The organism is Streptomyces sp. NPDC026500 (genome assembly GCF_055567635.1).
This window is the reverse complement of sequence record NZ_JBVHQB010000002.1, coordinates 172,687-214,697: the sequence shown is the minus strand read 5'-3', so window position 1 is coordinate 214,697 and position 42,011 is coordinate 172,687. Positions and strand designations below refer to the sequence as shown.

Sequence of the window (42,011 nt, the reverse complement as noted above, 5' to 3'; positions counted from 1 at the left end):
ACCCGCGTCAAAGCCCGCTCGGCGGCCTGGCGTCGAGGCCTGCCCGTCAGCCCGGCTTCCACGCGCGCGGGCAAGCCCGGCAGCCGTGCGTGCGAGTCGGCCGGTGTCGAGGGCCGGTTGTCAGCCCGGCTTCCGGGCGCGTGTGGCTATCGGCCCGATCGGCCCCCTGCGCGCGGGGCCGGTCCGGCTTTCGCGCGGGTGGGTCAGCCGGCCGCGGCTATCGTGCCGTGGGCGGCCTTCTTGAGTTCCATGTCGCGGCGGCGGCGCCTGGCGAGGACGACGCGGCGCTCGGCGGCGGTGAGGCCGCCCCAGACGCCGTACGGCTCGGGTTGCAGCAGCGCGTGTTCGCGGCACTCGACCATCACCGGGCAGCGGGCGCAGACGCGCTTGGCGGCCTCCTCACGCGAGAGCCGGGACGCGGTCGGCTCCTTGGAGGGGGCGAAGAACAGGCCGGCTTCGTCGCGTCGGCACACCGCCTCCGTGTGCCATGGCGCTTCCTGATCCCTGTCCCGCACTGGCGCCCGCTGGGCCGGAACGGCAGCTACCTGCAGGGACTGATGCGGCGGTTGCAGCACGGTCTACTCCTGACGACGGCTTCGCGAGCGTGCCGGGCACCAAGGAAAGTTCCACAGCGCCCTCCAAGAGACGATGCAGCAAGCCCTACCCGCTGTGCGCGCGCCTATGCACTGCGTTCCCAAGCCCGGCCGTTCTCGCGCGTGATCGATCGTTCGTCATCGGACCACCCCGCGGCGGACCACCCCGTGTCCGCCCTCCGCGCGTTCACAAGCGTCAACGGTCCAGGTGCTTGCGCAAACCCCGGTCCAGTCGGTCCGCCACCCGCTCGTTCACCCGGCTCGTGACCCGGTCGAGGATGTCCGCGATCAGCTTGCCGCGCTTGGGCCTCGCCTCGACGTTGCCCAGGACGGCGAGGCCGTCGATGTAGACCACGGGCGCGTCCGGGTCGCCCGAATCCAGCGTGTCCACCTCGAAGTTGCCCAGCACACCCCCGCCGCTGCCCCGCAGCGAGACGTTCTCCGGGACGAAGATCTCGACGTTGCCGAAGACCGAGATCGCCTTGATCACTACCTGCTGGTACTCGAAGATCGCCTCGCTCAGGTCGATCTCGACATTGCCGAAGACCGAGTACGCGTGGATGCGCCGGCCCGCTCGCCAGCGGCCCTTGCGGACGGCGGAGCTGAACACCGCCACCACGTTCTCGTCGGCCTCCACCGGGATCGCGCCCTGGGTGGGGCGGTTGGGCGCGGAGGCGTACCCGGAGGTCGCGCGGCCCGTGTGGGCGGCGGGCAGGTCCCGGACGAACTGGTCGAGCTCACCCACCGTCTTGGTGGCCAGCACGCCCTCCACCCGCTCGGCATGCTCCTCCGCAGTCAGACGCCCCTCGGCGACGGCCTCGCGCAGGATGTCGGTGATCCGGTCGCGGTCGGCGTCGGAGGCACGCAGCTCGGCCGGCTTCGCCGCCGTGGCGGAGTTCGCGTCGGGGCTCTTTTGAAGGTCCACGACAACAGCGTACCCAAACGCGATAGATCGCGACTACCCCTCGCCCGTCGGCCGCGGAAAACCCGTCACCCGTCCGGGCCGTCGGTCCGGTGCCCGAACTGAGCCTTACCTCACAGCCTCGGCGACCGTGCCAGGTCCTACGCTGGTGGATGCTGCCAATGACGGCCGGCCTCCGGCGAGTGAGCCGAAGGGGCGCGCCCGAGGCGAACGAGCCCCAAAAAGCTGTCTGTCGAGTGAGGAATGGGCGAGATGCCTGAGTTCGCGTACACCGATCTGCTCCCCCAGGGAGAGGACACCACCCCGTACCGGCTGGTGACCTCCGAGGGTGTCTCCACCTTCGAGGCCGACGGGCGCACGTTCCTCAAGGTGGAGCCGGAGGCGCTGCGCAAGCTCGCCACGGAGGCCATCCACGACATCCAGCACTACCTGCGGCCCGCGCACCTCGCCCAGCTGCGCCGCATCATCGACGACCCGGAGGCCTCGGCGAACGACAAGTTCGTCGCCCTGGACCTGCTGAAGAACGCGAACATCGCGGCCGCGGGTGTCCTGCCCATGTGCCAGGACACCGGCACCGCGATCGTCATGGGCAAGCGCGGCCAGAACGTGCTCACCGAGGGCGGCGACGAGGCCGCTCTCTCGCGCGGCATCTACGACGCGTACAAGAACCTGAACCTGCGCTACTCGCAGATGGCCCCGCTGACCATGTGGGACGAGAAGAACACGGGCTCGAACCTGCCGGCGCAGATCGAGCTGTACGCCACCGACGGCGGCGCCTACAAGTTCCTGTTCATGGCGAAGGGCGGCGGCTCCGCCAACAAGTCGTTCCTCTACCAGGAGACGAAGGCGGTCCTCAACGAGGGCTCCATGATGAAGTTCCTGGAGGAGAAGATCCGCTCCCTCGGGACGGCCGCCTGCCCGCCGTACCACCTGGCGATCGTCGTCGGCGGCACGAGCGCCGAGTACGCGCTGAAGACCGCGAAGTACGCCTCCGCGCACTACCTGGACGAGATCCCGTCGGAGGGCTCCGAGCTCGGGCACGGCTTCCGGGACAAGGAGCTGGAGGAGAAGGTCTTCGAACTGACCCAGAGGATCGGCATCGGCGCGCAGTTCGGCGGCAAGTACTTCTGCCACGACGTCCGCGTGGTGCGTCTGCCCCGCCACGGCGCGTCCTGCCCGGTCGCCATCGCCGTCTCCTGCTCGGCCGACCGCCAGGCCGTCGCGAAGATCACCGCCGAGGGCGTCTTCCTGGAGCAGCTGGAGACCGACCCCGCGCGCTTCCTGCCCGACACGACCGACGAGCACCTCGACGAGGCCGGCGACGTCGTGAAGATCGACCTCAACCAGCCGATGGACGACATCCTCGCCGCGCTGACGAAGTACCCGGTCAAGACCCGCCTCTCGCTCTCCGGCCCGCTCGTCGTGGCGCGCGACATCGCGCACGCCAAGATCAAGGAGCGGCTGGACGCGGGCGAGGAGATGCCCCAGTACCTGAAGGACCACCCGGTGTACTACGCGGGCCCGGCCAAGACGCCCGCGGGCTACGCGTCCGGCTCCTTCGGTCCGACGACCGCCGGCCGTATGGACTCCTACGTCGAGCAGTTCCAGGCGGCGGGCGGCTCCAAGGTGATGCTGGCCAAGGGCAACCGCAGCAAGCAGGTCACGGACGCCTGTGACACGCACGGCGGCTTCTACCTCGGCTCCATCGGCGGCCCCGCCGCGCGCCTCGCCCAGGACTGCATCAAGAAGGTCGAGGTCGTCGAGTACGAGGAGCTCGGCATGGAGGCCGTCTGGAAGATCGAGGTCGAGGACTTCCCGGCCTTCATCGTGGTCGACGACAAGGGCAACGACTTCTTCCAGGACCCCGCGCCCGCGCCGACCTTCACGACGATCCCGGTGCGGGGTCCCGGACTGGCGTAGTGCGGACCCCTGCGGCGTACGGCCTTCTGGGTGACGCCGTACGGGTGACGCGCGCGTGACGCCGTACGAGGAGCCCCGTACCCGTACGAGCCATGTGAACGGCCGCCGACCAGGCGGCCGTTCGTTCGTTCCGGGCGGTGCCGGCGCCTGCCCGCCCGGACGAACGGCTTCGTGCGCGAAGGGCGGGAACACCCGTGGGCTCCGGGACGCTGTCCCCCATGGAGGTGTCACCGATGGCAGATGGCCAGGGCGAAGGCGCGTACCGGATCGAGCACGACTCCATGGGCGAGGTGCGGGTGCCCGCGGAGGCCAAGTGGCGGGCGCAGACGCAGCGCGCCGTGGAGAACTTCCCGATCTCGGGGCAGCGCATCGAGCGGGCGCACATCGAGGCCCTCGCCCGGATCAAGGCGGCCGCCGCGAAGGTGAACGGCGAACTGGGCGTGATCGACAAGGATGTCGCGGAGGCGATCCAGGAGGTGGCCGCGGAGGTCGCCGAGGGGCGCTGGGACGCGCACTTCCCGGTCGACGTCTTCCAGACGGGCTCCGGGACCTCCTCCAACATGAACGTCAACGAGGTCATCGCCACGCTCGCCACCGAGCGGCTGGGCCGGGACGTCCACCCGAACGACCACGTGAACGCCTCGCAGTCGAGCAACGACGTCTTCCCGTCCTCCATCCACATCGCCGCGACCGCAGCCGTGACCGGCGATCTCGTGCCCGCGCTGGAGCATCTCGCCGCCTCGCTCGGCCGCAAGTCGGAGGAGTTCGCCGATGTGGTGAAGTCGGGGCGCACCCATCTCATGGACGCGACGCCGGTGACGCTGGGCCAGGAGTTCGGGGGGTACGCGGCCCAGGTGCGGTACGGGGTCGAGCGGCTCCACGCCTCGCTGCCGCGGCTGGCCGAACTCCCGCTCGGCGGCACGGCCGTGGGGACGGGGATCAACACGCCGCCCGGGTTCTCCGCCGCGGTGATCGCGGAGGTGGCGCGGGCGACCGGGCTGCCGCTGACCGAGGCCCGCGACCACTTCGAGGCGCAGGGGGCGCGCGACGGGATCGTGGAGACGAGCGGGCAGCTACGGACCATCGCCGTGGGGCTCACGAAGATCGCGAACGATCTGCGGTGGATGGCCTCCGGGCCGCGCACCGGGCTGGCTGAGATCAGCCTCCCGGATCTCCAGCCGGGGTCCTCGATCATGCCGGGCAAGGTGAACCCGGTCCTTCCCGAAGCGGTGCTGATGGTCGCCGCCCAGGTGGCGGGGAACGACACGACCGTCGCCGTCGCCGGGGCGGCCGGGAACTTCGAGCTCAACGTGATGCTGCCGGTGATCGCCAAGAACGTCCTGGAGTCGGTCCGGCTGCTCGCGAACGTCTCGCGGCTGCTCGCCGACCGCACCGTCGACGGGATCGTCGCGCACCGCGAGCGGGCCCGGGAGTACGCGGAGTCGTCGCCGTCGGTGGTGACACCGCTGAACAAGTACATCGGGTACGAGGAGGCCGCCAAGGTCGCGAAGAAGGCGCTGGCGGAGCGCAAGACGATTCGCGGGGTGGTGCTGGAGTCGGGGTACGTGGAGCGCGGGGACCTGACCCTCGAGCAGTTGGACGAGGCGTTGGATGTCCTGCGGATGACGCACCCGTAACAGCCCGCAGCCGGGGAGAAACGCCTGATGACAGCTCCGTAACAGCAGTTCGCCGATGGCGCGAACCGTGACGCGTGCCGCAGCGTCGTATGCCCTGGGCACCTAATATCTGGTCATGGCAGAGGGTGGAGCGGTGAGACGAGCGGAAGCGGGCGGGCCTGCGGCGTACTGGGAGCCCGGGAGTCAGATCCTGTGGCGGTACCGGGAGAACGCCGGTGAGCGCGTCCACATCTGCCGCCCCGTGACGGTCGCACGGGACGACGCCGACCTGCTCGCGGTGTGGATGGCGCCGGGCACCGAGTGTGTGAAGCCGGTGCTCGCCGACGGTTCGCCGGTGCATGGAGAGCCGCTGGAGTCGCGCTATACAAAACCTCGCGCGGTGCGGCGGGACCGCTGGTTCGGGGCCGGGGTGCTCAAGCTGGCGCGGCCGGGCGACGCGTGGTCGGTATGGCTGTTCTGGGACCAGGGCTGGCGTTTCAAGAACTGGTACGTGAACCTGGAGGCTCCGCTGGCCCGTTGGGCGGGCGGAGTGGACTCCGAGGATCACTTCCTCGACATCTCGGTCCACCCGGACCGGAGTTGGCGCTGGCTCGACGAGGACGAATTCGCCATGGCGCAGCGGGCCGGTCTGATGGATGCTCAACTGGCGGCACGGGTGCGGGAAGCGGGGTGGTCTGCGGTGGAGGTGATCCGCGCCTGGGGCGCGCCGTTCTCGGACGGGTGGCAGCACTGGAGGCCCGATCCGGGCTGGCCGGTTCCCGCTCTGCCGGATGACTGGGACCGTACGCCCGCGCACGTGTCCTCATGAGACCCTTGATGCGCCCCCGTGGTACAACCGTAGGATCGTCTTCCGCAAGGGCACACGGCAGCAACAACTCCCGCAGGATGAGCCGAGCTTGACCATATGTCACCGAGGGGCGGCAGGACGTGAGCGAGGGGTACGAGGCGTACGGCGGCGTGGCCGGCCAGGGACCGGCCGCACCGCGCGGGCTCGCCACGACGGCCGTGCGGGCGGGGGCTTCGGTCACCGCCCTCCTGTCGGCGCGGGTCGTTTCCGGCCACCCGCGGGCCGTACCGTGCCGGGCGACGGCGGTTCCCGCCGTCGGTCCCGGCCCTGACGACACGCAGAATCCGTTCCTGGGGCACACATTCCGGGTATCGGGGCTGCGGGACGAACTGCGCGCACGGCGCGCAGCCCCGGACGGATGGATTCGACACGCGTGACGGAGCACCCCACCTCGCACGAGCGCCGGCAGAGCGGCGCCGGCCGGCCGCCCGCCCCCGCGGACCCTCGCGGGGCGCTCCTGCGTACCTCGGAGCAGCCGTCCCAGCTGCCGGGTTCCGGCGCTTTACCGGTGCAGGCCCGCACGGGCGACGCACCGAGGAGTCCGGGTAAGGCCACGCCGCGCGGCAAGCGCGGCAAGGCCGGCGGTCAGGTGTCCGCCGACGCCGGCATGTCCGCGTCCTCGGGCACGGACGTGCCCTCGCCGTCGGCCGCCTCCGGGCCCGGTCCGGAGCACTCGCAGCCCGCGGCGACCGAGCCCGATCCGCACCGCCCCCGGCCCGCGCCGGAGGGCATCCCGATCCAGCCGGACGCCGAGCAGGACCGGGCCTCGCGGACCTCCGGCGGCAAGGAGCGCCGTACCGGGCAGACCCTGCCGCAGGGCGGCCCCATGCCCATGCGGCGGGACGGGGACCGGCTGCGTTTCGTGGGCGCCGCGACCCGGCGGATCGCCCGGGGCATCGACCTCGACGAGATCGTGATGGGGCTGTGCCGGGCCACCGTGCCGACCTTCTCGGACGCGATCCTCGTCTATCTGCGCGACCCGCTGCCGGTCGGTGACGAGCGGCCGACCGGGCCTCTCGTGCTGCGGCTGCGGCGCACCGACCGGATTCCCGAGGACCGGGACACCGAGAGCGGTTTCATGTCCGCGCTGCGGCCGGAGCCCAGTGAGCTGTCGGCGATGACGGCCGAGCGGTGCGAGGTGCGCCCCGGCGGCGCGCTCGCCGAGGTGCTGCGCGGTGTGCGGCCGGTGTTCGCGGACGCGCCCGCCGCGCGGGCCGCGCTGCCCGAGCTGCTCGGCGACGATCTGCCGGTGCCGAGCGGGCAGCGTGCGATCCTCGCGCCGCTGCGCGGCCGGCGCCGGGTGATCGGGGCGGCGCTGTTCCTGCGCCGGCCGGAGCGGCTCGCTTTCGAGGCGGACGATCTGCTGGTCGCGGCGCAGCTCGCCACGCACAGCGCGCTCGGTATCGACAAGGCGGTGCTGTACGGCCGTGAGGCGTACATCGCCGACGAGCTCCAGCGCACGATGCTGCCCGAGACGCTGCCGCGGCCCACGGGGGTCCGGCTGGCGTCCCGGTATCTGCCGGCCGCGGAGACGGCCCGGGTGGGCGGTGACTGGTACGACGCGATCCCGCTGCCGGGCAGCCGGGTCGCGCTGGTCGTCGGTGACGTGATGGGCCACTCCATGACGTCGGCGGCGATCATGGGCCAGCTGCGGACGACGGCGCAGACCCTCGCCGGGCTTGATCTGCCGCCGCAGGAGGTGCTGCACCATCTGGACGAGCAGGCGCAGCGGCTCGGCACCGACCGGATGGCGACGTGCCTGTACGCCGTCTACGACCCGGTGTCGCACCGGATCACCATCGCCAACGCGGGTCATCCGCCGCCGGTGCTGCTGCATCTGGGCGGGCGGGCCGAGGTGCTGCGGGTGCCGCCGGGTGCCCCCATCGGCGTGGGCGGGGTCGATTTCGAGGCGGTGGAGCTGGACGCGCCCGCCGGGGCGACGCTCCTGCTGTACACGGACGGTCTGGTCGAGTCGCGGCTCCGGGACGTCTGGACCGGAATAGAGCAGCTGCGGGAGAAGCTCGCGGCCGTCGCGGCGCTGACCGGACCCGATCATCCGCCGCCGCTGGAAGCGCTGTGCGACGAGGTGCTGGACATGCTCGGCCCGGGGGACCGGGACGACGACATCGCGCTGCTCGCCGCACGCTTCGACGGGATCGCGCCGAGCGATGTCGCGTACTGGTTCCTGGAGCCGGAGGACGCGGCGCCGGGCCGGGCCCGGCGTCTCGCCCGGCGGGCGCTGGCCCGTTGGGGCATGGAGGACATGACCGACTCCGTGGAGCTGCTGGTCAGCGAGGTCGTGACGAACGCCGTGCGGTACGCGTCGCGGCCGGTGACGCTGCGGCTGCTGCGGACGGACGTGCTGCGCTGCGAGGTCGGTGACGATGTGCCGCAGCTGCCGAGGCTGCGGCAGGCGCGGGCCACGGACGAGGGCGGTCGCGGGCTGTTCCTGGTGAACCGGCTGGCACGGCGGTGGGGGGCGACCCGGCTGAGTACGGGAAAGGTCGTCTGGTTCGAGTTGAACCGGAACTGACCGGGTACTCGTCCGGCCTCGCCCCGGCGTACCGGCGCTGAACAGGTGCCGGACCGTACCGGCGCCGAACCGTGCCGGTACCGGACGGTACCGGTGCCGACGCTGCACCTGCCGGTGCCGGGTTCCGTCCCATGTTGCCGACATGGTGTCGGCGGCGTTGACTGCTGGGGTGAGCGAAGCGACCTGACGATCTCATCTCCGACAGGAGGACGCTCGTGACGCAGGCATCCCGGAAGGCTCCGTACACCACGAACAACGTCGGGATTCCGGTGGAGAGCGACGAACACTCGCTCACCGTCGGGCCCGACGGCCCGATCCTGCTCCAGGACCACTACCTCATCGAGAAGATGGCGCAGTTCAACCGGGAGCGGGTGCCGGAGCGGGTGGTGCACGCCAAGGGCAGTGGCGCGTACGGATTCTTCGAAGTAACCAACGACGTCAGTCAGTTCACCCGGGCCGACCTCTTCCAGCCGGGCAGGCGCACCGAGATGCTGGCGCGCTTCTCCACCGTCGCCGGGGAGCAGGGCTCGCCCGACACCTGGCGCGACCCCCGCGGTTTCGCGCTGAAGTTCTACACCGAGCACGGCAATTACGACCTGGTGGGCAACAACACCCCGGTCTTCTTCGTCCGTGACACGATCAAGTTCCAGGACTTCATCCGCTCGCAGAAGCGGCACCCGGTCACGGGGCTGCGCGACCACGACATGCAGTGGGACTTCTGGACCCTCTCGCCCGAGTCCGCTCACCAGGTGACCTGGCTGATGGGCGACCGGGGCATCCCGAAGACGTACCGCCACATGAACGGCTACAGCTCCCACACCTATATGTGGATCAACGGCGGCGGCGAGCGGTTCTGGGTGAAGTACCACTTCAAGACCGACCAGGGCATCGAGTTCCTCACCCAGTCCGAGGCGGACGAGCTGGCCGGGACGGACCCGGACCTGCATCGCCAGGATCTGTACGAGTCGATCGAGTCCGGGCACGCGCCGAGCTGGACGCTGAAGGTCCAGATCATGCCGTTCGAGGACGCGGCGGACTACCGGTTCAACCCGTTCGACCTGACGAAGGTCTGGCCGCACGGGGACTACCCGCTGATCGACGTGGGCCGCATGGTGCTGGACAGGAACCCCGAGGACTACTTCGTCCACATCGAGCAGGCCGCCTTCGAGCCCTCGAACCTGGTGCCGGGCATCGGGCCCTCGCCGGACAAGATGCTGCTCGGCCGGCTGTTCTCGTACCCCGACACCCACCGGTACCGGATCGGCCCCAACTACGCCCAGCTGCCGCCCAACCGGCCGCATGCCCCGGTGAACTCGTACGCCAAGGACGGTCCGATGCGCTACGAGCCGTCGAAGGCGGCCCGCCCGTACGCGCCCAACTCCTACGGCGGCCCGGCGGCCGACTACGGGCGGTTCGGTGACCCCGCGAGCTGGCAGACCGCCGGTGAGCTGGTGCGTGAGGCGTACAAGCCGCACAGCGCGGACGACGACTGGGGCCAGGCGGGCACGATGGTCCGCCAGGTCCTCGACGACGCGGCGCGGGACCGGCTGGTGGACAACGTGAGCGGTCACCTCAAGGACGGTGTGAGCCGCCCGGTCCTGGACCGCGCCGTCCAGTACTGGCGCAACGTGGACAAGGAGACCGGCGACCGGATCGCGCACAGCGTCGACGACGGCTGAACCGGCTCCGCGTCGAACGCTTCGGGCACGAGAAGGCCTCGCCCCCGGCACGCAAAGAGCGCGCCCGGACATGCAAGGAGGGGGCACCCGGAACTCCGGGTGCCCCCTTCCTGCGCGCTCGGGCCCTACTGGCCGGTCTGGTCGAACGGATTGGCCGGGATGCCCGCGGTGCTGGGCGAACCCGTCGGTGTGGGCGGGCTCGTCGTCGTCGGCGCGGTCGTCGTCGGCTCGGTCGTGGGGGTCGGCGGAGCGCTCGTGGTGGGCGGCTCCGTCGACGGTGCCTCGGTGGTCGGGGTCGAGGACGGCGTGCTGGACGGCGTCTGGGTGAAGGTGGGCAGCTCGGTCGGCGCCACCGCCGCGCCCGACGTGGTGTTCAGGTCGAACTTGCTGACCCGGCCGGCCATCGCCTCGAAGGTGTACGCCGCCCAGATCTTCGCCGGGTAGCCACCGCCGTTGACACGGCCGCCCTCCAGGACGAGGCCCGTGGCGCCCTTCATCGAGACCTGGCTGTGGGTCTTCGCGTCCTCACCGAACAGCAGGACCGAGGTGACCAGGTTCGGCGTGTAGCCGGTGAACCAGGCCGACTTGTTGTTGTCGGAGGTACCGGTCTTGCCGGCGACCTGCTGGCCGTCACGGGACGGGTTGTTCCGCACGGAGACCCGGGCCGTACCGTCGTCGACCACGCCGGTCAGCACCGAGGTGACCGTGTCGGCGGCCTCCTCGCTGATGACCTGCTCGCCGATCGGGTCCGGCATCGTGACCGTACGGTCCTTGTGCTCGGCCGAGGCGACGAGCGCCGGGGTGACCTTCTTGCCGTGGTTGTCGAGCGTGGCGTACGCGCCCGCCATCTCCAGCGGGCTCGCGCCCATGGAGCCGAGGGTCTGGGCGGGCACCGCCTGAAGTCCCTTGGTGTTCATGCCGAGCTTGCCCGCGGTCTTCAGCACCTCGTCCATGCCGACGTCGACACCCATCTGCGCGAAGACGGAGTTGATGGACTTGTTCATCGCGGTCTGCACGGTGACGGGACCGTAGCTGTGCTCGTCCTCGTTCGGCGGCGCGAAGCCGATGTCGCTGCCCACGACGGGCCGGCGGTTGGTGCCGTCGTAGATCGTGTTCGCGGTGATCGGATCGCCGGAGTGCGTCTTGGCCTCCTCGGCCAGGGCGGCCGCGAAGATCATCGGCTTGAACGTCGAGGCGGCCTGGTAGTCACGGCGCGTCGAGTTGTTGAAGTAGTGCTTGAAGTAGTCCTTGCCGCCGTACATCGCGAGGACCTTGCCGGTCTTGGGGTCGACCGACACGGCACCGGCCTGGATGTTGGCGTCGACCTTGCGCTTCTTCGGGTCCAGCTTGCTGGTCAGCTGCTGCTTGACGGTCTTCAGCAGCAGGGCCTGCTTCCTCTTGTCCACGTTGAGCGTGATGGTCCAGCCACCGCGGTCGATGATGGCGTGGGCGACACTCAGGTCCCCCGCGGTGCCCTGCGTGACGAGCTGCTTGGCCAGCTCGTTGTTGGCCGCTTCCACCAGGTAGCCGGTCTGGCCCTCCATGCCCGGGGCGCCCGTGGGGTCCTTGGGGACCGGGAACTTCATGGCCGCGCGCTTGCCCGAGTCGAGCCAGCCCTGCTGGACCATGTTGTCGAGGGTGTAGTTCCAGCGGGCCACGACCAGCTTCTTGCCGGTCTTCGAGGCGACCGCCCAGTCGTACTGGCTCGGAGCCTGGAGCAGCGAGGCGAGGTAGGCGCCCTGCTCGACCGTGAGGTCGCTGGCGTCGACGCGGTAGTAGGCCTGCGCCGCCGCCTGGATGCCGTACGCGTTGCGGCCGTAGTAGCTGGTGTTGATGTAGCCCGCGAGGATGTCGTCCTTGGACGTCTGGCGGTCCAGCTTCAGCGAGATGACCATTTCCTTCAGCTTGCGCGTGACGGTCTGGTCCTGGCTGAGGTAGTAGTTCTTGACGTACTGCTGGGTGATCGTCGAACCACCCTGCTTGCCCTTGCCGGAGAGGGTGTTGATCAGACCTCGGGCGGTGCCCTTGAGGTCGACGCCCGAGTCCTTGTAGAAGGTCTTGTTCTCGGCGGCGACGAAGGTCTTCTGGACGCTCTTGGGCACCTTGGACAGGTCGACGATCTCGCGGTTGACCTTGCCGGTGCGCGCGAGCATCGAGCCGTCGCTGTACTTGTAGATGTTGCTCTGCCGCTTCGCGGCCGCGTTGCCCTCGGGCACGGAAACGACCATGTAGAGCACGATGAAGGCGCCCATGCCGAGCAGACAGAAGCCGAGGAAGCTCCCGATGACCGACTTCCAGTTCACGAACCGGCGTATGCCGGTACGGCGGGTCTTGCCACCCGCCTTCGTGCCGGTCCCGGGGCCCGCCGACTCATGTCCCGACGAGCGCTGGGGCGCCGCGCGGTGGCCCTGCGCCTGCCGCGCTCGTCTCTCTTCAGCTCGTCCCATGGGTCGATCCGCTCCGCTTCATTCTCGTGTGGCACACAAGTTCGTCGGTCAGGTCAGCTCAGAAAGCTAACACCGCGCGCTATGACAAAGGGCGGCTGATCCGGTCTTTTCCGGACGTGACAATCAGCACGCCTTACGCACCCGCCTCACTGAATCCGACGAGCGGGACGGGTGGAAGGTTGCTATGACCGGTAAAGTGATATCAGTTAGATATGCGGAAGTCGTGTCGTGCGAAAGCGGGGAGCCTCCATGCCGTCACACGCCTCCCATGACTTCTCACCCGCCCCGGGCGTATCCGCCGCCGGGACGCCGGGCGGTGTGCGCGACACGCCGGCACCCCGCGTGCGGGAGTTCGCCGCGCAGGCCATCGACGTGCGGGAGTTCGCCGCGCACAGCATCGACAGGGGGCTCGCACCGCTCCCCGACCTTCTCGGGCCACCCCTCGGCGCCACCCGGTGCGCCCTCGGCGCGGCGGGAGTCCGGCCGAACAGAGAGCCCCACCGGTGACGGCTCCCGCGGAGGGGACCCCGTCGCGCCGACCGCCGCAGCAGGAGCGCAAGCAGGTGCTGCTGCGGCTCGATCCGCTGGTGTACGAGGCCCTGGCCCGGTGGGCGGGCGACGAACTGCGCTCGGCCAACGCGCAGATCGAGTTCCTGCTGCGCCGCGCGCTGGCCGAGTCCGGGCGCCTGCCCGGCGGCGCGGGACCGATTCCCCGCCGGGGACGGCCGCCGGTTTCCGGGGAGCCGCCGGAGAGCCGGGAGGAGTAGGCGGGCGGTCTTCCGCACCACCCCGCTCCTCTACTACCCCCCTGCACCGCCCACAGGCCCCGCCCTCGAACGCGAGGACAGGCCGGTTCCAGAACCGTGACAATCGGCCGTGACCAGCCGGTTCCCCCTCCCCGAGCCCCTTTCCAGCGACCTATACGCGGTGTGTATACACATGATGTATACGCCGTGTGTAGAGTGCTTCGCATGTCCATCGGTCACACCCTCCTAGGGCTCCTGGAGTCCGGGCCGCGCCACGGTTACGACCTGAAGCGGGCCTTCGACGAGAAATTCGGTCACGACCGGCCACTGCACTACGGCCAGGTCTACTCGACGATGTCGCGACTGCTGAAGAACGGGCTCGTCGAGATCGACGGGATCGAGGCGGGCGAAGGGCCCGAGCGCAAGCGGTACGCGATCACCGAAGCCGGGATCACCGACGTACAGCGCTGGCTCGCGACGCCGGAGACGCCCGAGCCGTACCTCCAGTCGACCCTGTACACGAAGGTCGTCCTCGCCCTGCTGACCCACCGCGACGCGAGCGAGCTCCTCGACACCCAGCGTTCGGAACATCTGCGGATGATGCGCATGCTGACCGAACGCAAGCGCAAGGGCGACCTGGCCGATCAGCTGATCTGCGACCACGCCCTCTTCCATCTGGAGGCCGATCTGCGGTGGCTGGAACTGACCGCCGCGCGCCTCGAGAAGCTCGCCGAGGCGGTGACGGCCCGATGACCTCCACACCCCCTCCCCCGGGTTCCCTGCTCACCGCGTCGGAGCTGCGCAAGACATACGGCCCGACCACCGCGCTGGACGGTGCCGCGTTCTCCATCCACCCCGGCGAGGTCGTCGCCGTGATGGGTCCCTCCGGCTCCGGCAAGTCCACCCTGCTCCACTGTCTCGCCGGGATCGTCACACCCGACTCCGGCTCGATCACGTACAACGGCCGCGAGATGGCGACGATGAACGACGCCCAGCGCAGTGCGCTGCGCCGCTCCGAGTTCGGGTTCGTCTTCCAGTTCGGCCAGCTCGTACCGGAGCTGACCTGTGTCGAGAACGTCGCGCTGCCGCTGCGGCTGAACGGCACGGGCCGCAAGGAGGCCGAGCGCACCGCGCTGTCCTGGATGGAGCGGCTGGAGGTCGACGACCTCAGGGACAAGCGGCCGGGCGAGGTCTCCGGCGGCCAGGGCCAGCGGGTGGCCGTCGCCCGTTCACTGGTCACCAGCCCCCGGGTGCTGTTCGCCGACGAGCCGACCGGCGCGCTCGACTCCCTCAACGGCGAGCGCGTGATGGAGCTGCTGACCGACGCGGCCCGTTCGACGAACGCCGCCGTCGTGCTCGTCACCCACGAGGCGCGCGTGGCCGCGTACTCGGACCGCGAGGTCGTCGTACGGGACGGCAGGTCCAGGGACATGGAGCGGATCGTATGAGTGCGCGCCAGTGGTCCCGCGACCTCGCCATGGGCGCCAGGTTCGCGGTGACCGGCGGCCGTGAGGCCTGGGTGCGCGTCCTGCTGACGGCCGTCGGCGTCGGGCTCGGGGTGGCGCTGCTGCTGCTCACCACGGCGATCCCCAGCGCCCTGACGTCCCGGCACGAGCGGGAACGCGGCCGCAACGACATGACGTTCAGCTCGCTGATCAAGAAGAAGTCCGACCGTACGTTGCTCATCGCGACGTCGGACACCACCTTCCGCGACGAGGACGTACGCGGCCGGATGCTCGAACCCGAAGGGGCGCGGGCGCCGTTGCCGCCGGGCGTGTCCTCGTTCCCCGCGGTCGGCGACATGGTCGTCTCGCCCGCTCTCGACCGGCTGCTGAAGTCTCCTGACGGCAAGCTGCTGCGCGACCGGCTCGGCTACCGCGTCAGCGGCACCATCGCGGACAGCGGGCTCGTGGGCCCGCACGAACTCGCCTACTACGCGGGCGCCGACAACCTGAGCGCGACCCGCGAGACCAACGGCCGGATCGAACGCATCGACTCGTTCGGGTACAGCGGGCCGTCGGAGGCGATGGACCCCATCCTCGTACTGCTCGTGCTCATCGTCTTCGTGGTGCTGCTGATGCCGGTCGGCGTCTTCATCGCCGCGGCCGTACGGTTCGGCGGCGAGCGGCGCGACCGGCGGCTGGCGGCACTGCGGCTGGTCGGCGCGGACGGACGGATGACGCGCCGGATCGCGGCCGGCGAGGCGCTGGCCGGAGCGCTGGTCGGGCTGGCCCTCGGCGCGGGGTTTTTCCTGATCGGGCGTCAGCTCGCGGGCCTGGTGATGGTCTTCAGGATCAGCGTCTTCCCCGGCGACCTCAACCCGACGCCCGGGCTGGTGGTGTTGGTGGCCCTCGCGGTCCCGTCCGCCGCGGTCGCGGTGACGCTCCTCGCGCTGCGCGGGGTCGTCATCGAACCGCTCGGAGTGGTGCGCACGGCGCGGCCTTCACGGCGCCGACTGTGGTGGCGCCTGCTGCTGCCGCTGGGCGGCCTCGCGATGCTCTACCCGATGATCGGGCAGGGGCGGTCCAACGGGAACTTCAACCAGTACCTCGTCATCGGCGGAGTCCTGCTGCTGCTCGTCGGCATCACCGCGCTGCTGCCCTGGGTGGTCGAGGCGGTCGTCGCCCGGCTGAACTCGGGCGGTGTGGCCTGGCAACTGGCCATCCGCAGACTTCAGTTGAGCAGCGGCACCGCTGCCCGCATGGTGAACGGCATTGCGGTCGCGGTGGCCGGCGCGATCGCCCTTCAGATGCTGTTCGCCGGCGTCGACGACGACTACACCAAGGTCAGCACCCAGGATCTCGCCCGGGCCCAGATGTCCGTCCAGGTGCCGGCCCGGGTGCCCATGGCCGAGGCCGTCCGGCTGATGTCCCGGACCAGGGGCGTCACGCACACGACGGCCCTGGGACGGACCGAACTGGGCGACGGACGCGACGAGCCCGAGCAGCAGTCGACCGTGTCGGTCGGCGACTGCGCGGCCCTGCGGGAGGCGGCCCGGCTGCCCTCCTGCAAGGACGGCGACATCTTCGCGGTGGGGGACGCCAAGTGGGACTCGTCCACCGCGAAGCTGAACAAGGCCGGCGAGAGGCTCTACTTCGACCCGTCCTTCGGTTCCGGCAGCCAGGGGAAGGAGATTCCCTGGACCGTGCCGAAGGGCGTCAAGCGGGCGGACTCGCGCACGGACCCGTCCGGCGAGGAGCGCGGAGGCTTCCTGTTCACGCCCGGCGCGCTGCCCCCGCAGGCCGCTTCGACGGTGCGGGGAACGGTCTTCCTGCGGCTCGACGAGTCGGTGCCGGACGTCCGTGAGTTCGTCCGCAACAGCTCGGCACGACTCGACCCGCTGGCCGACCCCGAGACGTGGACCGCGACGATCCAGTCCAAGAAGTTCACGTCCATCCGCACGGGCCTGTTCGTCGGCGCGACCTGCGTCCTCGTGCTGATCGGCGCGAGCCTGCTGATCTCCCAGCTGGAGCAGTTGCGCGAGCGCAAGAAGCTGCTGTCGGCACTGGTCGCCTTCGGCACCCGGCGCCGCACGCTGAGCATGTCGGTGCTGTGGCAGACCGCGATCCCGATCACCCTGGGGCTCGTCCTCGCGTCGATCGTGGGCCTCACCCTCGGCACGGTCCTGCTCAAGATGACGGGCACACGAGTGAGCGTGGACTGGGCGAGCGTGCTGTCGATGACCGGCATCGGCGCCGGGGTCGTACTCCTGGTGACCCTGCTCAGCCTGCCGCCGCTGATCCGGCTGATGCGGCCGGACGGACTGCGCACGGAGTAGGGCGCCCGCCGGACACGGCGGCGCCGCAGCCGGTGGCCCTCCCCGTCCGGGAGGGCCACCGGTCCGCGTTCAGTGGCTGTACTCCTTCACAACACGGCGGACCTGGGCGAAGAGCATGCCCACGTTGACCGACTTGCGGCACACGACGACGGCGACCACGTCCTGCTGGTCGCTCATGCGGATGAACAGATGCGTGAGGTTGTCGCTGTTGACCAGGATCTCCTGGAAGAAGTGCGACTCGGACTCGATGCCGCGGCGCTCCTTGAAGACGTCCTCGATCATCTGGACCGTACGTCCCTGGAACAGGTCGAGGGTCGCGCCCGCGAGCAGGTCCAGGACCTCCGGCGGATGGTTGTCGACGGTCTCGTAACTCAGCAGCATTCCGGTCGACATGTCGACCGCTCCGGAGGCGAGGCAGTCGGGGGCGTCGGCGCGCAGTGATTTGACCAGGCCCATGATCTGGTCGGAGAACCCCGGCGTCATTCGTTTGCTGGCCATGTCGTCATACCCCTTCGGTCGCGGTTTCGGTCACGGCTCCGACGAGCGCGTCGGGCGCGGTCGGGGTCCCGGCGAGCGGGTCGGGGCCGGCCCCGGCGAGAATCGAACCGATACGGCCGAGGGCCGGCCGGGTGTGTTCGTGGAGCCGTTCCAGGTCGATGCCCTCGTCGCCGAGGACGATCATGAGCGCGGTGTCACCGACCGCGTAGAAGGCCGCGAGGCCCTGGCTGCCGTAGGTCACGGTCTGCCGGAACGCGCCCCGGCCGGTCACCGCGGTCGCGCGGCGCGCGATGCCGAGGCCCGCGGCGGCGATCGCGGCGAGGCTCTCGGGGTCGATGGTGTCGGCGGTGTCGGCCGCGATGAGCATTCCGTCGGCTGCCGCCACCGCCGTATCGGTGATTCCGGGCACCTGTTCCCGGAGCCCTCTCATTTCCCTGGCCAGTGCCTCGTGATTCATGTATTGAACTCCCTGATTATTGTGCGCATTTGATCGATGACAGGCATGCGGTTTCACGTACCGGAGTCCGGGGTCCAGATCCGGTGCCGGAGTCGAAAGAATCCTTTCCAGCTCGCTCCGGTCCTTTCGGGCGCGAGCGTTTCGGTGATTCCGCTCGCGCCGGGCTCACGGCGGGGCAAGGACGGAGCATTCGCGCCGGGCTCTCTCCGGGGCAGGGCCGGAGCGCTCTCCCCGGGCCGCGGGCCGGGCACCGGCCGGGGCTCCGGCGCCGTGGCCTGTCCGGCGGCCACCGCGGAGGACAGGGCCGAGAACACCGTGGGGTCCATCGCGGGCGGGGCGCCGGACGCCCGCTGCCGCAGCCCTCCGGTCGGCAGATCCCGCACGGTGACCTGAGCGGCGGACTCGGGCTCATCCGGCAGTACCAGCAGACCCTCGCCGAGCATGCGGGCCATCCCCACCGTCACGGTGTAGGCGCCGAGTCCGGTCGCGAAGGCGATGTCACGGGCGGTCCGACGGCCGTCGGCGTGGGCCAGTAACTCCTTGTGCGGGGGCGCAAGTTGCTCGCGTATCTCGTCCGGTACCGGCACGGGCACCGGGCGCTCGCGGTCCGGTCGTACGGGCTGCGGCAGGGCGGCGACGGCCGCGAGCTTCCTCGCCGCGTCCTGAAGCAACCGCGTCGGCGCCTCCCCGAGGGCGACCGGCGCGTACGGCTCGAAGGCGGCGTCCAGCGGGTCGCACGCCTCCACGTCACCGGCCACGACGGCGAACGCCGCGTCCTGCATCGCCATCATGCAGACGACCCGGAGTTGTGCGGCCCCCGCGTAACCGTGCGCGATCAGCCCGGCCTCCGGCCAGCGGGTGCCGCCGGCCTCCCGGAGCAGTTCGGCCCACTGCTCACCGCTGATACGGCCGGACCGCAGCAGCCGCGCCTCGGGACCGGGGGCGCCCGGACTTTCGACGGCGACGACACAGCCGTCACGCAGATGGAAGACTCCCCCGGGCTTTCCGGAGACCCGCAGCTTCCCCGTCGCCCGGGTGCCCTGGCATTCGCTCAGCGCGCGCGACAGCAGGTCGTATCCGACCCTGCCAAGGGAATCCCGAATGCCCGACATCACTCCCCTTGGAACTTCCGCCACTTCGTACAGACGCCTGACGAGTCACCCTGAGGGGGTATGTGTATCAGCCGGGGCGGATATCCCAGCGAGAGTCGCACTACCTGACGGAAGTTGAAATATCCCGCCTGCCGAGAGACTTCATCGGTCGTTCGAATGACCGACTCTGTACGGCAGTTCAGACCTCCGCGCCCAACACCCTTACGGGCAAAGGACGCAGTGCCTCGCGAAGGGCCGCGGCCAGTTCCTGGTACTCCGTGCCCCGCGCGGCACCCGCCCGCATCGCGAGCGCGATCCGCCGGGTGGGCGCCGGATCCGCGAAGTACCCGGTGAGGAGCTGATTGCTCCGGGTCGTCTCCACCTTGACGGCGGTACGCGGCAGCAGGGTCACCCCGAGGCCTCCGGCGACCAGTTGGACGAGGGTCGACAGGCCCGCGGCGGTGGTGGTGACGGGGGCGTCCGCGCGCCCGGCCTCACGGCAGATGTCCAGGGCCTGGTCGCGCAGGCAGTGGCCCTCGTCGAGCAGCAGCAGACGGAGTTCGCGCAGCGCCTCGCGCGGAATGCCCTCCCGGCCGCCGAGCCAGTGGTCGAGCGGCGTCACCAGCACGAAGTCCTCGTCGAACAGAGGGAGTTCCACGACACCGGGCATACCGAGGGGGACCGCGAGCAGCAGCAGGTCGAGCCGTCCGAGGGTGAGGCCGTCCAGCAGGCTGGCCGTCTGTTCCTCGTGCACCTGGAGGTCGAGGTCGGGGTAGCGGTCGTGGACGAGCCGCAGGACGGTGGGCAGGAGGTACGGGGCGACGGTGGGGATGACACCGAGCCGCAGCGCCCCGGTGAACGGCGCGCGCACGGCCTCCGCCTCCTCCATCAGCGCGCCGACCTCGTCCAGCACCGCCTTCGCGCGTACGGCGAGACGCTCGCCGGCGGGCGACAGGAGCACCTTGCGGGTCGTACGCTCCAGCAGGGTCACCCCGAGGATCTCCTCCAGGGCGGAGACCGCGCCGGACAGCGCGGGCTGGCTCATGCCGATCGCGGCGGCCGCGTCACGGAAGTGCAGATGCTCGGCCACGGCGGTGAAGGCGCGCAGCTGCGCGAAGCTGGGGCTGCGGCGCCCGCCCCCCTTGCCGCCCGCCCTGCCGACGGATCCCGCCCTGCCGAGGGCCGAACCCGTCGCGCCGATGGGGCTCGCCATGGCCCACCTCTCACTCCGCGTCGGTTCACTGTGTGTCACTGATAGTCGCACCCGATCAACAAGACCGAGTGTAGCTATTTCCCGAATCAATGCCGCCTGTGCCAACATCAAGTTCGTCCAACCCCCAGGGAAATGCCCCCAAAAAGGGCTATCCCTTGCTGCAAGGAGAGCACGTGCTCACTGTCGGTGACAAGTTCCCCGAGTTCGACCTGACCGCCTGCGTCTCGCTGGAGAAGGGCCAGGAGTTCGAGCAGATCAACCACAAGACCTACGAGGGCAAGTGGAAGATCGTCTTCGCGTGGCCCAAGGACTTCACCTTCGTGTGCCCGACCGAGATCGCGGCCTTCGGCAAGCTGAACGACGAGTTCGCCGACCGTGACGCGCAGGTGCTCGGCTTCTCCGGCGACTCCGAGTTCGTGCACCACGCCTGGCGCAAGGACCACGACGACCTGCGTGACCTGCCCTTCCCGATGATGGCCGACTCGAAGCACGAGCTCATGCGTGACCTCGGCATCGAGGGGGAGGACGGCTTCGCCAAGCGCGCCGTCTTCATCGTCGACCAGAACAACGAGATCCAGTTCTCCATGGTGACCGCCGGCTCCGTCGGCCGTAACCCCAAGGAGGTCCTGCGGGTCCTGGACGCTCTCCAGACGGACGAGCTCTGCCCGTGCAACTGGACCAAGGGCGAGAACACCCTCGACCCGGTCGCCCTGCTGGCCGGTGAGTGACCTTCCATGTCCCTCGACGAACTGAAGTCCGCCGTACCGGACTACGCCAAGGACCTGCGCCTGAACCTCGGTTCGGTGATCGGCAACAGCGATCTCCCGCAGCAGCAGCTGTGGGGCACGGTGCTGGCCTGCGCGATCGCGTCGCGTTCACCGCGCGTGCTGCGTGAGCTGGAGCCGGAGGCGAAGGCCCAGCTGTCGCCCGAGGCGTACACGGCCGCCAAGTCGGCCGCCGCGATCATGGCGATGAACAACGTCTTCTACCGGACACGGCATCTGCTCTCCGACCCGGAGTACGGCACACTGCGGGCCGGCCTGCGGATGAACGTCATCGGCAACCCGGGCGTGGACAAGGTCGACTTCGAGCTGTGGTCGCTCGCCGTCTCCGCCGTCAACGGCTGCGGTCAGTGCCTCGACTCGCACGAGCAGGTGCTCCGCAAGGCGGGCGTCGACCGGGAGACGATCCAGGAGGCGTTCAAGATCGCGGCCGTCCTCCAGGCGGTCGGTGCCACGCTGGACGCCGAGGCGGTTCTCGCCGAGTAGTCCTCGCGCGCCCCGGCCGGTCCAGGCCGGCTTGAACTTTCAGGGCCCCGTTCACCTGTGTGGTGGGCGGGGCCCCGAGTGTTGTCGTCCCCGGGAACCCGGGTCCGCCCGCAGGACTGCGGCGGGGCGGGATGTTCTACGGCGTCAGACGGTGGGCCGGTGACGCGTCCAGCGCGGTGGCGCCCCGGGGCTCCGGGGCATGGCGCAGATCCGCTTCGCGGGCGTACGAACGCAGGTACCCGACCACCGTGTTGGTCACCGCGACCAGCGGGACCGCGACGACCGCTCCGCCGATGCCGGCGACCATGCCGCCCGCGGCGACCGAGAGGACCACCGCGAGGGGGTGGACGCGGACCGCGCGGCCGAGGATGAACGGCTGCAGGATGTGGCCCTCGATCTGCTGGACGGCGAGGACCACGAGGAGGGTCATGACGGCGGTGAAGACGCCCTGGGTCACCAGCGCGACCACCACCGCCAGCGCCCCGGAGATCACCGCGCCCACCAACGGGATGAACGCGCCGAGGAAGATGAAGACGGCGAGCGGCACGGCCATGGGGACCTTGAGGAAGTAGATGCCCAGTCCGATGAAGATCGCGTCGATCATGGCCACCAGCACCGTGCCGCGGACGTACGCCGTGAGCGTGCGCCACGCGCGCGGGCCGGCGCCCGCGACCCCGGTCCGGGCGGCGGCTGGGACGAGCTTGAGCGACCACTCCCAGATCCGCTTGCCGTCGTAGAGCAGGAAGAGGGTCGAGAACATCGTGAGCAGGATGCCCGTGAGGGCCTCGACGACCACGGTCACACCCTGCAGGCCCGCCGACGTGATCTGGTCCGTGTTCGCGCCGATCGCCTCGCGGAGATTCTTCGCGATCTTGTTGATCTGCTTGTCCGTCACATGGAACGGGCCCTTGAGGAGCCACTTGCGCAGCTCGTCGATGCCGTCCTGGATCTGGTTGGAGAGGTTGTCGATGTTCTCCTGGACCTGCCAGACCACGAACCAGCCGATCAGCCCCATGATGACGAAGCCGAGGATCGCGGTGAGCGCGGTGGCGAGCCCGCGCGGCACCCCGTAACGCGTCAGCCGGGCCACCGTCGGCTGGAGCAGCGCGGTGATGAGCAGCGCGGCAACGAAGGCCAGCACCACCAGTTGCACGGCGCTGATGACCCGCATCAGCACCCAGACGGTGCCCGCGAGGATGAGCAGCCGCCAGCCTGCCTCGGCGGCGACGCGCACCCCCCACGGCACCGCGAGGGCGGGGTCGGGACGCTGGGACGTCACGACGTACGCGGCTGTCGCGGGCGTCTCCTCGGAAGGACGCTGGACCGGGAGGGCGGACGGCTCGGCGTCCGCCATCGAGTCCTTGGGGGACTCGGGAGCCTCCGGGAGAGTGCCGGGAGCGTCCAGGGGAGCGCGCGCGTCGAAGACGCCCTCGCCGTCGAAGGGTCCCTGGGACTCCAGCTCGACCTCGGCGCGGCGTTCGTCCAACCGCTCACCCAGCTCGGTGAGTCCGGCGCCGATCCTGCCGAGCCATCCTGGTACACGCGACATGAAACGTCCTTTTCCCCCGCTGCTCCCCACCACTCCCCCCTGGAGTCGTCGGGTCCGACCGTACATGGCCGAAGCCCCTCCCCCTAGGACGGGGAGGGGCTTCGCAAGGTTGAGCGGCCGGCGGTAGGCGTGGAGCCTAGTACCAGCTGTTGGCCTGCCAGAACGACCATGCGTCACAAGGACTGCCGTACCGGCTGTTCATGTAGTTGAGGCCCCACTTGATCTGCGTGGCCGGGTTCGTCTGCCAGTCGGAACCGACGGACGACATCTTGGAGCCGGGCAGGGCCTGGAAGAGACCGTAGGCACCCGAGGAGGCGTTGACAGCCCGGTAGTTCCAGCTCGACTCGTGGTTCACGATGTTGCTGAAGCACTGGAACTGGCCGCTCGGCACCATCTGGGCCGCCATCGCCTGGATCTGCGCGACGGTGTACGAGGCCTGGACGGAGAAGCTGGAGGCGTCACGCGTCGCGGAGCGGCTGGCCGCTTCCGCGGCCGCCTTGCGAGCCTTGGCTTCCTTCTCGGCCTTCGCCGCAGCCTTCTGCTTCGCGACCGCGTCGTCGGCCGCCTGCTTGCGGGCGGCTTCCTCGGCGCCCTTCTTGGCGCTCGCGTCCGCGGCGATGGCCTGGGCATCGGCCTGCTGCGTCAGTGACGCGGTCTGCACCTGGGCCTGCTGGCCCGCAGGTATGTCTGCGAGGAGAGTCGAGTCGCTCGCCGTCGCCTCGGCATCGTTCGAGGGCTGGGCGACGCTGCCCGAGGCAACTCCGACCACGCTTCCGACAGCGGTGACCGCCGTGGCCGAAGCCACTGCGAATCCCCGGACCGAAATCCGGCTCACACGGTTTCCTTCCAGCATCGCCCGTTTAGGTGACCCTCGCGGACGCAATCGTGCCCCTCGGCGCTGGCCTCCCAACTGCGGGGTCACGGGGAGACACGGGCCCGGTGGGCAACTCCCGCTCGGGGAGCGCCGCGTGGTGCGCGGGCGGCATACGACGGCTCTATGGAGTTCTGAGGTTCCGGTGTTGCCGTACCGCTGGGGGTACAGGTGTGTCGTATGCGGGGCCTGACAGGAGTGAGACTTTAGCCGTAACCCGACGCCGCACGGCAATTCCGCGTCGCGTGTGAAAGCTCACACCCCGTTTGCCACAGCTGTTTCCCGGAAACGCCAGCGCAGCAAGACGCCGCCCGGCTAGGCTTTTCGCCTTTGCCGGACGGCGCCAACCAGCGTGTATCAACCACCCTTTGACCAGGTGGGACACCTGGGATCAGATCTGCCCGTCCTCCAGCATTTCGGTCACGAGTGCCGCAATCTGGGACCTCTCGGAACGATTCAGTGTGACGTGCGCGAAGAGCGGATGGCCCTTCAACTTCTCTACGACGGCGACCACCCCGTCGTAGCGCCCGACGCGCAGATTGTCCCTTTGCGCCACATCGTGGGTCAGAACAACCCGCGAATTGGCGCCGATCCGGGACAGAACGGTCAGCAGGACGTTCCTTTCCAGGGACTGGGCCTCGTCCACGATCACGAACGCGTCGTGGAGCGAGCGGCCACGGATGTGCGTGAGCGGCAGAACCTCCAGCATGCCGCGCGCGGTGACCTCCTCGATGACCTCGCGGCTGGTGACCGCTGAGAGCGTGTCGAACACCGCCTGGGCCCAGGGGCTCATCTTCTCGGACTCGGAGCCGGGCAGATAGCCGAGCTCCTGCCCGCCCACCGCGTACAGCGGCCGGAAGACCATCACCTTCTGGTGCTGGCGGCGTTCGAGGACGGCCTCCAGGCCCGCGCAGAGCGCGAGCGCGGACTTGCCGGTGCCGGCCCGGCCGCCCATCGACACGATCCCGATGTCCGGGTCGAGCAGCAGATCGAGCGCGATGCGCTGCTCGGCACTGCGGCCCTTGATGCCGAACGCCTCACGGTCCCCGCGTACGAGCCGGACGTCGCCCTCGGAGGTGACACGGCCGAGGGCCTTGCCGCGCTCCGACTGGATCGTCAGACCCGTGTGCACGGGCAGGCCGGCCGCTTCGGGGACATGGACGTGTCCCTCTTCGAAGAGGATGTCCACCTGCTCGCCTGCCAGGTTCAGTTCGGACATTCCGGTCCAGCCGGAGGAGCCCGTGATGGCGAGCTCCGCGCGGTACTCCTCGGCGAGGAGACCCACGGAGGACGCCTTGATCCTGAGCGGCAGGTCCTTCGAGACGACGGTGACGTCGTACCCCTCGGCCTGCAGGTTGCGGGCGACCGCGAGGATGCGGGAGTCGTTGTCCCCCAGGCGATACCCGCTGGGCAGGACGCTGGGGTCCGAGTGGTTGAGCTCGACGCGCACCGTCCCGCCGAGGTCCCCGACGGGAATCGGGGAGTCGAGGCGGCCGTGCCGGACCCGGAACTCGTCGAGCAGACGCAGGGCCTGCCGGGCGAAGTAGCCGAGTTCGGGATGGTGCCGCTTGGCCTCCAGCTCCGTGACCACGACGATCGGGAGCACTACTTCATGCTCGTCGAAGCGGCTCAGGGCATTCGGGTCGGCCAGCAGAACGCTGGTGTCGAGAACATAGGTGCGCCGGTCTGGCTTGTGGCGCTTTGTGCTGGTCACCACGGAAGGACGTACCCCCTCGGATGAGGTCGGGGAGCGACGAAGGAGATCTGGACCGGTTTCCGGCACCGATGCGCGGGCCGAAAACCGGCCCTCCGCTTCGTCCGTACTGACCGCACGGTCGGGCTGGTGCAAAGGGCCTCCCGGGCGGACGGCCCCGAGCCGTCCGCTGAGATACGACACCCGTGGTTCGGGTGTCGACCTGCAAGGCTTATGCCCTCGAACCGGCGAAGCCATGCCACGGCATATGACGGCGCGTTCGTTAACTCCCGATGACGTACGTCCCCGCAGGGTGCCCCGGGCAACGCGGGGCACCCCGGAATTCAGCCTCCGTAACGACGGTGTCGCGCCGCGTAGTCACGCAGGGCGCGAAGGAAGTCGACCTTGCGGAAGGCGGGCCAGAAGACTTCGCAGAAGTAGTACTCGGAGTGAGCGGTCTGCCAGAGCATGAATCCGGACAGCCGCTGCTCGCCGCTGGTGCGGATCACCAGGTCGGGATCGGGCTGGGCACCGGTGTAGAGGTGCTTGCCGATGAGGTCGACGTCGACGCGGTCCGCGAGGTCCTCCATCGAGGTGCCCTTGTCGGCGGCGTCGAGGATCATCGAGCGCACCGCGTCGGCGATCTCCTGGCGGCCGCCGTAGCCGATGGCGACGTTGACGACTATCCCCTCGACGTGTGCGGTGGCCTCCTCGGCCTCCTTGAGCGCCGACTGCATCGCGGCGGGCAGGATGTCCCGCGTGCCGACGTGGTGCACCCGCCAGCGGCCGTCGGCGGCCAGGGTGCGGACGACGCCCTCGATGATGCCGAGGAGCGGACCGAGCTCCTCCTGCGGACGGTCGAAGTTGTCGGTGGACAGCAGCCAGAGGGTGACGACCTCGACGTCGGTCTCGGAGCACCAGCCGAGGAATTCCCCGATCTTGTCGGCTCCGGCCCGATGGCCCTGGGCGGTGGTGGAGCCCGCCGCCTTCGCCCAGCGCCGGTTGCCGTCCATGATGACGCCGATGTGCTTGGGCACCTGGTCGTGGTCGAGGTGGCCTTCCACCCTGCGTGCATAGAACCTGACCAGCAGACGGCGCAGGTTGTCGCGCAAGGTCACGTGTTGTCAGCCCCTCCGTGCGGATCGGACAGCCGCGCCCGAGCACAGTCCCTGTCCATATGGCGGTCCCCCGGGGCGAAGCCTACCCCCGTGAAACGCGGCAGCTGCCGAGGGCCCTGTGCACCCTGACATAGGTTCGTCCCCATGAACGACCCCTCTCTGTACCGGGCCGCAACGGAGCGGTACGACTCGATGGAATACCGGCGTACGGGCCGCAGCGGCCTCAAGCTGCCCGCGATCTCGCTCGGCCTGTGGCACAACTTCGGCGACGACCGCTCGCTGGACTCCCAGCGAGCGATCCTGCGCCGCGCCTTCGATCTCGGCGTCACCCATTTCGACCTCGCCAACAACTACGGGCCGCCGCCCGGCTCCGCGGAGATCAACTTCGGCAAGCTGCTGAAGGAGGACTTCGCCCCTTACCGGGACGAGCTGGTCATCTCGACCAAGGCGGGCTACGACATGTGGCCCGGCCCCTACGGCGAGTGGGGCTCCCGCAAGTACCTATTGTCCTCCTTGGACGCGTCACTGCGGCGGCTGGGCGTCGACCACGTCGACATCTTCTACTCGCACCGCTTCGACCCGGACACCCCGCTGGAGGAGACGATGGGCGCGCTCGCGTCCGCCGTCCAGCAGGGCAAGGCGCTGTACGTCGGCGTCTCCTCGTACAGCAGCGAGCAGACGGCGGAGGCGGCCCGGATCCTCACCGGGATGGGTGTCCGTCCGCTCATCCACCAGCCCTCGTACTCGATGCTCAACCGCTGGACCGAGGACGACGGCCTGCTCGACACGCTGGAGGCGGCCGGGATGGGCTGCATCTCCTTCGCTCCGCTCGCACAGGGCATGCTGACCGGCAAGTACCTCCAGGGCATCCCGGAGGGCTCGCGCGCCACTCAGGGGAAGTCGCTGGACCCTGACCTGCTGAGCGACGACGTCGTACGCCGGCTGAACGGGCTGAACGACATCGCGGCCCGGCGCGGCCAGTCCCTCGCCCAGCTCGCGCTCACCTGGGTGCTGCGCGACGAGCGGATGACCTCCGCCCTCATCGGCGCGTCCAGCGTGCGGCAGCTGGAGGAGAACGTGGCGGCGCTGGCGGCGCCGAAGCTCACGGAGGAGGAGCTGAGGGAGATCGACACGTTCGCGGTGTCGACACAGGGCACGAACATCTGGGCCCAACGGCACTGAGTCACCGAATTCCCCGCCGCACGAGGCGGTCCGTCCGGGGGGCGCACAGGGGCGCCTGCCGCGCGGGCCGTCGCGGACACAAAAAACGGGCCGGTCCGTGGGGGGGAGACGGACCGGCCCGAGGGGGGGTTTCCACCATAACCCTTCGTAAGTGATGCTGCGTGCATCCGCGTGCCACAACTACTCTCCGAAGTCGCCCGGCGACGCCACGGTGAGCGCGGAACCATCGATTCCGGGTGTGATCATGGCCGAATCGCAGCTGATTCAAAGGGAATCGCGGAGGATCGGGAGAGATCCAATGGGTCTGCGGCCGCTTGTGGGGCGTGGCGCCGACTTGTCCCCCGGTACTCCGGGCGAGTGATCGGCATGGCGCGCTCCCGCTTGACTCCGCCGCTAACTTCGCACCCATGGCCACGTTCACGACGGACACGACGGAGGGGACGACCGAGCCGGTGCCCCTGGAGCTCGCCACGTCGGCGCGCGCCCGGCGGCGCGGACTGCTCGGGCGCTCCGGGATCGAGGGAGCGCTGCTGCTGGCACCGGCGAACTCGGTGCACACGCTGGGGATGCGGTTCGCGATCGACGTCGCCTATCTGGACCGGTCGTCGCGGGTCCTGGCGGTGCGCACGATGCGTCCGGGCCGGATGGGACTGCCGCGGCCGCGAGCCCGGCAGGTCCTGGAGGCGGAGGCCGGGGCGATGCGGGGATGGGGAGTGCGGCGCGGGGCGCGGATCACGGTCCAGGACGGCTGACAGCACGTCACCGGGCAAGGCAGCACCGCGCAGCCCCCTCCTCTGCGCGGTGCCACACGCGCAGCTTTGCTGACGCGAATTACCTTGGTCTGAACTTACGTGAGCCAAACATTCAGGGCGACAGACGCTCGATAACGATGTGGAAAACCCGTGCGGATGTGCCGCGCGCCGCGAGGACGCCCGACCGGCCTGCGTCCGTCATCCGGACGGACATCTCACGCCGAGCTCCCCTCAATGGGATGCTTTCGGTCAATCTGCTCAGGCGCGCGTCGATCAGCCCGTTCGCCCGCATTGCGCGCCTCGCCGGACCTGCGCACAGCGGACTGGAGCTGACCTATTTCCCGTCTAGCGTCGGCCGTATGACCTTGAGGATCACATGGGACGAGGCGAGCGCCCGGCGCCTGGACCGGCAGTTCCTGTCCGTTCCCGCGCGGGCCGGGACACCGGTCGCCGAGGTGGTCGGCGCGATGCTCGGCGCCCACGCGCAGGTGCTGTCGGCGGCAGAGGTGTCGGTGGGCGTACGCGCCGAGGGCGTGACCCGGGCGGACGTCCGCGCGGCGCTGTGGGAGGAGCGCTCGCTGGTGAAGACGTACGGCCCGCGCGGCACCCTTCATCTGCTGCCGGCCGCCGGACTCTCCTTCTGGGCCGCCGCTTTGACGGCTGTTCCGACCGGTCCGAGCCCCTTCGCGCAAGATGCGCGGATGACCGCGGCGCAGGCCGACGAGGTCGTCGCCGCGATCGCCGACGCCCTGACCGGCACCTCGCTGACCATCGACGAGCTGAGCGAGGCGGTCGTGGCGCGCACCGGACCGTGGGCCGGGGACCTGGTGATGCCCGCGTTCCAGGGGATGTGGCCGCGCTGGCGGCAGGTGATGCACCGGGCGGGCCAGCGGGGCGCCCCGTGCCTCGGCCCCAACCGGGGGCGCAAGGTGACGTACACCCGGCCTCCGCACTTCCGGCCGATGGCCGCCGACGAGGCACTCTCCCTGCTCGTACGCCGGCATCTGCGCGCCTACGGTCCGGCGACGGCGGCGCACTTCGCCCAGTGGGCGGCGGCTCCCCGGGGCTGGGCCCGCGACCTGTTCGCCGCGCTGGCCGAAGCCGGGGTGATCGAAGAGGTCGACTTCGCGGGCGGACCGGCGTGGGTGGCGGCGGGCGACAGCGACTTCCCGGGTGAACCGGCGCGCGGAGTCCGGCTGTTGCCGTACTTCGACGCGTACGGCGTCGGCTGCCGGCCGCGTGAACTGCTGTTCCCCGGAACCGCCTACGAGCGGGCGCTGGCCCGCGGCCAGGCGGGGAACCATCCGGTGCTGCTCGTCGACGGCGTGGTGTCCGGGGTCTGGCACCAGCGGCGCAGCGGACGCCGCACGACGGTCACCGTGGAGCCGCTGGTACGGCTGACGGCGGCACAGGAGAGGGAGTTGGCACGACAGGTGGCACGGGTGGGCGAAATCCTGGAGGCGACACCGGAGTTGGTGGTCGGGAAAGTGACGTCGGGGCCGCATGCGTGACGGCGGATGTGCGGGGTGACGGCAGGGGTGCGTGGGTGACGGCGGGGGTGCGTGGGTGACGGCGGGGCCGTTTGCCTGACCGCGGGGTCGTGTGGCTGGCGGCGGACCGCGGGCGTGGTCACGGATTCGCAGGACCGGCAGCAGGGCCGCGGCGTGGTCGCGGGACGCTCGCGCGGTGGCTGGGCCTGCGGGTCTGCGGTCCTCCGGGGCCCGCGTGGTGGCTAGTCCTGCGGGTCTGCGGTCCCCCGGGGCTTGCGTGCCTCGATCAGGAAGCGGGCGCTGTGTGCGACGAACGGGCCTTGCGTCTCGATCTGTTCGTGCAGGGCGCGGAGCCTTTGCCGGTAGGCGTCGACGGTGAAGCCCGGGACCATCCAGATCACCTTGCGCAGGAAGTGGACGACGGCGCCGACGTCGTGGAACTCCATGCGCAGCCGCTCCGAGCGCAGATCGACGACGTCGAGCCCGGCGGCCTCGGCGGCGGCGCGGGCGCGGCCCGGGTCGCGGCCGTTCCTGACCTCCTCGGGCTGCGGGCCGAGGAAGCGCTCGACGAGCTCGAAGACGCTCGCGGGGCCGACCTGCTGGGAGAAATAGGTGCCGCCGGGGCACAGCACGCGAGCGATCTCGTCCCAGTACGTCGCCACCGGGTGCCGGCTGGTGACCAGGTCGAAGGCCCCGGCCGCGAACGGCAGCGGCGCGTCCTCCGGGCAGGCGACCACCACGGCGCCCCGGGGGTGGAGCAGGGCGGCGGCCTTCGCGACGTTCGGCGGCCAGCCCTCGGTGGCGACGGTGAGCGCGGGCAGCTTCGGGGCGGAGTTCAGGACCTCCCCGCCGCCCGTCTGGATGTCGAGGGCGCCGCGCGCGCGGGCCAGCCGCTCCCTCATCCCCCGCGCGTACCCCCACGAGGGCCGCTCCTCGGTGGCCCGGCCCTCGAACCAGGAGAAGTCCCAGCCGTCGACGGACGCCGTCTCGGCTTCGGCGACGAGGTCTTCGAAGGTGCGCGCGGTGCTCATGGGGCGATTCTCGCAACGGACGCGGTCGCGGGGCGATGGGATTTCCCGGGCGGGTGATGTCAGTGGCCGCTGCTACGTTCCGGGCATGCCTGCGAATCCGGGAGCCACGCCGACGCCGTACACCGGCGGCGAGAAGGAAATCCTGCACGCCAGTCTCGACCGGCATCGGGACGCCGTGCTGTGGAAGCTCCAGGGCCTGGACGACGAGCAGGTCAGACGAGTGATGACCCCGTCCGGCACCCATCTGCTCGGACTGGTGAAACACCTCGCGTCCGTCGAGTACGGCTGGTTCTGCTCGGCCTTCGGCCGCGAGGTCGAGCCGCTGTGGTTCGACCCCTTCTCCGACGAGGACATGAGCGCGGGCCTGGACGAGACGACGGAGCGGATCGTCGAGTTCTACGGCCGCGCCCGCACCGCCGCCGACCGGATCGTCACCGAGCTGGCGCTCGACGACGTGGGCACGACGGGGAGCGGCCGGACGGTCTCGTTGCGCTGGGTGCTGGTCCACATGATCGAGGAGACGGCACGGCACGCGGGCCACATGGACATCGTGCGGGAGCTGATCGACGGGGGAACGGGGGATCACCGGCCCCGCTGACCGGCCGGGTCGACCAACTGGCCGACTCACCGGTCCGACCGGCCGGGCTGGCCGGGGGGCCGGTCGGGCTGACCGGCCGGGCCGGTCGGTCTCCTGCGTCATGACCGATCGGGCGGGTCGTCCTAGGCGAGCAGCGGGCGTACTTGTCCGGCCGCGAAGCGGACGAAGCCCTCGGGGTCCGGCTCGTCGGCGGTGGGCTGGAGAACCACCGTGTCGGCGCCGGCGTCCGCGAGCCGCTGGACGGCCTTGGCGACGGTGTCCGCGTCGCCCGCGACGCCGTGTTCCGGGACGGGGTCCTCGCCGTTGGCCTCGATCTCGGCGCGCAGCCGGGCGGCGGCGTCGGCCCCGGTGGCGGTGTGCAGATAGACGACCACCCGGTGGCGTCCGGCCGTCCGTCCGGCCGCCTGCCGTCCCTCGTCGATGAGCCGACGGGCCCGCCGTACCCCGTCGACGGTGGTCGAGGCGGTGAGGACGGTGCCGTCGGCGGCCTCACCGGCGAGGCGGAGCGTACGGGGCCCGGTGGCACCGGTGAGGACCTCGGGCGCCTCGGCGGGCGGCCAGTCGAGGGCGACTCCGTCGAGCTTCACGTACCGTCCGTCGGTGGTCACGCGCTCGCCGCGCAACAGGGCGCGCAGCGCGTCGAGGTGCTCACGCAGCAACGTCACGGGCGACTCGGCCCGCGCCCCGACCTGTCCCATCCAGTCCTGGACGCCGTGGCCGACGGCGAGGACGGCTCGCCCGGGGAACAGCCGGTGCAGGGTGGCGGCCTCCATCGCGGTGACGGCGACGTTCCGCAGCGGGACGGGCAGCAGTCCCACTCCCACCCGCAGGCGCTCGGTCCAGGCGAGTGCGGCCGCGGCGGCGGAGATGCCCCCTTCGAGGAAACAGTCCTCCCACAGCCACAGTTCCTCGAGACCCGCCTCCTCCGCCTCGCGCGCCAGCGCACGCAGCCGCTCGGGGGGCAGTTGGGGCCGGAAGACAACACCGAGTGACGTCATGCGGCCTTCCTACCCAGGTCACCCGCCAGGGACAACCGCTTTACGCGTCGTCGGGGTCGGAAGTGTCGGAGGTGTCGGAGGTGTCGGCGGTGGTGTCGGGGGCAGCGCTTTCGGTGCCGGTGGAGGCGCTGTCGGTGCCGGTGCCGGTGGTGTCAGTGCCGGAGGAGGCGGTGTCGGTGGAGGCGGCGCCGGAGTCGGCGGAGGTGTGGGTGTCGGCGGGGGGTTCGGTGTCGGTTTCGGCAGACGTGTCGGTGTCGGTGGAGGTGTCGCGCTCGTAGCGCAGGAGTACGACGCCGTTGCCGAAGACCCGCGTCTCGATGAGACGGAGCCCGGTCAGGGTCTCGGACTCCGGGAAGAGCCGCTTACCCCGCCCGATCAGCACGGGGTGGACGTACAGCCTGAACTGGTCCACGAGGTCGTGCCGCAGGAACGACGCGGCGAGATCGGCGCCCCCGAGTCCGAGGTCGCCGCCCGGCTGCGCCTTGAGCGCCCGGATCTCCTCGGGCACGACCTCCGGTACGACCGTGGTGTGCCACTCGGCGCGTCTGAGCGTCCGCGAGAACACCACCTTGGGCATGTTCCGCCAGATTCCGGCGAACTCGGCCATCTCCGGGCTGAGCTGCGGGTCCTTGTCGGCCGTCGGCCAGTACTCGGCCATCAGCTCGTGCGTCACCCGTCCACTGAGCAGGGCGCCGAACTCCCTGATCTCCTCGTTGAAGTGCTGGAGCATCTCGGTGTTGACGCGGTGCCAGTCGATCTCGCGGTTCGGGCCCTCGATGAATCCGTCGAGGGACACCGACATCATCAACACGATCTTCCTCATGGCGGACTCCATCGACCTCGTGCGCGACCCGTTCGTCGGGGGCATGCTGCCAGGAGGCCGGGCACCGGAGAGGGTGACGCGCGCGTCAGGCGCTGTTCCCGTTGGCCGGGCCCCTCGGGAAGGTCACCTCCACACGGCGGTTCTTGCGGCGGCCCTGCTCCGAGGTGTTGTCGGCGATCGGGTAGTCCTCGCTGTAGCCGCGCACCTCGAAGGTGATGTCCGCCTCCGCGGAACCGAGCGCGGCGGCCAGCCGGTCGTGCACTTGTTCCGCGCGGTTCTTGGAGAGGGTCAGACCGTGCGCGTACGAGCCGAGGTTGTCGGTGAATCCGAACACGCGGACCGTCGTCGCGTGCTGGGCCTTGATCTCGTCCGCGATCGCCTGGATACGGGACTGGGACTCCGGGTTCAGTTTCGAGCTGTCCTTGGGGAAGAGGACCTCCGCCTGGAGCGCGAAGGTCACGTCCGAGTTGGTGTCCTCCCGGCGCTCCTCACCCCCCAGGTCCTCCACGACCGACTTGATGTCCAGCACCTTGGCGGGCGCCAGCGTCGCACCGTCGGCGAGCTTGAGTCCCGGGCTGGTGGCGTCGACTTCGGGGGGCGAAGGAGTGGTGACGCTGCCGGGCGGGGCGCTGGGGTCGCCGCCGTCCGCGTACGCGGGACCCGGAAGGCCGAGGGTGATCAGCACGGCGAGGGCCGTGAACGTCGTCGCGGCGCCGCGGGGCGGGAGGGCCATGGCTCAGCCCTCGGAGATCTCGATGGAGGCGGGTGGCATGGAGCCGACCTGGAAGTCGACGGCGGTGGTGTCGGCGGGGGGTGCGGGGAATTGGGCGAACCATTCGGCCGACTTACCGGCGTCCACACCACCGCCGTCGAACTTGGTGCACAGGCAGCGCCCTTGGGTGTCTCGCAGAACCAGGTACTTCTTCTTGCCCTTGCTGTCGGTCAAGGAGGCTCCGGCCACGGAGGCGCCGTTCCGGCTCAACTCACGCTCGTCGCCCCGCCAGTTCGCGGCGACCCAGAACTGGCCGCCACCGTTGGTCACCGTCCCGCTCACCGTCACGAATCCACCCTGGTCCCGCACGGCCGAGGTGATCGTGAGCGTCACGTCGTCACCCTTGACCTCGGCCAGTATCTGGTCCTGGCTCGCTGTCGGCGACGCCTTCGCGCCGTCGCCGCCCCCCTTGCCCGGCTGGGAGGACGACGAGTCCGCCGTCGGCTTGCCGCCGCCGTCTCCCCCGCCGCACCCGGACACCGTGAGGAGCAATCCAGTCGTGATCGCCACCGCGGCCATGGCCCTGCGGCCCTTCATGGTGTGCCGGAGATCCATCGGTACGGCTTCCTCTCACTCGGCCAGATGCACAGAGAACAGCACGGACGCGTCGGGAAGGTCGTCCGAATTGAAATGTTCGGGATCGATGTCCACAATGCGCCCGCCGCAGTCCAGCTGCACGAGCTTCTTGGGATCCGCGTCGGTGGCGAAGGTGCAGCGAGGCTGGATGACTGCCGTCGCCTGGGCCGTGGCGTGACGGTTCTCCGTGCCCGGGATGATCGAGTCGCCCACCGTGTAGCGGGTCTCGATCGCCACGCGATAGCCGGGGAATCCGTTCACGATGGCGGGTTGGGCACCGCCTCGCACCGTCGAGTCGTTCTCGGCGGCCAGCCGGTCGGCCGCGGCGGACGCTCCCACGCCTTGGAACTTGTCGCCGTTGAGCCAGTCCAGCCAGTGGTCGTCCGTGCCGACGGCTCCCGTCAACCCGGCCATCAGCTCGTCTCGGGAGTCCTGTGCGGCCGCCAACGCAGCAGCGTCCGCCGCGGATTGAGCTCCATTGCGGGCGGACGCTGCTTGGGCGAAGGCGAAGAAGGCGAATGCGGCGAAGAGCAGAATCCCCGTCAGCCAGATATATATGGGAAGGGTCTGCCCCCGGTCGTCGCGGACCGGTCGGCTCAGCCGCCGCCGGTGACCTGGGTGACCGCGTTCCTGATCGCGGTGGAGATCAACCCGTCCAGACCGATCTGGTCGATCAACGTGAAGATCCCCGCAATGATGATCATCAGGCCCGCGTACTCCACGAACCCCGCCCCCGCGTCCCGGTTCGTGCCCCGCGTCCGGGAGATCACCGTTCGTGTCCACATGGTGAACCTGTTCATCAGGACTGCCCTCCCGGCCGATGCCACTAACGACCCGAGCACCGTACGTGAGAAGGCGCCTACTCCGGGTGGGCCCAGGGGCCCAACTTCTCGGCTGTGGAGTCATCGGCTCCACCCCTCGTGGGCGGTGCCCAGCCAGTGGGCGATCGCTTCGCTGCGCGAAGAACTGTGCAGCTTCGCGAAGATGCGATTGATGTGATTCTTGACCGTCTTCTCGGCGATGAAGCAGGTGGCGGCGATCTGACGGTTGTTCATGCCGGCCGCGATGAGGTCCATCACCTCCACCTCCCTTGAACTCAGGCCGAAGTCGGGCTGATGGACGGCATGACGGTGAAGTCCCGCCGTTGGTACGTGCCGAGCCTCCGAAGACTGTGCCACAGCTGATTGCAGCTGCGAAGGGAAAGAGGGCGGTTGGTGCGAAAGTCCGATTGAATCCGGGACAGTCGGGGGTCGGTGGCGAACGTCCCGAACAGCGGCGATCAGTTCCGCTGCCGTGAACTCGCCATGGACGAGATAGCCGGACGCTCCTCTGCGCAGGGCTTCCGCCACGACCTCGGGTTCGCGGCTGTATGTCAGCATCATCACCGGGGCGATCCGGCACAGTTCGGGCAGCGCGGTGAGGCCGTCCGTGCCGGGCATGCGCACGTCGAGCAGGACCACGTCCGGGATGAGGTGGGCGGCGCAGGCGAGCGCCTCCGCGCCGTCCCGGGCCGCCGCGACGACGGCGATGTCGGGGTGCGCGTCCAGCAGCGCGGTCAGGCCGGCCCGTACGACCGGGTTGTCGTCGGCGACGAGGACACGCAGGGGCGGGCCGGAAAGTGCCTGGTCAGGCATGTGCGGCCTCCTCTTGGGGAGTGGGGGGAGAGGGAAGGGCGGCCGCCGAGAGCGGGAGGGTCAGCCGGACCTCGGTGCCCCCTTGCGGGGATCGGTCCAGGGCGATGAGGCCGCCGACGCAGGCGGCCCGTTCGGTCATGCCGAGCAGACCGAAATGGCCGGATCTCGTCCAACCGGCGAGTGCCGCGGGGGTCGCGGGCGTCGGCAGTCCCGCCCCGTCGTCCCGTACGCACAGCGAGAACACGTGTGCCGATACGTCGAGTTCGACCGTCACCGCGCTCGCGCCCGCATGGCGGTGGGCGTTCTCCAGGGCTTCGGACACGACCGCGAGGACATGGTGGGCGGCGGCGCTGGGAAGGACCGGGTCCGCGCCCCGGTGCCGTACGACGGCGGCGAGCCGGGTGCGTGCCTCGAAGTCGGCTGCCAGGGAGCGGAGTTCGGGGAGGAGGTCGCTGTCCGGGTCGGTCAGGTCGGTGTGGCGCCGCAGGTCCGACAGGAGGGTGCGGGACTCCGCGGCGGCGAGGCGCGCCGCGTCGGCCACGACCGTCGCCTGGCGTTTGAGCGCCCGCGGGTTCGCGCCGTCCGCCGAGGCGGCCAGGGCCTCCGCCGCGAGGGCGAGACCGTACAGCGTCTTGGCCACCGAGTCGTGCATCTCGCGTGCCAGGCGGGCCCGTTCGGACTCCACCGCCTCCGCGACGGCGAGCCTGCTGGTCGCCTCGGACAGGGCCTGGCTCGCCGTGCCGAAGCGGAACATCAGATTTCGCAGGGTGACGCCGATGATGCCGGCGCCGACGCAGAACCCCGCGATGAGGAGGGTGTTGGCGCCCGCGCCCGGCCGGTGCTCCCAGGCCCTGAACACCGTGAGCAGGACGACGAGCTGGAATCCGGTGAAGACGCCCGCGCCGCGCCAGCCGTACAGCAGGCCCGAGAGCAGCGGGGTGCAGACCGTGGCGTAGGCGAGGGGGGAGGCCGGTGACGCGGTCAGGAGCAGGACCGCGCCGAAGGTGAGGTCCAGGGCCATCAGGGTCGGATGGGCCAGGAGGCGGGGGCCGAAGCGGTCCCAGTCCCGGAGCATGGCGTAGGAGCCCATGACGCCGAGGACGGCCGCGGCGAGGACCGCGTAACGGGGAAGGCCGTCCGTGGCGTTCGACATCGCGAAGGGGGCGCCGATCGCGATGGCCGCGAGGCGGACGGCGAAGGCCTGACGGCACAGGGCCTGGAGGGCGTTGAGCTGGAGGCGGATGCCGCCGGGGGCGGGGGCGTCGTCCGCGAGGTAGCCGGTGCCCCGTTCGCGGCTTCGCGCGAACAGGGCGGACCAGGACCAGGGTCGGCTCTCGCGGCCCGCGTGACCTCGAATGCTCAGGAAGGCGTTCATCAGCGCCCCAGGATCGAGCCGAAGTTCGTCCCCGAGCCCAGGAACATTCCCGTCGCGATGAGGATCATCGTGGCCGGGAGCATGAAGACGAGGGTGACCATCGTGGCCTTGGGGATGGTCTTGGCGGCACGGCGGCGGGCGTTCTGGGCGTCGGTGCGGCGCATGTCCGTGGCGAGCTGGATGAGGGTCTCGGCGATCGGGGAGCCGAGTTCCTCGCCCTGCTGGAGGGCCGAGACGAACTGGGCGACCTGCTCGGAGGAGTTGCGCCGGCGGAGTTCGTCGAAGGCCTGGCGGCGGCTGACACCCATGTCCATCTGGCGCAGGGTGATGCGCAGTTCGTCCGCCCAGGGCCCCTCGTACTTCTCCGCGACGCGGTCCAGGGCCTGGCGGAACCCGAGGCCCGCGGAGACGACGACCGCGAGGACGTCGAGGAAGTCCGGCAGGGTGCGGTCGATGACCTCCTTGCGTTCGCGGACGGCCTGCCAGATGAGGGCGTCCGCGGCGATCAGGCCGAAGACCAGCGTGAGCGCGGCGAAGAGGAGCTGGCCGTTGGAGAGGAAGACCAGGCCGAGGACGACGCCGAAGATGCCGTAGACCGCGCGGCGGGCCGCGTAGCGGTTCAGGGTCATGCCACCCGGGTTGCCCGCCATGTCGATGCGGCGGCGTTTGGCGTCCACGCGCCGGGGGCCCATCAGGCGCAGCACGGTCGGCGCGAAGCGCATGCCGAGGCGGTCGACGGCCGAGTCCGCCGCGGAGACACGGGTGCCGCCGACCTCCAGGGCGAGCTGGAGGTCGCTGGGGAGTTTGACGTCGGCGCGGATCATCCGGACGCCCAGGAGGACGCCCGCGACGGCCGCGCCCATCAGGACGGCGAGCAGCAGCGGAAGCAACGTGACCCCTCCCTCACACTTCGATCTTGCCGAGCCGGCGGATGACGAAGAAGCCCACGGTGTAGAGGCCGAGGGCCAGCAGGACCAGGCCCTGGCCGAGCGGGGAGCCGGTGACGCGGGCGAGGGCTCCCTCGTTCGAGGAGTTGATCAGGACCAGCGAGCCGATGCCGAGGAAGGGCACCGTGAAGGCGGTCGCGTTGACCTCGGAGAGCATCGTGCGGACCTCGCGGCGGGTCTCCTTGCGGTCCTCCAGGGTCTGGGTGAGGTTGCGCAGGGAACTGACGACGGAGCCGCCCGCCTTGTTGGCGAGGACGAGTGTGGTGACGAGAACGATCAGCTCGCGGGAGGGCAGGCGCTCGGAGAGCTCGCCGAGGGCGTCGTCGATGGAGCGGCCGAGCATCAACTGGTCCGCCACATGCGCGAGTTCCTCGCCCGCCGGCGCCTCCAGCTCCTCCGCCGCCATGGCGAGCGCCGTCCGCAGGGCCAGGCCCGCCGCCGTCGCGTTGGCCAGCAGGCGTGCCACGTCGGGGAGTTGGTTGATGAACGCCTCGATGCGTTTCTGGCGCTGCCAGTTGAGGAAGATGGCCGCGCTCCACACGCCGAGGACGGCGGCGATCGGGCCGAAGAACGGGGCGAGCGTCGCAGCGGCGATCAGCCACAGGGCGACGACCACGGCGGCGACGTAGGTGAAGAACTCCCCCGCCGTGACGTCGAGTCCGGTGGCCGTCAGGCGCAGGTGGATCGTACGGCCGAGGCGGGTGCGGCGCAGCCGGCGGTCGATGCCCGCGAAGCGGCGGACCCGGCGGCCCGCGGTGTGCGGCAGGCCGCCGCCGGAGAGACGGTCGACGAGTTCCCGTCGCTGGGCGCGGCCCGAGGCGTAGGAGTGCACACCCGCGACGGCGAGTGTGCCGCCGAGGAGCGTTCCGCCGAGGGCGAGGAGGGCGGGGTCGTTCATGGCTGCCTCCCTTCGAGGGTGGGGGACTCGGGGGTGGGGGACCCGGAGGCGGGAGATTCGGAGGCTGGAGACCCGAAGGCGGGGGACTCGGAGGCGGGAAACCCGGAGATGGGGGACGTCATCCGATGGCCCGCCTCGTGTTGAGTACGTCGATGGCCTCGGCGACGCCGAAGGCGGGTGGCAGCGGCTCGTTGGCGACGTACAGCTTCTCCGCGACCGAGCGCGGGAGCGGGAGGTGCTCGAAGTGGCCCCGGACGACGCGGTCGGGGCCGACCGGACGAGGCACGAAGCGGGTGACGGGGGTGACGCGGAACTGTTCGCGGCCGTGCGAGACGAGCAGCGCGACCTCCGTGACCTTGCGGGAGCCGTCGGCGTGCCGGGACAGCTGGACGACGACCTCGACGGCGGAGTTGATCTGGTCCTTGAGCGCCTCGAAGGGGATCTGGACCTCGGACATCGAACCGAGGGTCTGGAGACGCATGAGAGCGTCCTCGGCGGAGTTCGCGTGGACGGTGGCGAGCGAGCCGTCGTGGCCGGTCGACATGGCCTGGAGCATGTCGAGGGTCTCGCCGCCGCGGACCTCGCCGACGATGATGCGGTCGGGGCGCATGCGCAACGAGTTCCGGACCAGGTCACGGATGGTGATCTGGCCCTTGCCCTCCACATTCGGGGGGCGCGATTCGAGGCGGATGACGTGCTCCTGCTGGAGCTGGAGTTCGGCGGAGTCCTCGATGGTGATGATGCGCTCGTGGGACGGGATCAGGCCGGAGAGCGCGTTCAGCAGGGTGGTCTTGCCGCTGCCGGTGCCGCCGCTGACGATGACGTTGAAGCGGGCCCGTACGAAGGCGGCGAGCAGCATGAGCGTCTGCTCGTCGAGGGAGCCGAGGCCGATCAGCTCCGAGAGCGTGTACGCGCGGGGGAAGCGGCGGATGGTGAGGGTGGGGCCGGTCAGGGCGAGCGGCGGGATGATGACGTTGACGCGCTCGCCGGTCGGCAGGCGGGCGTCGACCATCGGGTTGGACTCGTCGACGCGGCGGTTGACCGTCGAGACGATGCGTTCGATGGTCTGCATGAGCTGCTCGTTGGACGCGAAGCGCAGCGGGAGCTGCTCGACGCGGCCGGCTCGCTCGACGAAGATCGAGTCCGGGCCGTTGACCATGATCTCGGTGATCGACGCGTCCGCGAGAAGCGGTTCGAGGACGCCGAGCCCGAGGGCCTCGTCGACCACCCGGCGGATCAGCTGGGAGCGTTCGGCGGTGGAGAGGACCGGGCCCTCGCGGCTGATGATGTGGCCGAGGACGCGTTCGAGACGGACCCGGCGTTCGGCCGCGGCCAGGCCGGACATCTCGGCGAGGTCGATCTCTTCGAGGAGTTTGGCCCGGTAGACGGCGACGAGGTGTCCGTCCTCACGGGCGGGTCCGCCCTCGTCGGGGGCGGCGATACGGGAACGCAGGCTCATGGTGTCGGCTCCTCCCGGTCAGTCGTCGGTGGGCATGGTGGCGTGGCGGGTGACGGTGTAGGGGCCGAAGAGGGGGATGACGCCGGGGACTCTGACCGTGACGGTGGCGGTGGTGAGGTCGGGGCCCGGTACGGGTTCGACCCTCGCGTCCAGCCATCCGCTCACGGCGGCCTGACCCGCCGCCCTCCCGTCGCCGCCCTGCGAGGCGACCCGCGCGGCGGCCCGTGCCCCGGAACCGGCCTGGTTGACGCCGTACCCGATGAGACCGAGCTGGATGACCGCCATCCCGATCATCAGCAGGATGGGCAGGAACCCGACGAACTCCAGGATGGAGACACCCCGGTCACCCCGGAGCCGCCGCCCGGCACGGAACCTGCCCAAGGGGCGGAACCCGGTCATGGCACGGGGCCCGGTCACGGCCCGGAGACCAGTGGCGACACGAAGACCGTCCGTGGCGCCCGGCCGGTGCACGCGGCAAAGCCCGTGCGGGGCGCGTAAGCCATGCCGGAGGTACGGCTTCATCTGATACCTCCAAGGAAACCCACGTCGTCTCCCTCCAGTGCCGCGCCCGCGGTGCCCCGTACGTGGAAGCCCGCGTCAAAGCCCGGGAAGAACA

At 70.3% G+C, this 42,011-nt stretch carries 41 protein-coding genes (1 of these 41 running past the window's edge); 16 read left to right on the top strand and 25 right to left on the bottom strand.

Annotated elements, in window-relative coordinates:
• Positions 1-203: 203 nt before the first annotated feature.
• A complete protein-coding gene (locus ACZ4N5_RS04050; RefSeq protein WP_467755566.1) occupies positions 204-575 on the bottom strand; it encodes a WhiB family transcriptional regulator in 372 nt (123 codons plus the stop codon).
• A 214-nt stretch (positions 576-789) separates the two neighbouring features.
• Complete coding sequence (locus ACZ4N5_RS04045; RefSeq protein ID WP_467755565.1) at positions 790-1,518, bottom strand: DUF1707 SHOCT-like domain-containing protein; 729 nt, start codon at positions 1,516-1,518, stop codon at positions 790-792.
• Positions 1,519-1,767: 249 nt separating this feature from the next.
• Here ACZ4N5_RS04045 and ACZ4N5_RS04040 point away from each other — a divergent pair, with 249 nt between their 5' ends.
• The 5 genes from ACZ4N5_RS04040 (at position 1,768) to ACZ4N5_RS04020 (ending at position 10,131) form a co-directional block, all read left to right on the top strand.
• On the top strand, positions 1,768-3,435 hold the full coding sequence (locus tag ACZ4N5_RS04040; protein WP_467755564.1) for a fumarate hydratase: 1,668 nt from the start codon (positions 1,768-1,770) through the stop codon (positions 3,433-3,435).
• A 233-nt stretch (positions 3,436-3,668) separates the two neighbouring features.
• A complete protein-coding gene (locus tag ACZ4N5_RS04035; RefSeq protein WP_467755563.1) occupies positions 3,669-5,072 on the top strand; it encodes a class II fumarate hydratase in 1,404 nt (467 codons plus the stop codon).
• A 115-nt stretch (positions 5,073-5,187) separates the two neighbouring features.
• Positions 5,188-5,880 (top strand): cytidylyl-2-hydroxypropylphosphonate hydrolase, encoded by a 693-nt coding sequence (gene fomD, locus ACZ4N5_RS04030; RefSeq protein ID WP_467755562.1) that lies wholly within the window; start codon positions 5,188-5,190, stop codon positions 5,878-5,880.
• A 397-nt stretch (positions 5,881-6,277) separates the two neighbouring features.
• A complete protein-coding gene (locus ACZ4N5_RS04025; RefSeq protein ID WP_467755561.1) occupies positions 6,278-8,452 on the top strand; it encodes a SpoIIE family protein phosphatase in 2,175 nt (724 codons plus the stop codon).
• 215 nt (positions 8,453-8,667) lie between these two features.
• Complete coding sequence (locus tag ACZ4N5_RS04020) at positions 8,668-10,131, top strand: catalase (protein WP_467755560.1); 1,464 nt, start codon at positions 8,668-8,670, stop codon at positions 10,129-10,131.
• Between the two features lie 125 nt (positions 10,132-10,256).
• Here the strand turns inward: ACZ4N5_RS04020 and ACZ4N5_RS04015 are convergent, their stop codons facing one another.
• The gene (locus ACZ4N5_RS04015; RefSeq protein WP_467755559.1) at positions 10,257-12,578 is read right to left on the bottom strand and encodes a transglycosylase domain-containing protein; all 2,322 of its coding nucleotides are present in this window, start codon (positions 12,576-12,578) and stop codon (positions 10,257-10,259) included.
• 249 nt (positions 12,579-12,827) lie between these two features.
• Here ACZ4N5_RS04015 and ACZ4N5_RS04010 point away from each other — a divergent pair, with 249 nt between their 5' ends.
• The 5 genes from ACZ4N5_RS04010 (at position 12,828) to ACZ4N5_RS03990 (ending at position 17,102) form a co-directional block, all read left to right on the top strand.
• Positions 12,828-13,085, top strand: a complete 258-nt coding sequence (locus ACZ4N5_RS04010; protein WP_467755558.1) for a hypothetical protein — start codon at positions 12,828-12,830, stop codon at positions 13,083-13,085.
• Positions 13,082-13,345 carry a type II toxin-antitoxin system antitoxin gene (locus ACZ4N5_RS04005; RefSeq protein ID WP_467755557.1) on the top strand — a complete coding sequence of 88 codons (264 nt, stop codon included), beginning with the start codon at positions 13,082-13,084 and terminating at the stop codon, positions 13,343-13,345. The genes ACZ4N5_RS04010 and ACZ4N5_RS04005 overlap by 4 nt, the downstream gene beginning before the upstream one ends.
• Positions 13,346-13,549: 204 nt before the next feature.
• Positions 13,550-14,077 (top strand): PadR family transcriptional regulator, encoded by a 528-nt coding sequence (locus tag ACZ4N5_RS04000; protein WP_467755556.1) that lies wholly within the window; start codon positions 13,550-13,552, stop codon positions 14,075-14,077.
• Positions 14,074-14,772, top strand: coding sequence for an ABC transporter ATP-binding protein (locus ACZ4N5_RS03995; RefSeq protein ID WP_467755555.1), 699 nt, complete (start codon positions 14,074-14,076; stop codon positions 14,770-14,772). Before ACZ4N5_RS04000 ends, ACZ4N5_RS03995 begins: the two co-directional genes overlap by 4 nt.
• On the top strand, positions 14,769-17,102 hold the full coding sequence (locus ACZ4N5_RS03990; RefSeq protein WP_467755554.1) for an ABC transporter permease: 2,334 nt from the start codon (positions 14,769-14,771) through the stop codon (positions 17,100-17,102). The genes ACZ4N5_RS03995 and ACZ4N5_RS03990 overlap by 4 nt, the downstream gene beginning before the upstream one ends.
• Before the next feature lie 69 nt (positions 17,103-17,171).
• Here the strand turns inward: ACZ4N5_RS03990 and ACZ4N5_RS03985 are convergent, their stop codons facing one another.
• From ACZ4N5_RS03985 to ACZ4N5_RS03970, 4 genes are all read right to left on the bottom strand, one after another.
• A complete protein-coding gene (locus tag ACZ4N5_RS03985) occupies positions 17,172-17,600 on the bottom strand; it encodes a hypothetical protein (RefSeq protein WP_467755553.1) in 429 nt (142 codons plus the stop codon).
• A 4-nt stretch (positions 17,601-17,604) separates the two neighbouring features.
• Positions 17,605-18,057: a roadblock/LC7 domain-containing protein gene (locus tag ACZ4N5_RS03980; RefSeq protein ID WP_467755552.1), complete on the bottom strand. Its 453-nt coding sequence runs from the start codon at positions 18,055-18,057 to the stop codon at positions 17,605-17,607.
• 53 nt (positions 18,058-18,110) lie between these two features.
• Positions 18,111-19,169, bottom strand: a complete 1,059-nt coding sequence (locus ACZ4N5_RS03975; protein ID WP_467755551.1) for a MarR family transcriptional regulator — start codon at positions 19,167-19,169, stop codon at positions 18,111-18,113.
• 178 nt (positions 19,170-19,347) lie between these two features.
• Entirely contained in the window at positions 19,348-20,361 is a 1,014-nt protein-coding gene (locus tag ACZ4N5_RS03970; RefSeq protein WP_467755550.1) for a LysR substrate-binding domain-containing protein, read from the bottom strand.
• 173 nt (positions 20,362-20,534) lie between these two features.
• Between ACZ4N5_RS03970 and ACZ4N5_RS03965 the strand changes: the two genes are divergently transcribed.
• Together ACZ4N5_RS03965 and ACZ4N5_RS03960 are read left to right on the top strand one after the other, a co-directional pair.
• Positions 20,535-21,089, top strand: a complete 555-nt coding sequence (locus ACZ4N5_RS03965) for a peroxiredoxin (protein ID WP_467755549.1) — start codon at positions 20,535-20,537, stop codon at positions 21,087-21,089.
• A gap of 6 nt (positions 21,090-21,095) precedes the next feature.
• Complete coding sequence (locus ACZ4N5_RS03960) at positions 21,096-21,629, top strand: alkyl hydroperoxide reductase (RefSeq protein ID WP_467755548.1); 534 nt, start codon at positions 21,096-21,098, stop codon at positions 21,627-21,629.
• 136 nt (positions 21,630-21,765) lie between these two features.
• On the opposite strand, the gene ACZ4N5_RS03955 is transcribed toward ACZ4N5_RS03960, so the two are convergent.
• The 4 genes from ACZ4N5_RS03955 to ACZ4N5_RS03940 all read right to left on the bottom strand — a co-directional run bounded on the left by ACZ4N5_RS03955 (position 21,766) and on the right by ACZ4N5_RS03940 (position 26,860).
• On the bottom strand, positions 21,766-23,178 hold the full coding sequence (locus ACZ4N5_RS03955) for an AI-2E family transporter (RefSeq protein WP_467755547.1): 1,413 nt from the start codon (positions 23,176-23,178) through the stop codon (positions 21,766-21,768).
• Positions 23,179-23,314: 136 nt separating this feature from the next.
• Positions 23,315-24,031, bottom strand: a complete 717-nt coding sequence (locus ACZ4N5_RS03950; RefSeq protein WP_467755546.1) for an aggregation-promoting factor C-terminal-like domain-containing protein — start codon at positions 24,029-24,031, stop codon at positions 23,315-23,317.
• Positions 24,032-24,440: 409 nt separating this feature from the next.
• Complete coding sequence (locus ACZ4N5_RS03945; protein ID WP_467755545.1) at positions 24,441-25,766, bottom strand: PhoH family protein; 1,326 nt, start codon at positions 25,764-25,766, stop codon at positions 24,441-24,443.
• Positions 25,767-26,086: 320 nt separating this feature from the next.
• Positions 26,087-26,860 carry an isoprenyl transferase gene (locus ACZ4N5_RS03940; RefSeq protein WP_467755544.1) on the bottom strand — a complete coding sequence of 258 codons (774 nt, stop codon included), beginning with the start codon at positions 26,858-26,860 and terminating at the stop codon, positions 26,087-26,089.
• Between the two features lie 144 nt (positions 26,861-27,004).
• Here ACZ4N5_RS03940 and mgrA point away from each other — a divergent pair, with 144 nt between their 5' ends.
• The 3 genes from mgrA (at position 27,005) to ACZ4N5_RS03925 (ending at position 30,305) form a co-directional block, all read left to right on the top strand.
• Positions 27,005-28,042, top strand: coding sequence for an L-glyceraldehyde 3-phosphate reductase (gene mgrA, locus ACZ4N5_RS03935; RefSeq protein WP_467755543.1), 1,038 nt, complete (start codon positions 27,005-27,007; stop codon positions 28,040-28,042).
• A gap of 407 nt (positions 28,043-28,449) precedes the next feature.
• Positions 28,450-28,794 carry a DUF192 domain-containing protein gene (locus ACZ4N5_RS03930; RefSeq protein WP_467755542.1) on the top strand — a complete coding sequence of 115 codons (345 nt, stop codon included), beginning with the start codon at positions 28,450-28,452 and terminating at the stop codon, positions 28,792-28,794.
• A gap of 359 nt (positions 28,795-29,153) precedes the next feature.
• A complete protein-coding gene (locus tag ACZ4N5_RS03925) occupies positions 29,154-30,305 on the top strand; it encodes a winged helix DNA-binding domain-containing protein (RefSeq protein ID WP_467755541.1) in 1,152 nt (383 codons plus the stop codon).
• 221 nt (positions 30,306-30,526) lie between these two features.
• Here ACZ4N5_RS03925 and ACZ4N5_RS03920 read toward each other — a convergent pair whose 3' ends face one another.
• Positions 30,527-31,315, bottom strand: a complete 789-nt coding sequence (locus tag ACZ4N5_RS03920; RefSeq protein WP_467755540.1) for a class I SAM-dependent methyltransferase — start codon at positions 31,313-31,315, stop codon at positions 30,527-30,529.
• An 85-nt stretch (positions 31,316-31,400) separates the two neighbouring features.
• On the opposite strand from ACZ4N5_RS03920, the gene ACZ4N5_RS03915 reads away from it, so the two are divergent.
• Positions 31,401-31,913 (top strand): DinB family protein, encoded by a 513-nt coding sequence (locus tag ACZ4N5_RS03915; protein ID WP_467755539.1) that lies wholly within the window; start codon positions 31,401-31,403, stop codon positions 31,911-31,913.
• 122 nt (positions 31,914-32,035) lie between these two features.
• Here the strand turns inward: ACZ4N5_RS03915 and ACZ4N5_RS03910 are convergent, their stop codons facing one another.
• The 13 genes from ACZ4N5_RS03910 to ACZ4N5_RS03850 all read right to left on the bottom strand — a co-directional run.
• The gene (locus ACZ4N5_RS03910) at positions 32,036-32,911 is read right to left on the bottom strand and encodes an LLM class flavin-dependent oxidoreductase (protein ID WP_467755538.1); all 876 of its coding nucleotides are present in this window, start codon (positions 32,909-32,911) and stop codon (positions 32,036-32,038) included.
• A gap of 40 nt (positions 32,912-32,951) precedes the next feature.
• Entirely contained in the window at positions 32,952-33,734 is a 783-nt protein-coding gene (locus tag ACZ4N5_RS03905; protein ID WP_467755537.1) for a dihydrofolate reductase family protein, read from the bottom strand.
• 85 nt (positions 33,735-33,819) lie between these two features.
• Positions 33,820-34,467, bottom strand: a complete 648-nt coding sequence (locus ACZ4N5_RS03900) for an OmpA family protein (protein WP_467755536.1) — start codon at positions 34,465-34,467, stop codon at positions 33,820-33,822.
• Positions 34,468-34,470: 3 nt separating this feature from the next.
• The gene (locus ACZ4N5_RS03895; protein WP_467755535.1) at positions 34,471-35,061 is read right to left on the bottom strand and encodes a hypothetical protein; all 591 of its coding nucleotides are present in this window, start codon (positions 35,059-35,061) and stop codon (positions 34,471-34,473) included.
• 15 nt (positions 35,062-35,076) lie between these two features.
• Positions 35,077-35,640, bottom strand: coding sequence for a pilus assembly protein TadG-related protein (locus ACZ4N5_RS03890; RefSeq protein ID WP_467755873.1), 564 nt, complete (start codon positions 35,638-35,640; stop codon positions 35,077-35,079).
• A 38-nt stretch (positions 35,641-35,678) separates the two neighbouring features.
• Positions 35,679-35,882, bottom strand: coding sequence for a hypothetical protein (locus tag ACZ4N5_RS03885; protein WP_355847610.1), 204 nt, complete (start codon positions 35,880-35,882; stop codon positions 35,679-35,681).
• Positions 35,883-35,984: 102 nt separating this feature from the next.
• Complete coding sequence (locus ACZ4N5_RS03880; RefSeq protein WP_467755534.1) at positions 35,985-36,716, bottom strand: response regulator; 732 nt, start codon at positions 36,714-36,716, stop codon at positions 35,985-35,987.
• Positions 36,709-38,091 (bottom strand): sensor histidine kinase, encoded by a 1,383-nt coding sequence (locus ACZ4N5_RS03875; protein ID WP_467755533.1) that lies wholly within the window; start codon positions 38,089-38,091, stop codon positions 36,709-36,711. The genes ACZ4N5_RS03880 and ACZ4N5_RS03875 overlap by 8 nt, the downstream gene beginning before the upstream one ends.
• Positions 38,091-38,981: a DUF5936 domain-containing protein gene (locus ACZ4N5_RS03870; RefSeq protein WP_467755532.1), complete on the bottom strand. Its 891-nt coding sequence runs from the start codon at positions 38,979-38,981 to the stop codon at positions 38,091-38,093. Before ACZ4N5_RS03870 ends, ACZ4N5_RS03875 begins: the two co-directional genes overlap by 1 nt.
• Before the next feature lie 13 nt (positions 38,982-38,994).
• Positions 38,995-39,936: a type II secretion system F family protein gene (locus tag ACZ4N5_RS03865; protein ID WP_467755531.1), complete on the bottom strand. Its 942-nt coding sequence runs from the start codon at positions 39,934-39,936 to the stop codon at positions 38,995-38,997.
• 118 nt (positions 39,937-40,054) lie between these two features.
• Positions 40,055-41,395 (bottom strand): CpaF family protein, encoded by a 1,341-nt coding sequence (locus ACZ4N5_RS03860; RefSeq protein ID WP_467755530.1) that lies wholly within the window; start codon positions 41,393-41,395, stop codon positions 40,055-40,057.
• Between the two features lie 18 nt (positions 41,396-41,413).
• Positions 41,414-41,794, bottom strand: a complete 381-nt coding sequence (locus tag ACZ4N5_RS03855; protein WP_467755872.1) for a TadE/TadG family type IV pilus assembly protein — start codon at positions 41,792-41,794, stop codon at positions 41,414-41,416.
• A 119-nt stretch (positions 41,795-41,913) separates the two neighbouring features.
• Positions 41,914-42,011 carry the end of an AAA family ATPase gene (locus ACZ4N5_RS03850; RefSeq protein ID WP_467755529.1) on the bottom strand. The gene runs 1,543 nt beyond the window's last position, so the window shows 98 of its 1,641 coding nt (coding positions 1,544-1,641); the start codon falls outside the window, past its right edge; the stop codon is at positions 41,914-41,916.

What these genes read in the sequence shown, in the direction of transcription:
- ACZ4N5_RS03930 (WP_467755542.1), top strand. Translation starts at nt 28,450, where the DNA reads ATGGCCACGTTCACGACGGACACGACGGAGGGGACGACCGAGCCGGTG.
- ACZ4N5_RS03955 (WP_467755547.1), bottom strand. Translation starts at nt 23,178, where the DNA reads ATGTCGCGTGTACCAGGATGGCTCGGCAGGATCGGCGCCGGACTCACC.
- ACZ4N5_RS03920 (WP_467755540.1), bottom strand. Translation starts at nt 31,315, where the DNA reads ATGAGCACCGCGCGCACCTTCGAAGACCTCGTCGCCGAAGCCGAGACG.
- ACZ4N5_RS03995 (WP_467755555.1), top strand. Translation starts at nt 14,074, where the DNA reads ATGACCTCCACACCCCCTCCCCCGGGTTCCCTGCTCACCGCGTCGGAG.
- ACZ4N5_RS04035 (WP_467755563.1), top strand. Translation starts at nt 3,669, where the DNA reads ATGGCAGATGGCCAGGGCGAAGGCGCGTACCGGATCGAGCACGACTCC.
- ACZ4N5_RS03895 (WP_467755535.1), bottom strand. Translation starts at nt 35,061, where the DNA reads ATGGATCTCCGGCACACCATGAAGGGCCGCAGGGCCATGGCCGCGGTG.
- ACZ4N5_RS03860 (WP_467755530.1), bottom strand. Translation starts at nt 41,395, where the DNA reads ATGAGCCTGCGTTCCCGTATCGCCGCCCCCGACGAGGGCGGACCCGCC.
- ACZ4N5_RS04010 (WP_467755558.1), top strand. Translation starts at nt 12,828, where the DNA reads ATGCCGTCACACGCCTCCCATGACTTCTCACCCGCCCCGGGCGTATCC.
- ACZ4N5_RS04040 (WP_467755564.1), top strand. Translation starts at nt 1,768, where the DNA reads ATGCCTGAGTTCGCGTACACCGATCTGCTCCCCCAGGGAGAGGACACC.
- fomD (WP_467755562.1), top strand. Translation starts at nt 5,188, where the DNA reads ATGGCAGAGGGTGGAGCGGTGAGACGAGCGGAAGCGGGCGGGCCTGCG.
- ACZ4N5_RS03905 (WP_467755537.1), bottom strand. Translation starts at nt 33,734, where the DNA reads ATGAGGAAGATCGTGTTGATGATGTCGGTGTCCCTCGACGGATTCATC.
- ACZ4N5_RS03950 (WP_467755546.1), bottom strand. Translation starts at nt 24,031, where the DNA reads ATGCTGGAAGGAAACCGTGTGAGCCGGATTTCGGTCCGGGGATTCGCA.
- mgrA (WP_467755543.1), top strand. Translation starts at nt 27,005, where the DNA reads ATGAACGACCCCTCTCTGTACCGGGCCGCAACGGAGCGGTACGACTCG.
- ACZ4N5_RS03970 (WP_467755550.1), bottom strand. Translation starts at nt 20,361, where the DNA reads ATGGCGAGCCCCATCGGCGCGACGGGTTCGGCCCTCGGCAGGGCGGGA.
- ACZ4N5_RS03960 (WP_467755548.1), top strand. Translation starts at nt 21,096, where the DNA reads ATGTCCCTCGACGAACTGAAGTCCGCCGTACCGGACTACGCCAAGGAC.
- ACZ4N5_RS04015 (WP_467755559.1), bottom strand. Translation starts at nt 12,578, where the DNA reads ATGGGACGAGCTGAAGAGAGACGAGCGCGGCAGGCGCAGGGCCACCGC.
- ACZ4N5_RS03885 (WP_355847610.1), bottom strand. Translation starts at nt 35,882, where the DNA reads ATGAACAGGTTCACCATGTGGACACGAACGGTGATCTCCCGGACGCGG.
- ACZ4N5_RS04025 (WP_467755561.1), top strand. Translation starts at nt 6,278, where the DNA reads ATGGATTCGACACGCGTGACGGAGCACCCCACCTCGCACGAGCGCCGG.
- ACZ4N5_RS03915 (WP_467755539.1), top strand. Translation starts at nt 31,401, where the DNA reads ATGCCTGCGAATCCGGGAGCCACGCCGACGCCGTACACCGGCGGCGAG.
- ACZ4N5_RS03925 (WP_467755541.1), top strand. Translation starts at nt 29,154, where the DNA reads ATGACCTTGAGGATCACATGGGACGAGGCGAGCGCCCGGCGCCTGGAC.
- ACZ4N5_RS03865 (WP_467755531.1), bottom strand. Translation starts at nt 39,936, where the DNA reads ATGAACGACCCCGCCCTCCTCGCCCTCGGCGGAACGCTCCTCGGCGGC.
- ACZ4N5_RS03910 (WP_467755538.1), bottom strand. Translation starts at nt 32,911, where the DNA reads ATGACGTCACTCGGTGTTGTCTTCCGGCCCCAACTGCCCCCCGAGCGG.
- ACZ4N5_RS03875 (WP_467755533.1), bottom strand. Translation starts at nt 38,091, where the DNA reads ATGAACGCCTTCCTGAGCATTCGAGGTCACGCGGGCCGCGAGAGCCGA.
- ACZ4N5_RS03855 (WP_467755872.1), bottom strand. Translation starts at nt 41,794, where the DNA reads ATGACCGGGTTCCGCCCCTTGGGCAGGTTCCGTGCCGGGCGGCGGCTC.
- ACZ4N5_RS04000 (WP_467755556.1), top strand. Translation starts at nt 13,550, where the DNA reads ATGTCCATCGGTCACACCCTCCTAGGGCTCCTGGAGTCCGGGCCGCGC.
- ACZ4N5_RS03880 (WP_467755534.1), bottom strand. Translation starts at nt 36,716, where the DNA reads ATGCCTGACCAGGCACTTTCCGGCCCGCCCCTGCGTGTCCTCGTCGCC.
- ACZ4N5_RS03985 (WP_467755553.1), bottom strand. Translation starts at nt 17,600, where the DNA reads ATGGCCAGCAAACGAATGACGCCGGGGTTCTCCGACCAGATCATGGGC.
- ACZ4N5_RS03980 (WP_467755552.1), bottom strand. Translation starts at nt 18,057, where the DNA reads ATGAATCACGAGGCACTGGCCAGGGAAATGAGAGGGCTCCGGGAACAG.
- ACZ4N5_RS03975 (WP_467755551.1), bottom strand. Translation starts at nt 19,169, where the DNA reads ATGTCGGGCATTCGGGATTCCCTTGGCAGGGTCGGATACGACCTGCTG.
- ACZ4N5_RS03990 (WP_467755554.1), top strand. Translation starts at nt 14,769, where the DNA reads ATGAGTGCGCGCCAGTGGTCCCGCGACCTCGCCATGGGCGCCAGGTTC.
- ACZ4N5_RS03900 (WP_467755536.1), bottom strand. Translation starts at nt 34,467, where the DNA reads ATGGCCCTCCCGCCCCGCGGCGCCGCGACGACGTTCACGGCCCTCGCC.